General features: G+C 69.5%; 62 protein-coding genes (2 of these 62 cut by a window edge). 44 read left to right on the top strand and 18 right to left on the bottom strand.

The window, feature by feature from the left end:
- The 5 genes from LPH33_RS14700 to LPH33_RS14680 all read right to left on the bottom strand — a co-directional run.
- On the bottom strand, positions 1–1,000 hold the start of the coding sequence (locus LPH33_RS14700; RefSeq protein WP_229565030.1) for a DUF5682 family protein. 1,202 nt of this gene lie to the left of the window's left edge; 1,000 of the gene's 2,202 nt are visible here — the first part of the coding sequence; the start codon lies at positions 998–1,000; its stop codon lies beyond the left edge, outside the window.
- Positions 997–2,085: an ATP-binding protein gene (locus LPH33_RS14695; protein WP_059381112.1), complete on the bottom strand. Its 1,089-nt coding sequence runs from the start codon at positions 2,083–2,085 to the stop codon at positions 997–999. The genes LPH33_RS14700 and LPH33_RS14695 overlap by 4 nt, the downstream gene beginning before the upstream one ends.
- A 77-nt stretch (positions 2,086–2,162) precedes the next feature.
- Complete coding sequence (locus LPH33_RS14690) at positions 2,163–3,563, bottom strand: DUF5691 domain-containing protein (protein ID WP_085468376.1); 1,401 nt, start codon at positions 3,561–3,563, stop codon at positions 2,163–2,165.
- Entirely contained in the window at positions 3,560–4,849 is a 1,290-nt protein-coding gene (locus LPH33_RS14685; protein ID WP_106199442.1) for an SWIM zinc finger family protein, read from the bottom strand. The genes LPH33_RS14690 and LPH33_RS14685 overlap by 4 nt, the downstream gene beginning before the upstream one ends.
- A 42-nt stretch (positions 4,850–4,891) precedes the next feature.
- Positions 4,892–5,518 (bottom strand): TetR/AcrR family transcriptional regulator C-terminal domain-containing protein, encoded by a 627-nt coding sequence (locus LPH33_RS14680; protein WP_059380986.1) that lies wholly within the window; start codon positions 5,516–5,518, stop codon positions 4,892–4,894.
- A gap of 161 nt (positions 5,519–5,679) precedes the next feature.
- On the opposite strand from LPH33_RS14680, the gene bioB reads away from it, so the two are divergent.
- The 3 genes from bioB to LPH33_RS14665 all read left to right on the top strand — a co-directional run bounded on the left by bioB (position 5,680) and on the right by LPH33_RS14665 (position 7,515).
- Positions 5,680–6,693: a biotin synthase BioB gene (gene bioB / locus LPH33_RS14675; RefSeq protein WP_085468375.1), complete on the top strand. Its 1,014-nt coding sequence runs from the start codon at positions 5,680–5,682 to the stop codon at positions 6,691–6,693.
- Positions 6,693–6,893, top strand: a complete 201-nt coding sequence (locus tag LPH33_RS14670) for a hypothetical protein (protein ID WP_106199444.1) — start codon at positions 6,693–6,695, stop codon at positions 6,891–6,893. The genes bioB and LPH33_RS14670 overlap by 1 nt, the downstream gene beginning before the upstream one ends.
- A gap of 88 nt (positions 6,894–6,981) precedes the next feature.
- Entirely contained in the window at positions 6,982–7,515 is a 534-nt protein-coding gene (locus LPH33_RS14665) for a GNAT family N-acetyltransferase (protein WP_106199445.1), read from the top strand.
- A gap of 61 nt (positions 7,516–7,576) precedes the next feature.
- On the opposite strand, the gene LPH33_RS14660 is transcribed toward LPH33_RS14665, so the two are convergent.
- From LPH33_RS14660 to LPH33_RS14650, 3 genes are read right to left on the bottom strand one after another with little or no spacing between them, the layout of a single operon-like run.
- Positions 7,577–8,143: a DUF488 family protein gene (locus tag LPH33_RS14660; RefSeq protein ID WP_059380990.1), complete on the bottom strand. Its 567-nt coding sequence runs from the start codon at positions 8,141–8,143 to the stop codon at positions 7,577–7,579.
- 16 nt (positions 8,144–8,159) lie between these two features.
- Positions 8,160–8,807 (bottom strand): maleylpyruvate isomerase family mycothiol-dependent enzyme, encoded by a 648-nt coding sequence (locus LPH33_RS14655; RefSeq protein ID WP_059380991.1) that lies wholly within the window; start codon positions 8,805–8,807, stop codon positions 8,160–8,162.
- A gap of 45 nt (positions 8,808–8,852) precedes the next feature.
- The gene (locus tag LPH33_RS14650) at positions 8,853–9,749 is read right to left on the bottom strand and encodes an SDR family NAD(P)-dependent oxidoreductase (RefSeq protein WP_059380992.1); all 897 of its coding nucleotides are present in this window, start codon (positions 9,747–9,749) and stop codon (positions 8,853–8,855) included.
- Between the two features lie 110 nt (positions 9,750–9,859).
- On the opposite strand from LPH33_RS14650, the gene LPH33_RS14645 reads away from it, so the two are divergent.
- Together LPH33_RS14645 and LPH33_RS14640 are read left to right on the top strand one after the other, a co-directional pair.
- On the top strand, positions 9,860–10,489 hold the full coding sequence (locus LPH33_RS14645) for a TetR/AcrR family transcriptional regulator (protein ID WP_229565029.1): 630 nt from the start codon (positions 9,860–9,862) through the stop codon (positions 10,487–10,489).
- A gap of 62 nt (positions 10,490–10,551) precedes the next feature.
- The gene (locus LPH33_RS14640) at positions 10,552–10,692 is read left to right on the top strand and encodes a hypothetical protein (RefSeq protein ID WP_006554085.1); all 141 of its coding nucleotides are present in this window, start codon (positions 10,552–10,554) and stop codon (positions 10,690–10,692) included.
- Positions 10,693–10,707: 15 nt separating this feature from the next.
- Here LPH33_RS14640 and LPH33_RS14635 read toward each other — a convergent pair whose 3' ends face one another.
- Entirely contained in the window at positions 10,708–11,418 is a 711-nt protein-coding gene (locus tag LPH33_RS14635) for an NUDIX hydrolase (protein ID WP_229565028.1), read from the bottom strand.
- An 82-nt stretch (positions 11,419–11,500) separates the two neighbouring features.
- On the opposite strand from LPH33_RS14635, the gene nadA reads away from it, so the two are divergent.
- The 5 genes from nadA to LPH33_RS14610 all read left to right on the top strand — a co-directional run bounded on the left by nadA (position 11,501) and on the right by LPH33_RS14610 (position 17,009).
- Positions 11,501–12,532: a quinolinate synthase NadA gene (nadA, locus tag LPH33_RS14630; RefSeq protein WP_019289717.1), complete on the top strand. Its 1,032-nt coding sequence runs from the start codon at positions 11,501–11,503 to the stop codon at positions 12,530–12,532.
- Complete coding sequence (locus LPH33_RS14625) at positions 12,529–14,100, top strand: L-aspartate oxidase (RefSeq protein ID WP_229565027.1); 1,572 nt, start codon at positions 12,529–12,531, stop codon at positions 14,098–14,100. Before nadA ends, LPH33_RS14625 begins: the two co-directional genes overlap by 4 nt.
- Position 14,101: 1 nt before the next feature.
- Positions 14,102–14,968, top strand: a complete 867-nt coding sequence (gene nadC, locus LPH33_RS14620; protein WP_160875834.1) for a carboxylating nicotinate-nucleotide diphosphorylase — start codon at positions 14,102–14,104, stop codon at positions 14,966–14,968.
- Positions 14,969–15,165: 197 nt separating this feature from the next.
- On the top strand, positions 15,166–16,608 hold the full coding sequence (locus LPH33_RS14615; protein ID WP_016696010.1) for a WS/DGAT/MGAT family O-acyltransferase: 1,443 nt from the start codon (positions 15,166–15,168) through the stop codon (positions 16,606–16,608).
- Between the two features lie 107 nt (positions 16,609–16,715).
- Positions 16,716–17,009, top strand: coding sequence for a DUF2470 domain-containing protein (locus LPH33_RS14610; RefSeq protein WP_016696012.1), 294 nt, complete (start codon positions 16,716–16,718; stop codon positions 17,007–17,009).
- Between the two features lie 37 nt (positions 17,010–17,046).
- Here LPH33_RS14610 and LPH33_RS14605 read toward each other — a convergent pair whose 3' ends face one another.
- From LPH33_RS14605 to LPH33_RS14590, 4 genes are all read right to left on the bottom strand, one after another.
- Complete coding sequence (locus tag LPH33_RS14605; RefSeq protein ID WP_060652859.1) at positions 17,047–18,165, bottom strand: alpha/beta fold hydrolase; 1,119 nt, start codon at positions 18,163–18,165, stop codon at positions 17,047–17,049.
- A 64-nt stretch (positions 18,166–18,229) separates the two neighbouring features.
- On the bottom strand, positions 18,230–18,655 hold the full coding sequence (locus LPH33_RS14600; RefSeq protein WP_229565026.1) for a hypothetical protein: 426 nt from the start codon (positions 18,653–18,655) through the stop codon (positions 18,230–18,232).
- Positions 18,656–18,764: 109 nt separating this feature from the next.
- The gene (locus LPH33_RS14595) at positions 18,765–20,519 is read right to left on the bottom strand and encodes a PHA/PHB synthase family protein (protein ID WP_229565025.1); all 1,755 of its coding nucleotides are present in this window, start codon (positions 20,517–20,519) and stop codon (positions 18,765–18,767) included.
- A 111-nt stretch (positions 20,520–20,630) separates the two neighbouring features.
- Positions 20,631–21,014: a helix-turn-helix domain-containing protein gene (locus tag LPH33_RS14590; protein WP_060652861.1), complete on the bottom strand. Its 384-nt coding sequence runs from the start codon at positions 21,012–21,014 to the stop codon at positions 20,631–20,633.
- Positions 21,015–21,135: 121 nt separating this feature from the next.
- Here LPH33_RS14590 and hisD point away from each other — a divergent pair, with 121 nt between their 5' ends.
- The 7 genes from hisD to LPH33_RS14555 are packed head-to-tail and all read left to right on the top strand — an operon-like array spanning position 21,136 to position 26,408.
- A complete protein-coding gene (hisD, locus tag LPH33_RS14585; RefSeq protein WP_060652862.1) occupies positions 21,136–22,458 on the top strand; it encodes a histidinol dehydrogenase in 1,323 nt (440 codons plus the stop codon).
- A complete protein-coding gene (locus LPH33_RS14580) occupies positions 22,455–23,582 on the top strand; it encodes a histidinol-phosphate transaminase (protein WP_229565024.1) in 1,128 nt (375 codons plus the stop codon). Before hisD ends, LPH33_RS14580 begins: the two co-directional genes overlap by 4 nt.
- Positions 23,579–24,193, top strand: a complete 615-nt coding sequence (hisB, locus tag LPH33_RS14575) for an imidazoleglycerol-phosphate dehydratase HisB (protein WP_006554074.1) — start codon at positions 23,579–23,581, stop codon at positions 24,191–24,193. The genes LPH33_RS14580 and hisB overlap by 4 nt, the downstream gene beginning before the upstream one ends.
- Positions 24,194–24,196: 3 nt before the next feature.
- Entirely contained in the window at positions 24,197–24,352 is a 156-nt protein-coding gene (locus LPH33_RS14570) for a hypothetical protein (RefSeq protein ID WP_016696019.1), read from the top strand.
- A gap of 1 nt (position 24,353) precedes the next feature.
- On the top strand, positions 24,354–25,511 hold the full coding sequence (locus LPH33_RS14565; protein ID WP_229565023.1) for an MFS transporter: 1,158 nt from the start codon (positions 24,354–24,356) through the stop codon (positions 25,509–25,511).
- 10 nt (positions 25,512–25,521) lie between these two features.
- A complete protein-coding gene (hisH, locus tag LPH33_RS14560) occupies positions 25,522–26,157 on the top strand; it encodes an imidazole glycerol phosphate synthase subunit HisH (protein ID WP_088898428.1) in 636 nt (211 codons plus the stop codon).
- Positions 26,154–26,408, top strand: coding sequence for a hypothetical protein (locus tag LPH33_RS14555; protein WP_229565022.1), 255 nt, complete (start codon positions 26,154–26,156; stop codon positions 26,406–26,408). Before hisH ends, LPH33_RS14555 begins: the two co-directional genes overlap by 4 nt.
- Positions 26,409–26,520: 112 nt before the next feature.
- Here the strand turns inward: LPH33_RS14555 and LPH33_RS14550 are convergent, their stop codons facing one another.
- Positions 26,521–27,507, bottom strand: a complete 987-nt coding sequence (locus tag LPH33_RS14550; RefSeq protein WP_229565021.1) for a helix-turn-helix transcriptional regulator — start codon at positions 27,505–27,507, stop codon at positions 26,521–26,523.
- 62 nt (positions 27,508–27,569) lie between these two features.
- Here LPH33_RS14550 and LPH33_RS14545 point away from each other — a divergent pair, with 62 nt between their 5' ends.
- The 8 genes from LPH33_RS14545 (at position 27,570) to LPH33_RS14510 (ending at position 35,427) form a co-directional block, all read left to right on the top strand.
- Positions 27,570–29,849, top strand: a complete 2,280-nt coding sequence (locus LPH33_RS14545; RefSeq protein WP_229565020.1) for an ATP-binding cassette domain-containing protein — start codon at positions 27,570–27,572, stop codon at positions 29,847–29,849.
- Between the two features lie 72 nt (positions 29,850–29,921).
- Positions 29,922–30,656, top strand: coding sequence for a bifunctional 1-(5-phosphoribosyl)-5-((5-phosphoribosylamino)methylideneamino)imidazole-4-carboxamide isomerase/phosphoribosylanthranilate isomerase PriA (gene priA / locus LPH33_RS14540; RefSeq protein WP_060652869.1), 735 nt, complete (start codon positions 29,922–29,924; stop codon positions 30,654–30,656).
- Positions 30,657–30,659: 3 nt separating this feature from the next.
- A complete protein-coding gene (locus LPH33_RS14535; protein WP_016696030.1) occupies positions 30,660–31,502 on the top strand; it encodes an inositol monophosphatase family protein in 843 nt (280 codons plus the stop codon).
- Positions 31,499–32,272 carry an imidazole glycerol phosphate synthase subunit HisF gene (gene hisF / locus LPH33_RS14530; RefSeq protein ID WP_016696031.1) on the top strand — a complete coding sequence of 258 codons (774 nt, stop codon included), beginning with the start codon at positions 31,499–31,501 and terminating at the stop codon, positions 32,270–32,272. Before LPH33_RS14535 ends, hisF begins: the two co-directional genes overlap by 4 nt.
- Positions 32,269–32,631, top strand: coding sequence for a phosphoribosyl-AMP cyclohydrolase (gene hisI, locus LPH33_RS14525; protein WP_229565019.1), 363 nt, complete (start codon positions 32,269–32,271; stop codon positions 32,629–32,631). Before hisF ends, hisI begins: the two co-directional genes overlap by 4 nt.
- Positions 32,632–32,718: 87 nt before the next feature.
- Positions 32,719–32,898, top strand: coding sequence for a tautomerase family protein (locus LPH33_RS14520; RefSeq protein ID WP_016935788.1), 180 nt, complete (start codon positions 32,719–32,721; stop codon positions 32,896–32,898).
- Positions 32,899–33,010: 112 nt separating this feature from the next.
- A complete protein-coding gene (locus LPH33_RS14515; protein ID WP_059381011.1) occupies positions 33,011–34,144 on the top strand; it encodes an acyl-CoA dehydrogenase family protein in 1,134 nt (377 codons plus the stop codon).
- Positions 34,144–35,427 carry an acyl-CoA dehydrogenase family protein gene (locus LPH33_RS14510; RefSeq protein WP_229565018.1) on the top strand — a complete coding sequence of 428 codons (1,284 nt, stop codon included), beginning with the start codon at positions 34,144–34,146 and terminating at the stop codon, positions 35,425–35,427. Before LPH33_RS14515 ends, LPH33_RS14510 begins: the two co-directional genes overlap by 1 nt.
- 29 nt (positions 35,428–35,456) lie before the next feature.
- On the opposite strand, the gene LPH33_RS14505 is transcribed toward LPH33_RS14510, so the two are convergent.
- Entirely contained in the window at positions 35,457–35,942 is a 486-nt protein-coding gene (locus LPH33_RS14505) for a MarR family winged helix-turn-helix transcriptional regulator (protein ID WP_088898420.1), read from the bottom strand.
- 108 nt (positions 35,943–36,050) lie between these two features.
- Between LPH33_RS14505 and LPH33_RS14500 the strand changes: the two genes are divergently transcribed.
- The 10 genes from LPH33_RS14500 to LPH33_RS14455 all read left to right on the top strand — a co-directional run bounded on the left by LPH33_RS14500 (position 36,051) and on the right by LPH33_RS14455 (position 46,643).
- A complete protein-coding gene (locus LPH33_RS14500) occupies positions 36,051–36,839 on the top strand; it encodes a dioxygenase (protein WP_229565017.1) in 789 nt (262 codons plus the stop codon).
- Between the two features lie 44 nt (positions 36,840–36,883).
- Complete coding sequence (locus LPH33_RS14495; protein ID WP_024101208.1) at positions 36,884–38,467, top strand: anthranilate synthase component I; 1,584 nt, start codon at positions 36,884–36,886, stop codon at positions 38,465–38,467.
- Entirely contained in the window at positions 38,464–39,129 is a 666-nt protein-coding gene (locus LPH33_RS14490) for a TIGR02234 family membrane protein (protein ID WP_016696040.1), read from the top strand. The genes LPH33_RS14495 and LPH33_RS14490 overlap by 4 nt, the downstream gene beginning before the upstream one ends.
- 91 nt (positions 39,130–39,220) lie before the next feature.
- Positions 39,221–40,030 (top strand): indole-3-glycerol phosphate synthase TrpC, encoded by an 810-nt coding sequence (gene trpC / locus LPH33_RS14485; RefSeq protein ID WP_016696041.1) that lies wholly within the window; start codon positions 39,221–39,223, stop codon positions 40,028–40,030.
- A gap of 112 nt (positions 40,031–40,142) precedes the next feature.
- Positions 40,143–41,405 (top strand): tryptophan synthase subunit beta, encoded by a 1,263-nt coding sequence (trpB, locus tag LPH33_RS14480; protein ID WP_160875910.1) that lies wholly within the window; start codon positions 40,143–40,145, stop codon positions 41,403–41,405.
- Positions 41,402–42,205, top strand: coding sequence for a tryptophan synthase subunit alpha (gene trpA / locus LPH33_RS14475; RefSeq protein WP_160875858.1), 804 nt, complete (start codon positions 41,402–41,404; stop codon positions 42,203–42,205). Before trpB ends, trpA begins: the two co-directional genes overlap by 4 nt.
- Positions 42,202–43,269 (top strand): prolipoprotein diacylglyceryl transferase, encoded by a 1,068-nt coding sequence (lgt, locus tag LPH33_RS14470; protein ID WP_229565016.1) that lies wholly within the window; start codon positions 42,202–42,204, stop codon positions 43,267–43,269. Before trpA ends, lgt begins: the two co-directional genes overlap by 4 nt.
- Positions 43,266–44,249 (top strand): TM2 domain-containing protein, encoded by a 984-nt coding sequence (locus LPH33_RS14465; protein WP_160875862.1) that lies wholly within the window; start codon positions 43,266–43,268, stop codon positions 44,247–44,249. The genes lgt and LPH33_RS14465 overlap by 4 nt, the downstream gene beginning before the upstream one ends.
- A 91-nt stretch (positions 44,250–44,340) precedes the next feature.
- Positions 44,341–45,762 (top strand): pyruvate kinase, encoded by a 1,422-nt coding sequence (gene pyk / locus LPH33_RS14460; protein ID WP_026061874.1) that lies wholly within the window; start codon positions 44,341–44,343, stop codon positions 45,760–45,762.
- On the top strand, positions 45,759–46,643 hold the full coding sequence (locus tag LPH33_RS14455) for an acyl-CoA thioesterase II (RefSeq protein WP_229565015.1): 885 nt from the start codon (positions 45,759–45,761) through the stop codon (positions 46,641–46,643). Before pyk ends, LPH33_RS14455 begins: the two co-directional genes overlap by 4 nt.
- Here the strand turns inward: LPH33_RS14455 and LPH33_RS14450 are convergent.
- Both LPH33_RS14450 and LPH33_RS14445 read right to left on the bottom strand, forming a co-directional pair.
- A complete protein-coding gene (locus LPH33_RS14450) occupies positions 46,610–47,122 on the bottom strand; it encodes a MarR family winged helix-turn-helix transcriptional regulator (RefSeq protein ID WP_229565014.1) in 513 nt (170 codons plus the stop codon). The two genes, LPH33_RS14455 and LPH33_RS14450, sit on opposite strands and share 34 nt — an antisense overlap.
- The gene (locus tag LPH33_RS14445; protein ID WP_229565013.1) at positions 47,119–47,736 is read right to left on the bottom strand and encodes a DJ-1/PfpI family protein; all 618 of its coding nucleotides are present in this window, start codon (positions 47,734–47,736) and stop codon (positions 47,119–47,121) included. The genes LPH33_RS14450 and LPH33_RS14445 overlap by 4 nt, the downstream gene beginning before the upstream one ends.
- A 352-nt stretch (positions 47,737–48,088) precedes the next feature.
- Here LPH33_RS14445 and LPH33_RS14440 point away from each other — a divergent pair, with 352 nt between their 5' ends.
- The 4 genes from LPH33_RS14440 (at position 48,089) to LPH33_RS14425 (ending at position 51,716) form a co-directional block, all read left to right on the top strand.
- The gene (locus LPH33_RS14440) at positions 48,089–49,117 is read left to right on the top strand and encodes an isopenicillin N synthase family dioxygenase (protein WP_229565012.1); all 1,029 of its coding nucleotides are present in this window, start codon (positions 48,089–48,091) and stop codon (positions 49,115–49,117) included.
- 61 nt (positions 49,118–49,178) lie between these two features.
- Complete coding sequence (locus tag LPH33_RS14435; RefSeq protein WP_016696051.1) at positions 49,179–50,015, top strand: MetQ/NlpA family ABC transporter substrate-binding protein; 837 nt, start codon at positions 49,179–49,181, stop codon at positions 50,013–50,015.
- A complete protein-coding gene (locus LPH33_RS14430; protein WP_229565011.1) occupies positions 50,015–51,034 on the top strand; it encodes a methionine ABC transporter ATP-binding protein in 1,020 nt (339 codons plus the stop codon). Before LPH33_RS14435 ends, LPH33_RS14430 begins: the two co-directional genes overlap by 1 nt.
- A gap of 13 nt (positions 51,035–51,047) precedes the next feature.
- Complete coding sequence (locus LPH33_RS14425) at positions 51,048–51,716, top strand: methionine ABC transporter permease (RefSeq protein ID WP_016696053.1); 669 nt, start codon at positions 51,048–51,050, stop codon at positions 51,714–51,716.
- A gap of 37 nt (positions 51,717–51,753) precedes the next feature.
- On the opposite strand, the gene LPH33_RS14420 is transcribed toward LPH33_RS14425, so the two are convergent.
- The gene (locus tag LPH33_RS14420) at positions 51,754–52,788 is read right to left on the bottom strand and encodes an iron-siderophore ABC transporter substrate-binding protein (RefSeq protein ID WP_229565010.1); all 1,035 of its coding nucleotides are present in this window, start codon (positions 52,786–52,788) and stop codon (positions 51,754–51,756) included.
- A gap of 335 nt (positions 52,789–53,123) precedes the next feature.
- On the opposite strand from LPH33_RS14420, the gene LPH33_RS14415 reads away from it, so the two are divergent.
- From LPH33_RS14415 to LPH33_RS14395, 5 genes are all read left to right on the top strand, one after another.
- Positions 53,124–53,372: a hypothetical protein gene (locus LPH33_RS14415; protein ID WP_229565009.1), complete on the top strand. Its 249-nt coding sequence runs from the start codon at positions 53,124–53,126 to the stop codon at positions 53,370–53,372.
- A gap of 80 nt (positions 53,373–53,452) precedes the next feature.
- Positions 53,453–53,857, top strand: a complete 405-nt coding sequence (locus LPH33_RS14410) for a hypothetical protein (protein ID WP_229565008.1) — start codon at positions 53,453–53,455, stop codon at positions 53,855–53,857.
- A 258-nt stretch (positions 53,858–54,115) separates the two neighbouring features.
- Entirely contained in the window at positions 54,116–54,475 is a 360-nt protein-coding gene (locus LPH33_RS14405; RefSeq protein WP_229565007.1) for an NADH-quinone oxidoreductase subunit A, read from the top strand.
- Between the two features lie 100 nt (positions 54,476–54,575).
- Entirely contained in the window at positions 54,576–55,130 is a 555-nt protein-coding gene (locus LPH33_RS14400) for a NuoB/complex I 20 kDa subunit family protein (protein WP_059381031.1), read from the top strand.
- Positions 55,127–55,397, top strand: partial view of an NADH-quinone oxidoreductase subunit C gene (locus LPH33_RS14395; protein WP_160875876.1) — the start only. It continues 446 nt past the right edge of the window; only the first 271 of its 717 coding nucleotides appear in the window; its start codon is at positions 55,127–55,129; its stop codon lies beyond the right edge, outside the window. Before LPH33_RS14400 ends, LPH33_RS14395 begins: the two co-directional genes overlap by 4 nt.

Below are 55,397 nucleotides of genomic sequence, written 5' to 3'. Positions count from 1 at the left end.
CGTCGCCGTCGCACAGCACCGATCGGGTCGCCTCGACGACCTCGTCGAGTCCGGCCGCAGCGCGACCGCGCAGCGCCGCGAGCGTGTCGGCGAGGCGCGTCGCCTCGATGACGTGGGCGCTCGAGACGGGAAGATCCTCCTCGCGCAGGACACGGGCCACGCGGGTGAACCAGCGTGCGGTCGTGTCCGCGGGCTGTGTGAACAGATGGTGGTACCAGCCGGGTGAGGTGATGCCGGCGCCGTAGCCCGACGACAGCGACAACCGGGAGTGGCTCCACGGCACCCATGTGAGAGTGGTCTTCACCTTGGGAATGCCCTTGAGCAGACGCGCGTCGGGGGCGGCCGGTCCGAGTCGGCCGGTCAGTGCGGGCGCGTGCATCGCCCCGCACACCACGGCGATCGCGCGGGCCCCGGCCTTGACCGTTGCGCGCAGCACCTGCCGCATGTGCGCCTCGCGTCGCGCGGTGTGGTCGTCGATCCCGACATCTTCGCGCAGCACGCGCATCGCGTCGGTGATCTCGTCGAAGGCCTGTGCGGTGCCGTGCTCGACCACCGCGTCCCACCACTGCTCGAAGTCGGCGTAGCCGCCGGCGCGGGCGAGCATGCCGAGCAGGTCGTCGGTCGCGCGGTCGCCGACCTCGCGTTCGGCGGCGAGCGACATCGCCGCCGGAAGGTCGCAGAACCGCACGTCGGCATCGTGCAGGTACGCCCAGCGCAGGGCCTGCCACTCGGGCGAGAAGGCCGCGAACGGCCAGAACGCCGCCCGCGCCGGTTCGTCGCGGGCGTAGGCCAGCAATGCGACCGGGGGGACCATGTCGTCGGCCGCGGCGAGCGCGAGCACCGGATCGGCGTCCGACGGACCCTCGATGAGGACGGTGTCGGGTTCGAACTCGGCGAGTGCCTGCAGGACCGCGCGCGCCGAACCCGGTCCGTGGTGCCGGATCCCGAAGACCCGGATCTCCGCGGGCGCATCCGCGCGGTCGAAGAGAGCGTCGGTCACCCGGTGATCTCCCGGCACGCCCGGTAGAAGTCGGTCCAGTCGCCGCGTTCGCGGACGACGGCCTCGAGATATTCGTTCCAGACCACGCGATCGGAGACGGGGTCCTTGACGACCGACCCGAGGATTCCGGCGGCGACGTCGGAGGGACGCAGCACCCCGTCGCCGAAGTGCGCCGACAGCGCCAGACCGCCCGTGACCACCGAGATCGCCTCGGCGGTGGACAGCGTGCCCGACGGGGACTTCAGCTTGGTCCGGCCGTCGGTGGTGACTCCGCTGCGCAGTTCCCGGAACACCGTCACGACGCGGCGGATCTCCTCCGCGGCCGCGGGCACGGCGGGCAGTTCGAGTGCGGCGCCGAGTTGTTCGACGCGGCGGGTGACGATCGAGACCTCGTCCTCCTCGCTCGCCGGCAACGGCAATACGACGGTGTTGAACCGTCGACGCAGCGCGGACGACAGGTCGTTGACCCCGCGGTCGCGGTCGTTGGCGGTGGCGATGACGTTGAACCCTTTCGTCGCCTGCACCTCGATGCCGAGTTCGGGGACGGGAAGCGTCTTCTCCGACAGGATGGTGATCAGCGCGTCCTGCACGTCGGCGGGAATGCGGGTGAGTTCCTCGATGCGTGCCACGGCGCCGTCGCGCATCGCGGTCATGACCGGGGAGGCCACCAGCGCGTCGGCGCTCGGCCCTTCGGCGAGCAGCCGCGCGTAGTTCCAGCCGTAGCGCACCGACTCCTCGGTCGTACCCGCTGTTCCCTGCACGAGCCGGGTCGACGAACCGCTGATCGCGGCGGCGAGATGCTCCGACACCCAGGTCTTCGCGGTACCCGGCACACCGAGCAGCAGCAGTGCCCGGTCGGTCGCCAGGGTCGCCACGGCAACCTCGATCAATCGGCGCGGGCCGACGTACTTCGGGGTGATCACGGTGCCGTCGGACAGTTCGCCGCCGAGCAGATAGGTCACCACCGCCCACGGGGACAGTTGCCACGACGGCGGGCGCGGCCGGTCGTCGAGTCGCGCGAGCGCCGCGAGTTCGTGCGCGTACTGCTGCTCGGCGTGCGGGCGCAGCAGGTCGGTGCCGGTCACGGCGGTCTCGGACGTGCCCGTCTCGGGCGTCGCGACCTCGTCGGTACCGACAACTGCAGGGGTCGACTCGAAGTCGGTCAACTCAGCTCCTCGTGGATCGTCTTGCGGAGGGTCAGGGTGTCGGCTGCGCTCGCGAACAGGTGCAGGCGACCGAGATCGTCGGTGCGGTTCGCGGCGTCGGCCAGCAGATCGGCCAGCTCGAACGGTGCCCGGTGGGCGAGCAGCGTCAGGACGTCGCGCACCACACGGGTGGTCGTCAGCTTCGTGTACAGCGCGGTGAGCACCTTCTCGGCGACATCTCGCGGCCACGGCGCCGGGAGCGCGGCGAGCAACGCGTCGTCGAGAACCGCGGGCGGCGACGTCTCGCGCAGGTGCGCGAGCAGGATGTCGCGAGGTACGACCCGGGCGACCGACGTGTCGACGGTGCCGTCGCGTCGCAGCAACGCCGCGGCCCATCCGCTGTCGCGTTGCCGGACCGCCGCGCGGCCCCACGCGTCCGTCAGTGCCGTGCGGATGGCGTCGTCGACGTCGAACTCCGGCAGCACCCCGTCTCCGGCGTGCTCGCGCCACACCGACAGCGGAGCGGCCGCGACTGCCGCCACCAGCAGATCGCGGGCCGGACCGTCGGAGAGACCGTCGCGGAGTGCGCTCTCGTCCGGCCGTTCGGGGACGGCGAGGGTGACGGTCGAGCCGTCGACGAGCAGCCATTGCCGCACTCGTTCGGCCATGCGTCGCGCGAACGCGGAGTCGTGGAGGCGGGGAAGAAGGTCGAGCGCGACGGCGCGAACCTTGCGGCTACGGTCGTCGAGGGCGCGCTCGAGCAGGTCTTCGTCGTGCGGACCGAGACCGACCGCGAGCAGGGCGACGAGTTCGGCCCGCTGGGCGGCGGTCTGCGCACCCCATGACGCCGCGAGCGTGGCTGTCGCCGCGGCCGGATCGTGCGCGCGGAGCACCTCGAACCATCGGCGTCGCCGGGCGGGCGGACCGACGTGCCAGGGCGTGTCGTCGAGCGGGTCGGGTGGCAGCAGATCGGCCCATTCCGGGTGGCGCGCGGCTACCCAGCGTCCGCGGGCGCCGGTGAGAGCGATCAGCCGGTCGCGGTGCACCGAGTCGGTGGTCGCGACGATCAACAGGTCGACCACGATGTCGTGCGACGCGCGGAACCGGGCCGCCACCTCGAACCATTCGTCGAGCAGCGGGGAGCGGACGGCGAGCAGCGCGCGCAGGCGTTCGGCAGCCGCGCCGGGAAGGACGGGACGGTCGTCGTCCGGGGCCGGCGACGGCCGTTCGCGGACCACCGGCACGGTCGCGGCGGTGAGGAAGGTCGCCTCCAGGGCGGCAGCGGCGAGCAGTGTCGCGGCGGGGTCTCCGGCGAGTTCGCCCGCGGCACCGGCCGTGTGCAGCGCGCCGAACTCCGGAGCGGAGCGTGCCGTTCCGAGAAGTGCTGCGGTCGTCAGCGATTCGGGCAGTGTGCTCACCAGGTCATCACCTGTCCTCCGGTGAACAGGGAGACCGGGGCGAGAGCGGTTCCGTCCCAGTCGCCGCAGACCGTCACGGGACGGCCCCCTGCGACAGCGTGCAGCCGCCAGCGGCTGTCGTCGTCTCCGGTGAGCGGCAGTGCCCGTCCGGACGGGTCGACGACGTACCATCCGTCTTCACTGTCGGTGGGAGTGACCGCGTCGAGCAGGACGGGCCAGGTGCGCAACCACGGATCTGCTCCGCGCATGCGGGCGTACTCGTCCAGTGCGGCGTCGAGTCCGGTGGCGGGCAGGGTTGTGAACGGCTCCGTCTCCCCGTGCTGCCGGCCGAGCACCGCCCGTAGTGGGGCCGCACCGGGGTAGAAGTGCAGATCGGCATCGACGAGCGACCCGGGGAAGGGGAGCGGCGCGGCGAAACGTGCTGTGCCGTGTGCGAAGTCGAGCAGGATCGCCCAGCGTCCGCTCGACCGTCCCCGCAACCACGTCTTGCGGGTGAACATCCGGCTCTCCTCGGTGACGCGGACGGCGAGGACCTGCCAGCGGTCGCGCACGGCCGGTTCGGCGCGGACCTCCTCGCTGCGGGTGCCGAAACCGAGATGGGTCTGCAGCGAACGCAGGAGCGGCCTCGGCAGTTCGTCGCGCTGCCGGTACGCCACGGCCATGAGGTGCAGGCGCGCGTACTCTTCGAGCAGCCTGGCGGGCCAATCGGTTTCGTCGTTCACGACGGCGGCCAGGGCGCGCAGTGCCGACGCCACGCCGGGAGCCTGGGCATCCACCATGCGGGCAGCGATCGCCTCGTAGGTGTCGTAGCCGTGATCCACCGCCCCGAGGCCGTGCCGGATGCGGTCGGTCAGCCAGCGGTCGAGGTCGTCGAGTCCTGCCGCGACCCGCTCGGCGCGGCGCTGGGCGGTCGCCGGATCGGGTGCCTTGACCGGCTCGTCCGCCGGGGCGGGCGGTGCGGTGGACGCGGCGCGGGCGGCGAGCCATCCGGTGACGAAGTCGGGTGCCTGCCCCGTGGGTACGGCGCCCTCGGACCAGCGCACGAGCAGCGACAGGGCGTGCTTGCAGGGCAGCTTCCGGCTCGGGCACGTGCACGTGTAGGCGGGAGCGCTCGGGTGGATCGCCGTGCGATACGGCGTGGTGCCGCGTCCGCGGCACAGTCCCCACAGGGCGGTGGTGTCGTGACCGGTCTCGAGCCATGCGGAGGCGACGCCGCGCGCAGCCGTCAGCGAGGACGGATCGGGTGCGACGGCGTTGATCTGCTGGAGGGTCCAGGGGGCGGTCACGAGCGTCGAAGGTAGGAGACGGGTCCGACAGGAACGGCGGGGTCAGGATGTCGCACGGGTCTCCAGACGTGCGCGGATGCCGTCGACGAACAACCGCAGGCCGAACTCGAACCGGACGGCGGGATCGCCGTCGAGCAGTTCGTCGTCGGTCTCGGTCGGCTGTTCGGTCGCGACATCGGGGGACAGCGGTGCGCGGGTGAGCGCGCCGAGTTCCTCGAGCTGCGCGCGGGACTGCTCGTCGACGGTGTGGCCGAGCACGTAGTGCAGCAGCGCGTAGCCGGTCAGTTCGGCGTACGCCCGGGACAGACCCGCGCGTTCGGCGGTGGCCACGAAGGCGTCGCGCGCCCGGGAAGTGGTCAGCCGGGAGGCGTAGCTCGAGGCGACGAGTTCGGCGCCGTCGCGATGGGCGAGCAGCGCGGCGCGGAAACGGTGCGCCAGCTCGGAGAGGGCGTCGTCCCAGGCATCGCTCGCGGGCGGCTCGTCGACACCGTCGAGGATGCGGTCCGCCATGGCGCCGAGCAGGGTCTGCTTGTTCGGGAAGTGCCAGTACAACGCGCCGGGCTGGACGCCGAGCGACGACGCGAGCTTGCGCATCGTCAGGTCGCCGAGCCCGTACTCGTCGAGGATCGCCATGGCGCCGTCGAGGACGTCGCCGCGTCGCAACTGCACTGCTTCTCTGCTCCCGCTTCTCCCACTGCCCGCGGCGGTACCGCGCCGCCGGGGATCCGAACCGAAGGATTCGTGCCTTTGACACTATCGGACGCTTCGCCCTAACCTGAACGCTGTTCAATTGAACGATGTTCAAGTTCTCGCCACCCCAGGAGACGGCAGTGACCCAGGCGCCCGCCCGCACCGACATCCTCGAAATCGCTCGCGACCAGGTGCTCCGTCGCGGCATCGGTTTCGACCGCGACCAGACCCTCGAGGTCCTGCAGCTGCCGGACGATCGCATCGACGACCTGCTGGCGGTCGCCCACGACGTGCGCATGGCGTGGTGCGGACCGGAGGTCGAGGTCGAGGGGATCATCAGCCTCAAGACCGGTGGCTGCCCCGAGGACTGCCATTTCTGCTCGCAGTCCGGCCTGTTCGCCTCCCCGGTGCGAGCCGCCCGGCTCGACATCCCGTCGCTCGTCGAGGCCGCGAAGCAGACCGCCAAGACCGGAGCGACCGAGTTCTGCATCGTCGCGGCCGTGCGCGGACCCGACGAACGCCTCCTCGCGCAGGTCGCGGCCGGTATCGAGGCGATCCGCAACGAGGTCGACATCCAGATCGCGTGCTCGCTCGGCATGCTCACCCAGGAGCAGGTCGACCGACTCGTCGCGATGGGTGTGCACCGCTACAACCACAACCTCGAGACCGCGCGCTCGCACTTCCCGAACGTCGTCACCACCCACACCTGGGAGGAGCGCTTCGAGACGCTGCGCATGGTGCGCGAAGCGGGTATGGAGGTGTGCTGCGGAGGCATCCTCGGAATGGGTGAAACCATCGAGCAGCGAGCAGAATTCGCAGCCGACCTCGCGGCGCTCGAACCCGACGAGGTGCCGCTGAACTTCCTCAATCCGCGCCCCGGCACCCCTTTCGGCGACCTCGAGGTGCTGCCCGCCACCGAGGCGCTCAAGGCGGTGGCGGCCTTCCGATTGGCGTTGCCGCGCACCATCCTCCGGTTCGCCGGTGGCCGCGAGATCACACTCGGCGACCTCGGCGCGCAGAAGGGGATCCTCGGCGGGATCAACGCCGTCATCGTCGGCAACTACCTCACCACGCTCGGCCGGCCTGCGGAGACCGACCTCGATCTGCTCGGCGAACTGAAGATGCCGATCAAGGCCCTCGGCGAGACGATCTGATGTTCGATCCGTTCACCGGCGAAGAGATCGTCGACGGGACGATCCGAATCCCCTCCGCGGCAGTGCAACTCGGACTCGAACCGCCGCGCTTCTGCGCGCAGTGCGGTCGCCGGATGATTGTCCAGATCGCGCCGGACGGGTGGTGGGCGCGGTGTTCGCGCCACGGAAGCGTCGACTCGGTGATGAGCGAACAGCGTTGACCGACCATGCGCGTCCCGGATCGTGCCGGGCAGACCGCGTCGACAACCAGCGAAAGTTACGGCGACCGAACGATGTAGCGTCGTATGCATGCTGAATACCCGACTGCTGCCCTTACGCAACGACCGAGTACAGCTGCGGGCGATGCGCGGTGACGACGCGGCTACCTATGCCGCCGGGACCGCAGATCCACTGGTGCGCCGGTACGCACATCTGCCCGAACCGGTGTACACGGAAGCGTCCGTCGCAGCCCTGATCGACGGCGAGATCCGGCAAGGGCTGGAGCGCGGAGATCTGGCCGTACTGACGATCGCCGAACCGGAGACCGACCGCTTCGCCGGCAGTCTCGTGTTGTTCGGCATCACCGCCGAGGAAGCAGAAGTCGGATTCTGGTTGCATCCGCTCGGTCGTGGGAGAGGGCTCGCTGCCGACGCACTCGATCTCGCGGCCGAATTCGCTCGGCGGAGCGGACTACTCCGCCTGACCGCGCGCACCCTCCCCGAGAACGAAGCATCCCAGCGCGTGCTCGAGCGGTGCGGCTACATCCGCGGTGCCCGAACCCGGACCGTCACTCCGTCGGGGGCGGATGCGCTCGCGGTCCACTACTCGCGGGACCTCGGGTGATCCGCGTTGCCGCTGCCTCCCGGGCAGGGTGAGCACGCGGGCCCCTGCGAGGCCCGGAACGCTACGGAAGCCCGCGTTCTTCGGCGGGATAGGTCACGACTCCGTCGGAACCCACCGACGGAGTCGCACCCCACTGTCCCAGCTCGTGCCGTCGCGGGTTCGCGTTGTTGACGAGATGCACGACGGTCCACCCCCGCGCGGCGAGGGTGTTCGCGATCAACAACCGGTGGCAGCGCCACGGCATCGGCTCGCCGCACATGATGGCGACGTGCCGGTGCTCGGCCAGATCGGTGAGTCGCTTCAGTCCGGCCTCGAAGTCGCCGGTGAGGGTGTAGTCGGCGTAGTTCTTGAAACTCGCGTTCTTCCAGCCTGCATTGACGGTCGGATCGATGTCCTTCTGCTTCGGCCGCCTGCCGCCGAGTTCGGTGAGGTGCACGTAGCCGATCCCGGCGCTGTCGAGCCAGGACGGCATCTCGTCGGCGTCGAACTGCGGGCTGCGGCGCGAACCGGGCATCTTCCGCACGTCGACGACGAGTTCGATGTCGGCCGAGGTCAGCGTGTCGAGCAGGACCGACTGCGGGCACGTCCAGTGGCCGATGGTCCACAGGACGCGGGCGTCGGCACTCATGCCTCCCATCGTGCCATCACGCGTGTGCCAGCCGGCGGCGCAGTTCCCCGGCGCCGTCGCCCTCCAATCGGGACAACCCCGCGCGACGGCCCGAAAACAGCAGCAGGATCGCGGAGATCGGTCCCCGCACCTCGGGTCCGGAACCGGAGGACCACTCGGCATCGGTTGCGGTGAAACGGAATCCGTCGAGCGGGACGTCGGCGAAGACCCGGGCCTTCCCGGTGCCGCGGGTGGACCACAACCGAGTGGCGCCCGCTGTTGCGGCGTCCGGCGGCATCGGCAGGTCGCGCTGCAGGGGTATCGCGATGTCCTGGCCGTGGACGAGCAGATCGATCATCGTCTCGAGCGGGGTGATGCCCACGTTGTGCCGGCGGGAGCCGATCATTCCCCGGAGGTCGGTGATCAACTCGGCCGTCGGCTGTCGGGCGCGGTGCCGGGAGGACTCACGGATGATCGTGTTCACACCACCGGGATGACGCAGCGCCATCCGGACGAGGTCGACCACGGTGAGCTGCTGGAGCGTGAGGTGGGCCGCGACGTCGCGCACGGTCCAGCCCTCGCACAGCGACGGCCGGCTCCACTCGTCGTCGGTCAGTTGCTCCAGCAGATCGGCAGTTCGTGCGCGCTGCTCGTCGATCGCGTTCCAGATGTCGTCGACGTTCATGGAATCACCCGACCTGTGCTCCGCCGGACACACGATCCACCCATTCTAGATCGCGGATCGCTCCCCACCCCCGGATTCCAATGCCGGTACGGCGTCCTCCGCGGCACGGCTCACCGACTCCCACTCGAGCCAGGTGGCAATCTTCTCCCGGGTGGCGGCCACGGCCGCATCCAGGACGGCGTTGCCCAGCACGATGCGGCGCGGTGGCCGGTCGGCGTCGACGACCTCGAGCAGTGCCCGCGCGGCCAGAGCGGGGTGGCTGTCGATGCTCGTGGACGCGCTCTGCTCCTCGATCTCGGCTCGCAGCGCGTCGTAGTCCGATCGCGGAGTGCTCACCGTCATGGTGGTGTAGAGGTCGGTCCAGTAGCCACCCGGCTCGACGATCGTCACGTCGATGCCGAAATGGGCGGCCTCGACGGCCAGTGCTTCACTGAGTCCTTCGAGGGCGAACTTGCTTGCGCTGTACAGCCCTGTGCCGGGCCCGCTCAGCACGCCCCCGATGCTCGAGATCTGCACGAGATGCCCGCGTCCTCGACTGCGAAAGGCCGCCATGGCTGCCTGGCTGACCCACATCGCCCCGAAGAAGTTCGTCTCGAACTGTGCGCGCGCCTGCTCCTCGGTGAACTCCTCGACGAATCCGTAGGCCATGGTGCCCGCGTTGTCGACGACGATGTCGATGCCTCCGAAATGTTTTCGGGCGGTGTCGAAAGCGGCGAACACCGCTGTGCGTTCGGTGACGTCGGCCGGGAGCCGGAGGAGACGCTCCGGATCCCGGGGGAGATCGGCCGATCCGATCGACCGTGAGACGGCTACGACGTTGTCACCTCTCGAGAGTGCCGCTCGGACGAACTCCCTGCCCAGGCCGCGGCTCGCGCCGGTGATCAACCACGTGCGAGGACGGACGCCGGGGGTGGCGGGGGACGCGGTCGGTTGGGTTCGCATGCATACCTCCTGTGTGAGACGAGACGGTTCGTCTCGTTCAACTGAGGATGACCCTCCGGGCGCCGCCTGTCAAGACGCAACGTCTCGTCTCGATGCGATATCGTCGTCCCATGTCTGCACGCCCCGGACCCGGCAACTCCCGGCGGAACCCCGCCTCGCGGAAAGCGATCCTCGATGCCGCTTTCGACCTGGTCACCGAGGTCGGCTACTCGAAACTCGGTATCGAGGCGATCGCCGCCCGGGCCGGCGTGGGGAAGCAGACGATCTATCGCTGGTGGCCGTCGAAAGGAGCCGTCCTCCTCGACGCGTATCTGGCGCACACGCAGGGCGATGCCGGGGACGAGGCCGCGCTGCCCGACACCGGCGACCTCCGCGCGGACCTCGTTGCGGTGCTGCAGGCCACCGTGGCGGAGCTGCGTGATCCGAAGTTCGCCGTCCCGCTGCGCGCGTTGACCGTGGCGGTACTCGAAGACCCCGGGCTCGCAGCGGAATACGAACACCGCCTCGACGCGCCGATGCGGGAGATGAAGAAGGCCAGGCTCCGCGCCGCGCAGAGTGCGGGGCAACTGCCGGACGACCTCGATCTCGATGTCGCCGTGGACATGTTGTTCGCGCCTGTCGCCCAGAAATGGTCGACCGCCGGCGAACCCCCGTCGGACGACTACGTCCGCACTCTGGTCGAGACCGTCCTCTCCGGCCTGACGCGTCCGTCCGAGGGCGACCCGTCCGCCGGTCTGTAACGTACGACTCCTCCTGTCCGACACACACGTCGGAATCACATGACGATCAGGGGAGGGACAGCATGGGTTCGGTCGATGTTCTGGAATGGATCCGCGAGGGTTATCTGGCGGGCGACCCGCTGCGCTCGGCGCTGTTCGTCGGGTCGGCCTTCCTGACGATGCCGCTGCAGTTGCTCGAGGTCATCATGGGACGGCCTTTCTGATCTCCTCCGGGAGGTTCACACCGGCGGTCGCAGGGCGGCGAATTCGTCCGTCACGCGCAGCCGGGAATCGGTGAAGCGGTAGAGCGCCGGGGGGCGACCTCCCGCTTTGCCGGACGGTGCGGTGTTGCCGGTGCGGGTGAGCACGTTCCGGCGCGCCAGCACCCGTTGGAGATTGGTGGCATCCACCTCGTAACCCAATGCAGCGCAATAGATGTCGCGCAGCGTCGACATCGAGAACTCCGCCGGCGCGAGGCCGAACGCGATGTTCGTGTACGACAGCTTCGCGGCAAGGCGTGCATGGGCGTTCGCCACCATCACCCCGTGGTCGAAGGACATCGCGGGAAGGTCCGAGACCGGATGCCAGGCCGTATCGGACGGCAGCTGGGGATCCGAGGTGAGGGGGATCAGGCCGAGATAGGTCGACGCGATCGTGCGCGGTCCCGGCACCCGATCCGGGTCGGAGAAGACCGACAACTGTTCGAGATGCGCGACCTTGCGGACGTCGACCTTCTCCGCGAGTTGCCGCCTCGCCGACGTCGTGAGGTCCTCGTCGTTGCGCAGTTGCCCGCCGGGGAGCGACCACGTGCCGACCTGCGGATCGAGGGCCCGTTGCCACAGCAGCACCCCGAGTTCAGGTTCTTCGCGGAGGGTTCCCGAGGTGTCCGGAAAGCGGCGAACCTGGAACACGGCGATGAGCACTTCGTGACGGGTGTTACTATGTGGCATGTTTTCGATCCTAAGTCGAAAACCTCGAACACGGCAATTCCGGTACAACCCGCCGGGATGACACCCTCGAAGGAGCTAGGCCATGACCACGACCGAGTGGGCGGGAGCCGCCACCATCGTCGACGGCCCCGGCGGATACACGGGCGTCGAGGCGACGCCGGAGTGGGCCGAGGAGGTCCGTCGGCTGGCCCGTGAGCGCAACGCCACGCTGCTCGCGCACAACTACCAGCTTCCCGCGATCCAGGACGTCGCCGATCACGTCGGCGACTCGCTCGCGCTCTCGCGTATCGCCGCCGAGGCCGAGGAGGACACCATCGTCTTCTGCGGCGTGCACTTCATGGCAGAGACCGCAAAGATCCTCAGCCCGAACAAGACGGTGCTCATCCCCGACGAGCGCGCCGGCTGCTCGCTCGCCGATTCGATCACCGCCGACCAGCTGCGCGAGTGGAAGGCCGACCACCCCGACGCCGTGGTCGTCTCGTACGTCAACACCACCGCCGAGGTCAAAGGCCTGACCGACATCTGCTGCACCTCGTCGAACGCCGTCGACGTCGTCGCGTCCATCGACCCCGACCGTGAGGTGCTGTTCCTGCCCGACCAGTTCCTCGGCGCCCACGTCAAGCGCGTCACCGGCCGCGAGAACATGCACATCTGGGCCGGGGAGTGCCACGTGCACGCCGGTATCAACGGCGACGAGCTCGCCGCGCAGGCCAAGGCGCACCCCGACGCCGACCTGTTCGTCCACCCCGAGTGCGGCTGCGCCACCTCGGCGCTCTACCTCGCCGGGGAGGGCTTCGTGCCCGACGACAAGGTCAGGATCCTGTCCACCGGCGGCATGATCGACGCCGCGCGGGAGACCGGCGCGAAGCAGGTCCTCGTCGCCACCGAGGTCGGCATGCTGCACCAGCTCCGCAAGGCCGCGCCCGGCATCGACTTCCAAGCGGTCAACGACCGCGCGTCGTGCCCCTACATGAAGATGATCACCCCCGCCGCACTGCTGCGCTGCCTGCAGGAGGGACGCGACGAGGTCCACGTCGCCGCCGACGTCGCCGAGCGGGCCCGCCTGTCGGTGCAGCGCATGATCGCCATCGGCAACCCGGGCAGCGGCGAGTGACCACCGCCATCACGGTCGCGTGGGAGGACCACGCCGACCTGGTGGTCGTCGGGGGTGGCGTCGCCGGTCTCACGGCCGCGCGCGCCGCCTCCCGGCGCGGCGCGCGGGTGCTCACGGTGAGCAAGGGCGGCCCCACCGACACGGCCACCCAGTACGCCCAGGGCGGCATCGCGGTCGTGGCGCCGGTGGGCGACAGCGTCGACGCCCACGTCGCCGACACACTTGCCGCAGGCGGGGGACTGTGCGACGAGGACGCGGTGCGCTCGATCGTCACGGCCGGCCCCGACGCCGTCACCGCCCTGCGCGATCTCGGCGCGGTGTTCGACACCGCCGGAGACGGCGACATCGCCCGCACCCGCGAGGGTGGACACAGCACCCGCCGCATCATCCACGCCGGTGGCGACGCAACCGGCGCCGAAGTTCAGCGCGCCCTCGGCGAGGCGGGCTTGCCCGTCCTGTTCGGAGCCGCTGCCGCCCGGGTCCTCACCGACGCGCGGGGTGTCACCGGACTGCTCGTCCTCGACGAGCGCGGGTACGGCGTCGTCCACGCCCCGGCCGTGTTGCTCGCGACCGGTGGCCTCGGGCAGTTGTACGCGTGCAGCACGAATCCGCCCGGCGCCACCGCCGACGGCATCGCGCTGGCCCTGGCCGCCGGCGCCGGCGTCGCCGACCTCGAGTTCGTCCAGTTCCACCCGACCGTGCTGTTCGCGGAAGGGGGCACCGGACGTCGGCCGCTCATCAGCGAAGCGGTGCGCGGTGAGGGAGCGCGACTGGTCGACTCCCGCGGCCGATCGATCACCGAGGGCGTGCACCCGCTCGGCGACCTCGCACCCCGCGACGTCGTCTCACGGGCGATCGCCGAGCGTCTCACCGCGCTCGGCGAGGACCACGTCTACCTCGACGCACGTCACCTCGACGGTTTCGCCACACGTTTTCCGACCATTACGACGATGTGCGCCGACGCCGGTCTCGATCCGGCCCGGGATCTGCTGCCGGTCGCTCCCGCCGCCCACTATTCGTGCGGCGGTGTCGTCACCGACGTGCACGGCCGCACCCGCATCCCCGGTCTGTACGCGGCCGGTGAGGTGGCACGCACCGGCCTGCACGGCGCGAACCGGCTCGCCTCCAACAGCCTTCTCGAAGGACTCGTCCTCGGCGAGCGCGCCGGGGTGGCGGCGGCGATCGAACGGGCCGGAACGCGTGTCGAGACCGACGGCATTCCCGTCGTCGCCCCGACCGTCTGCGATCGTGCGGTGCTGCAGCAACTCATGACCCGGCACGCGCTGGTCGTGCGCGACGCCGACGGATTGTCCGCTGCTGCAGTCGAACTCGACGGCGCGAGCGTCGCCACGGCGTGTGCCGACGCGGAGCGACTCGAGGACGCGGCGCTCACCGTCACCGCGCGGGCCCTGCTGCTCGCGGCGCAGCGACGCACCGAATCGCGGGGATGCCACACCCGCAGCGATCATCCGGACACCGACCCGGCGCAGGCTCGCAGTCTGGAGCTGCGTATCGACGATGACGGCGAGTTGTCCTTCACCACACCGGAACTGACAGGAGTCAACTGAGATGACCACCGCGCTGCCCGACGGACTCGACCTCGCCGAGACCCGCGAGCTGGTCCGGAAGGCGCTCGACGAGGACCTGCGCTACGGCCCGGACGTCACCACCGACGCCACCGTGCCCGCCGACGCTGTCGCCACCGCCTCGGTGGTCGCGCGGCAGGCCGGCACCCTCGCCGGTCTGGACGTCGGTCTGCTCGTCCTCGACGAGGTCATCGGTGCCGATCATTACGGCGTGCTCGACCGCAGGTCCGACGGGGAGCGGGTGCTGCCCGGCGATTCGGTCCTGACCGTCGAGGCGCCGACCCGCGGTCTGCTCACCGCCGAGCGCACGATGCTCAATCTCCTGTGTCACCTGTCGGGCATCGCGACGGCGACCTCGCACTGGGTCGATGCGGTGACGGGCACCGAAGCGAAGATCCGCGACAGCCGCAAGACGCTGCCGGGACTGCGCGCGCTGCAGAAGTACGCGGTGCGGATGGGTGGCGGCGTCAACCACCGCATGGGGCTCGGCGACGAGGCGCTGATCAAGGACAACCATGTCGCGGCGGCCGGTTCGGTGGTCGCCGCATTGCGAGCCGTCCGCGAACACGCCCCCGACATCGCGTGCGAGGTGGAGGTCGACACCCTCGAACAGTTCGACGAGGTGCTCGCCGAGAACGTCGAGTTGATCCTGCTCGACAACTTCCCGCTGTGGCAGACGCAGATCGCGGTGCAGCGGCGCAACACCCACGCGCCGCAGACACGACTCGAATCCTCCGGCGGCCTGTCCCTCGACGTCGCCGCCGACTACGCGCGCACGGGCGTCGACTACCTCGCGGTGGGTGCGCTCACCCACTCGGTGACGGTGTTGGACTTCGGCCTGGACATGTAGGGCGTAGGTCGCACGTCACCGACCGGACGAATCGGACGCGTCACCGGAAGATTCGTCGGTGCGACGGTCCCCGCACTCGCGCCTTCTGGGGTAGAACTGACAGCACATCGACGTGCCGGGACCGGTCACGTGGGGGCGGGCTCCGGTGGTGGCCGGTGCTTTGTGGGGGAGGAAGACAGAACGCGATGCGGTTACCGATGGCACCGACCGACTCGATGTTCCTGCTCGGCGAGTCGCGCGATCATCCGATGCACGTCGGCGGTCTGCTGCTGTTCCAGCCGCCGGAAGGCAAGGACGCGAGCGACCTGCGGTCGATGTTCGCCGAGGCGCTCGCCCGCGAGGAACCTGCCGGGCCGCTGTGGTGCAAGCGGCCCACCCGGTCGCTGTTCACCCTCGGGCAGTGGGCATGGGAGGACGATCCGCGCTTCTCCATCGACTACCACGTGCGGTTCAACGCGCTGCCGTCCCCGGGCACGATGGACGATCTGTGGGAACTCGTCTCCCGCCTGCACGCGTCCCTGCTCGACCGCACGCGCCCCCTGTGGGAGATGCACCTGATCGAAGGGCTCGCCGACGGTCGTTACGCCCTGTACGTGAAGATCCACCACGCGCTCGCAGACGGGGTCGGTGCGATGCGCCTGCTGCGCCGCGCGCTCAGCACCGACCCGGACCGCACCGACATGCCGGCCCCGTGGGCGGTCGCCGACGCCCGGTCGACGAGCCGTTCGGCCATGGGCACCGCGATCGGATTCCCCGGTGCCGTCGTCCGTGCGGCGACCGGCGTGATGAACGACGCAGTGAACGTGGTGTCCGAGGCGGTGGCGCTGGTCCCGGCGATCGTCGGCACCGTCGACCGGGCACTGCACAATCGCGGGGGGTCGCTGTCGCTGGGCGCTCCGAACACCATCCTCAACCGTCAGATCTCCGGATCGCGCAGATTCGCGGCACGGTCCTGGCCGATCGAACGACTGCGCATGGTGGCCAAGGCCGCCGACGCGACACTCAACGACGTCGTCCTCGAACTGTCGGGCGGGGCTCTGCGGGCGTTCCTCTCCGAGCACGATGCGCTGCCGGACGATTCGCTGGTCGCCATGGTTCCGGTGTCGTTGCGTCGGAGCACGAGCTCGTCGGGCAACGAGATCGGCATCCTCATGTGCACCCTCGCAACGCAGTGCGCCGATCCGGTGGAACGGCTTGCGCGTGTGCGCGGTTCGATGATCGAGGGCAAGCACGCGATGAATTCGATGTCGAAACTCGGTCGTCTCGCGACGAGCGCGGTGGGCGTGGCGCCCCTGGCGGTGGGGGTGCTCACCGGCAATCGGGCGCTGCCGCGGCCGCCGTTCAATGTGATCGTCTCGAACGTGCCGGGTCCCGATGCCCCGCTGTACTGGAACGGTGCGCGTGTCGACGCGCTGTATCCGCTGTCGGTGCCCGTCGACGGGCAGGCGCTGAACATCACGTGCACGAGCACCGACGACGAGATCGCCTTCGGTCTCACGGCGTGCGGTCGCACGGTCCCGGATCTCGTCCGGCTGCTCGATCACTTCGACGAGGAACTCGAGGCGCTGGAATCCGCCCTCGGCGTCCGGGTGGAGGTCGACGACGAGGACAGCGGGAAGAGCGACGCCGGGAACGGCTGATCGCGCCGTTCCGAGAATCGTTGCGCCACATCGTCGAACGACCCGGGTCGGGGTGTAACCGGGACCGACACGCCCGCCGCCCGCCCGATTGGTTACGCTCAGCGCCCGTGACCGACTTCGACAGCCAGGTGGTGGCGGCTGTGACCGCCCACATGAACGACGACCACGCAGCCGACAGCCTGCTCATCGTGCGTGCCTTCGCCGAGCCCGGTGCCGTCGAGGCGCGGATGACCGGCGTCGACCGCGAGGCGGGGGAGTGGGTCGTCGTCATCGACGGTCGCGATCACACCGTGCGCATCCCCTGGCTCGAGCCGGTGACCGACCGGGCCGGACTCCGCACGGCCGTCGTCGATCTCTACAAGGCGGCGTGTACGCGCCTCGGGGTCGACACCCCGTCCTGATCGCTGTCCCGACCGCGCTGCGGCCGGGACAGCGCGATCATGTCGACGCTGCCAGCCGTCGGGCGTGCGGCGTCCACACCTCAGTGAGTGCACGACGGCCGATGAACAGCCCGATGTGGCCGGCGTCGGCGATCGTGGTGGTGATCCTCTCCGGCGGGGTCGACACGTGCTCCGCCAGCGCCGTGACCTGTCGGGGAGTCGCGATCGGATCGGCGGACCCGGCGATCAGATGGACCGGGCAGTCGACGGCCGAGAGGTCGACGACGCGTCCTTCGACCCTCAGCGTGCCGGCGACGAGTTCGTTGCCCACGAACAGGTGTCGCATGATCCACTCGCGGAAGGCCGAGGGGATCTCCTGCTTCCAGGTGAACCAGTGCCGTTCGGCTTCCCAACGCGCGACCTCGTCGGGATCGTCGAGCAGTCCGAGCAGCGTCATCGCACGTTCGACCTCACCGATCGGATCAGTGGTCGGCACCCCGACGGCCCGCGCCGCCCCGTACCAGAAGTCGATCGTCGTGGCCGCGGCACCGCGAGGCGCGTGGGCCAGCACCGACAGCGCCGGCTGGTCGACGTGGAAGTCGATGGGTGCTCCCGCCACGGTCAGCGAGTGCACGCTCTCGGGATGCAACGCCGTGTAGACGGTGCCGAGCCACCCACCCTGGCTGTCGCCGATCAGGTTCACCCGGCCACCGAGATGGTCGACGGCCTCGGCGACGACCGCCAGGTGCTCGTCGATCGAGCAGCCGTCCGTCGCGGGAGTCGCGGGTGCCCAGTCGAGACAGTGCAGGCGGGTCAGGCCACCGGCGCGGAGGGCTTCGACCTGACTGCGGTCGGCGGAATGGTCGACGATGCACGAGTGGGTGCCGGCCTGCGGCGGCAACAGCAGCGTCGGGATCTCGTCGCGTGCGGGGTCGGAGGTGCTGCAATCACGCAGACCGCCGAGGGACCACCGGCGCACGACCGGCCAGTCCGTGGACCAGCGTGGCGGCGTGGCCGATGTCAGGGCGCGGCTGTACCGGTTCGCGTCGGAGACCAACGTGCACGGTGTGGCGCCGCGTCGTACGAGGCCGGCGAGATAGGCGCTCCAACCGGCGATCGCCGCGGTCCCGAGACGAAACGGGGCCGCGGCGATCCGGGCGGGTGTCAGTGACAGCATGCACTGCACCGGAGAACGTCCGCTGATGCGGTGTTCGGTATCGACTGCATCGAGGAGTCGACGATTACTTCAGCAGGTCGCGAGCGGTGCTCGTGACGGTGGTGGTGAGCTCGCGGGCGAAGGAGGCCTGTGCCTTGGCGAGATCGGCGACCCACTCGACGGGGGTGGCGTCGGCGACCTTCTCCTGCAGATCCAGGATGCTCGAGACGGCCTTCTCGTAGGTGTCGACGCCGAGGTTTCCGCTCTGCTTCGCGGCGTCGATGAACTTCGCGTTGAACTCCTGGAAGCGCTCGGTGGCCTCGTCGACGGTCTTGGTGAACTCGGTGGCGGCCTTGTCGGCGACCGCAGCGGCCGTCGAGGTGAGCTTCTCGGCCGACTGCTGGGCCGTTGCGGTGGCCTCGGTGGCGGCCTTCGTGGCGGCTTCCGTCGCCTTGGCAGCGGCATCGGTGGCCTTGGCGTTGGCGGCGGTGGTCTTGGTCGGTGCGGTCATGATGTGTACCTTCCGTGGGCGCTCGTGACAGGAGCGGGGCTTCCCCTATGGGGGTGCGCTCGGATCAGCGCTGTTAGCAGGTTAGCAAAATGATAGCTAACGCGCAATGTCACTCGAAGACATAGGTTCCCGGGGCATCGCACAGTGGCGGATGCTGCGCGCTGCCCATCGCCGGGGGAGCGACGAGCTCACCGGCACGCTTCGTCGACCATGCGGTCCAGTCCTCCCACCACGACCCGGCGGTGCGAGTGGCCTTCTCCGACCACGTCTTCGGGTCCTCGGGCAGCTTCGGCAGCTTCTCGCCGTCGGGCGCGCCGACGGCCTCGAACCACGCCTTCGGGTTCGGGGGATTGACCGCGCCGGCCACGTGGCCACCGCTGGTCAGGACGTATCGGACCGACCCGCCGAGCAGACCAGTGGCCTTGTACGACGACGTCCACGGCACGATGTGGTCGTTGATGGCACCCACCACGTAGGTGTCGCACGTGATGTCCGACAGGTCGAGGACCTCGCCGTCGAGCTCGTACACACCGCGCGCGAGCTCGTTGCGGCCGTACAGCGACCGCAGGTAGTGCGAGTGCATCTTCGCCGGCATGCGGGTGCTGTCCTCGTTCCACGCCAGGATGTCGAAGGCGGCGGGCTTCTCGCCCTTCATCCACCGCGACACCCAGTAGTTGAAGATCAGATCGCGCGCACGGATCATGTCGAAGCTGCCGGCCATCTCGTTGCCCGAGAGGAAGCCCTGCTTGCTCATCCGGAACTCGACACGGTCGAGCGTCGCCGGGTCGGTCAGCAGTGCCAGCTCGCCGACCTCGCTGTAGTCGAGGAGCGTGTTGAGCATCGTGAACGCGCTGATCCGCTTGTCGTCGAGCTTGCCCATGCGGGCCGCGGCCATCGCCGCCATCGCGCCGCCCAGGCAGATCGACAGCACCTCGATACGCGAGGACCCGGTGATCTCCTCGACGACGTCGAGCGCCGCCGCGACGCCCTGCCGGAAGTAGTCGTCCATCGTGATCTCGTGCATCGACTCGTCCGGGTTGCGATACGAGATCGCGAACACGGTGCGGTTGTGCTGCACGGCCCACTCGATGAGGCTGCGCTGCGGCGCGAGATCGAGGATGTAGTACTTGTTGATCCACGGCGGCGCCGCCAGGATCGGGATCTCGTGCACTTCGCCGGTCTGCGGGGCGTACTGGATGACCTCGATGAGGTCGTTGCGGAAGACGACCTTGCCGGGGGTCGCGGCCATGTTCTCGCCGAGGGTGAACGCCTCGCGGTCGACCTTGAGCGGCAGGCCCTTCCGGTGCACGACGTCCTCGATGGCGTACTTCGCGCCGCGGAACAGGCTCGCGCCACCGGTGTCGAGCGCGCGCACGAGCACACCCGGGTTGATGAGGAAGTTCGACGGGGCGAGCGCGTCGAACATCAGGTTCGCGAACTGGCGGGCCTTGCCGTCCTGCACGGGATCGCCCGAGCCGGCGTCGGCGAGATCCTCGACGTACTCGCGGGTGGCGAGATAGCTCTGCAGCAGCGAGAAGTAGGCCGGGTTCTCCTTCCAGGCGGCATCGGAGAACCGGCGGTCCTTCGGATCCAGCGGCACCGGGGGCTGCGGATCGGCGGCGTTCCACACGCGTGTCGCCGCCGCCGGGATGTTCGCCAGGCGGGTGGCGTACTCCGTGGTCGCGCCGGCCACGGCCCGCGGATTCTTCACTGCACGGCCGGCGACGGATGCGACGGCCGGTCCCCACCCGATCGGGTCGAGGGAGGAGGTGAGCTTCTTCTGCAGATGGTTGAGCACCGAGCAACTCCAGAACTGGGTGAATGGTCCGGAGCCGATGGTGACGTCGCCGACGGAGGCGCGCACCTTACCCCCAGGTACGTGCTACCTGCATGTTCGTCGACGGGGTGGTGAAACCGGGCTGACCTCGAATGCTGCGTGACGCACGAACCCGCCCGGTGACGATTGTGAGAATGCTCACTCCTTGTCGGGTTCGCGTCCTCCACCACGCCGACGACGCGCGACGGTGACCTCCCGGAACGCCTCGTACATCTCCTCGAGCGAACGCCGCTGGGGATTGGTCAGGTCGGGATCCTCGCGAATCGCCCGCAGGACCGCGGACTCTGCTCCGCCGTCGGCCTGCGCGTGGGCCGCGAGGGTGTCGGCGGACAGGTGCAACTGTTCGGCGATCGCTTGCAGCACACGCTCGCTCGGTGCCCGCAGGTTCCGTTCGATCTGCGACAGGTACGGATTCGAGATGCCCACCATCGCCGCGAGTTGACGCATGGGCAGTTCTGCGAGTTCACGCTGGCGGCGGATCAACTCGCCCAACGTGCTCGGGCGCGGCTCGTCCTCGTCCATGCCGACAGCATAGGCACGGTGATCCGTGCCGAGAGGTTCCTCACGCGGGCGCGACTTCGATCGTCGTCGGGGGATGCGGGATAGTAGAGGGTGATCCCTGTTCGACGAGAGAGGACACCTCATGCTTGCCCGCACCGACCTGCGCGGTCGTACTCCCACCACTGCGGAGCTCAGGGGCGCACTGCCCCGCGGCGGAGTGGACGTGGACGCGGTGCTCCATCAGGTCCGTCCCGTCGTCGACGATATCCGCGACCGCGGCGCCGAGGCCGCGCTCGACTACTGCGAGAAGTTCGACGGGGTCCGCCCCGCCTCCGTGCGCGTTCCTGCCGCGGAACTCGACCGCGCGCTGGCCGAACTCGAGCCCGCGGTCCGTGCCGCCCTCGAGGAGGCCATCGCGCGCACGCGCGTCGTGCACGCGGCCCAGCGCCGCACCGACGTCACCACCGAGGTCGTCCCCGGCGGCACCGTTACCGAACGCTGGGTGCCGGTCGAACGCGTCGGCCTCTACGTGCCCGGTGGCAACGCGGTCTACCCGTCGTCGGTCGTGATGAACGTCGTCCCGGCGCAGGCCGCCGGCGTCGAATCGCTCGTCATCGCCTCGCCGCCGCAGAAGAACTTCGGCGGACTGCCGCACCCGACGATCCTCGCCGCCGCGGCCCTGCTCGGCGTCGAGGAGGTGTGGGCCGTCGGCGGCGCACAGGGTGTCGCACTGCTGTCCTACGGCGGCACCGACACCGACGGCGCCGAACTCGCCCCGGTCGACATGATCACCGGCCCCGGCAACATCTACGTCACCGCCGCCAAGCGGCTGTGCCGCGCGGTCGTCGGTATCGACGCCGAGGCCGGCCCCACCGAGATCGCGATCCTCGCGGACCACACCGCCGACGCGGTGCACGTCGCCGCCGACCTGATCAGCCAGGCCGAGCACGACGTCATGGCTGCCTCGGTGCTCGTCACCACCAGCACCGAACTCGCCGATGCCGTCGACACCGCCCTCGCCGCGCAGCTCGAACTCACCAAGCACCGCGAGCGCGTCACCACCGCGCTGTCCGGCAGCCAGTCCGGCATCGTCCTCGTCGACGACATCGACCAGGGTTTGAAGGTCGTCAACGCCTACGCCGCCGAGCACCTCGAGATCCAGACCGAGAACGCCTCCGAGGTCGCCGCGCGCGTCCGCTCGGCCGGCGCGATCTTCGTCGGGCCGTGGGCGCCGGTCTCCCTCGGCGACTACTGCGCCGGGTCGAATCACGTGCTGCCCACCGCCGGCTGCGCCCGGCACTCGTCGGGCCTGAGCGTGCAGACCTTCCTGCGCGGCATCCACGTCGTCGAGTACACCGAGGCGGCCCTGAAGGACGTCTCCGGTCATGTCATCACCCTCGCCGACGCCGAGGACCTGCCCGCCCACGGCGAAGCCGTCCGTCTGCGATTCGAGGCGCTGAAGTGACCCAGATCCCCGGCTCCCGCATCACCCTCGCCGATCTCCCGCTGCGCGAGAACCTGCGTGGCAAGTCGCCCTACGGTGCGCCGCAGCTGACGGTGCCCGTCCAGCTCAACACCAACGAGAACCCGCACCCGCCCACGCAGGCGCTCGTCGACGACGTCGCCGAGGCCGTGCGTGAGGCGGCGACGCAGCTGCACCGCTATCCCGACCGCGACGCGGTCGCGCTGCGCGCCGACCTCGCCGGCTATCTCACCAAGCAGCACGGCGTGCAGCTCGGTGTCGAGAATGTGTGGGCCGCAAACGGTTCCAATGAGATCCTGCAGCAACTGCTGCAGGCCTTCGGTGGTCCCGGGCGCACGTCGATGGGCTTCGTACCGTCGTACTCGATGCACCCGATCATCGCCGACGGCACCCAGACCGAGTGGCTGGCCACCTACCGGCGCGACGACTTCACCCTCGACGTCGAGGCATCCGCCGCGGCCGTGCGGGAGCGTCGGCCCGACGTCGTCTTCGTCACCAGCCCCAACAACCCGACGGGACACAGCATCCCGCTCGACCAGTTGCGGGTGATCCTCGACGCCGCCCCCGGCATCGTGATCGTCGACGAGGCGTACGTCGAGTTCTCCTCGCAGCCGAGCGCTCTGTCGTTGATCGACGAGTACCCGACGAAGATCGTCGTCTCGCGGACGATGAGCAAGGCGTTCGCGTTCGCCGGCGGACGGCTCGGTTATCTCGCCGCCGCCCCCGCGGTGATCGAGGCGCTGCTGCTCGTGCGCCTGCCCTACCACCTGTCGGTCGTCACCCAGGCCGCCGCGCGTGCGGCCCTGCGGCACGCCGACGAAACTCTCGCGTCGGTTGCGGAACTGGCCGCCCAGCGCGACCGCGTCGCCGCCGAACTCGCGCGGTTCGGCTACGACGTGATCCCCTCCGACGCCAACTTCATCCTGTTCGGCCGCTTCGCGGACGCCCCTGCCACCTGGCAGCGGTATCTCGACGAGGGTGTGCTCATCCGCGACGTCGGGATCCCCGGCTACCTGCGCACCACGATCGGCCTGACCCACGAGAACGACCAGTTGCTGCGAGTGAGCGAGAAGCTCGCGGCCACGGAAATCGAGGAAACCCGATGAGCGACCGCATCGCGCGCGTCGAACGCACCACCAAGGAATCGAGCATCACCGTCGAGATCGACCTCGACGGCACCGGTCGCACCGAGATCTCCACGGGGATCCCGTTCTACGACCACATGCTCACCGCGCTCGGCCAGCACGGTTCGTTCGACCTCACCGTGCAGGCGCAGGGCGACATCGAGATCGAGGCCCACCACACCGTCGAGGACACCGCCATCGTCCTCGGTCAGGCCTTCGGTCAGGCCCTCGGCGACAAGCGCGGCATCCGGCGCTTCGGCGACTGCTTCATCCCGATGGACGAGACCCTCGCGCACGCGTCGGTCGACGTCTCGGGCCGTCCCTACTGCGTGTTCACCGGTGAGCCCGACTACATGGTGCACTCGGTGATCGGGGGATATCCCGGCGTGCCCTACTCGACGGTGATCAACCGGCACGTGTTCGAGTCGTTCGCCTTCCACGCCCGCATCGCACTGCACGTGCGGGTGCTCTACGGCCGCGACCCGCACCACATCACCGAGGCCGAGTTCAAAGCGGTCGCCCGCGCGCTGCGCGAGGCCGTCGAACCCGACCCGCGTGTGACCGGCATCCCGTCGACGAAGGGCAGTCTCTGACATATGGATGTCGTCCTCACCTACCTGTGCTTCATCGTGGCCGGATTCGCGGCAGGCGGAACGTGGTCGATGTGGAAGGCGCGCAACACGTTGTTCGCGGGTGTGCTGCTGGCTCTGACCGTGCTGGCCGCCGCCGCGGGCGTCTTCCGGCTGCTCTGACGTGGCGGAACAACAAGGACTGTTCACCGTTCGTGGTCTGATCCCGGCGTGGTCGACGTCCGCGGCGGCCTTCGGTGGCTTCTCGCTGCTGTTGCCGGTCGTGCCGTGGGCGATCGCCGAGGCCGGCGGCAGCGACACGCTCGCGGGGTCGGTGACGGCGGTGTTCATGTTCACCACCGTCCTCACCCAGCTCGCGATGCCGCGACTGCTGCGCGCATTCGGTCACCGCGCGACGCTCGCGGCCGGCTGCCTGTTCCTCGGGCCGCCGTCGCTGCTGTTCCTCGTGTCGATGGCCCCGGCGGCCGTACTCGGCATCTCCGCGCTGCGCGGTATCGGTTTCGGCATGATCACCGTGGCGGCGGCCGCCCTCGTCGGCGAACTCGCGCCGCCGCGATTGCTCGGCCGGGCCACCGGCATGCTCGGCATCGCCATCGCCGCGTCCCAGACGATCGGCCTGCCCGCAGGCCTGGCGATCGCCGAGCGGTTCTCCACCACGCCGGTGTTCGTGCTCGGCGCGATCATCTCGTCCGCCGGTCTGCTCGCCGCGAGCCGTCTGCCACGGCTGACCGCGAAACAATCCCGGACGGCGCGATGGGTGCCTCCGGTCGTGCTGCTGTTCCCGCTGGTCGCGGTGGGTGCCGGTGCGATCGCCTACGGCGGTCTCACCTCGCTGTTGCGCATTGCGGTCGCCGGTCTGCCCGTCGCGGCGGCGTTGGCCGTGCTCAGCGCGTCCTCGCTGGTCGGGCGGTACGCGGCCGGTTCGGTCGCCGACCGGATCGGCGCCGGCAAGTTGCTGCCCGTCGGTCTCGGCTTGGCGGGCCTGGCGATGATTCCGTTCGCGCTCGTCGCCGACGACCGAGGGGGAGCGGTGCTGTTGATCGTCGCCGCGATCGCCTTCGGCTTCGGTTTCGGTGTCGTGCAGAACGAGGCGCTGCTCGTCGCCTTCCGTCGCGCCGGGGCCGGCAACACCGGGTCGGCGAGCGCTGCCTGGAACATCGGCTTCGACGCGGGCACCGGCGCCGGTTCGTTCGCCCTCGGCGCGGTGGCCGCTGCGGCCGGATATCCGGCGGCCTTCGCCGCCGCCGCGGTCCTGGTCCCGGCGCTGCCGCTGCTGGCCCGACTGGCCGGGCCGTCGGAACGCCCCCGTCCCACCACATAGAATCGACATCATGAGCGCAACCACGGTCGCCGTCCTCGACTACGGCTCGGGCAATCTCCACTCCGCCACGCGGGCAGTCGCCCGTACCGGTGTGCATGTGGAGGTCACTGCCGACCCGAAGATCGCGCTCGCCGCCGACGGACTCGTCGTCCCCGGCGTCGGTGCCTTCGACGCGTGCATGAAGGGCCTGCGCAGCGTCGGCGGAGACAAGATCATCGGCACCCGCCTCGCCGGCGGTCGTCCGGTCCTCGGCATCTGCGTCGGCATGCAGATCCTGTTCGAACGCGGCGTCGAGCACGGCATCGAGACCGAGGGCTGCGGCGAGTGGCCGGGCACGGTCGAGCGTCTGGACGCGCCGGTGCTGCCGCACATGGGCTGGAACACCGTCGAGGCTCCCGCCGATTCGGTGCTCTTCGCCGGCATGGACGCCGACACCCGCTTCTACTTCGTCCACACCTATGCCGCCCGCAAGTGGGAACTCGACGCTCCCGAGCGTCTCGCGCCGCCGAAGGTGACCTGGGCCGAGCACGGCAGCCGCTTCGTCGCTGCCGTCGAGAACGGTCCGCTCTCGGCCACCCAGTTCCACCCGGAGAAGTCCGGCGACGCCGGCGCACAGTTGCTGCAGAACTGGGTCAACTCGTTGTGACCGGGCCGCGGCGCGGTCGGCCGAGCGGAGAGTTCTCCTTCGGCCGTCACGCGCTGCTGTCCGTCGGCACGGCGACCGTCGTCCTGCTCGTCACCGCGATCGTCGTGGTGGCGGTCCGGCCCACGCCGGTCGTCGGGCTCGTCATCGCACTCGTCGGCATCGTGGCGGCCGTCGTGGCCATGGGTGTCGTGTCGACGCGGTCGGCCCGCCGCGCCTTCGGTCCCGCCGAGGACGACCGTCCCGGAAGCTGACGCGCCGAACCGGGCTTCGCCCGGCGTGTTGCGGTAGCGAACCCCGGTTGGGCGCGCGAACTGTCCGGTAACGCAGCTGTGCGGACTCGAGATCGATCTGCCGTGCCCTGAGTCACCTCGCGCGCTCCTCGGAGGGGACGACGGCGTCCTGCGCCGCCGCGCGCAGACGATCGGCGAACATCGCGCAGGACCGCACGATCTCCGGGTCCGCGCGCATTCGGATGTCGGCGTCGAGGGTGGCGAGCGCGAGGACGAGCCACTGCCACGACTCGACCGCGAGGTGTACCTCGGTCCGGTCGTCACCCCTCGGGCGGATCTCGGCGTCCTGGTACTTCAGCGCGTCGGCGACGTGCGTGGCCGGGGCCGCCACGTCCAGATGTACCGGTGTCCGGCCCTGCCGGAGTCCTTGCCGCAGGTATTCCGTGGCGGACCCGGCGGGAAGCGGGCGGGGTGCGAACCGTCGGCCGGTGCGGAGCAGGTCGCGCACACGGTCGAGGCGGAAGACCCGCCAGTCCTCGCGATCGACGTCCCATCCGAGGAGGTACCACCGCAGCAGGTGGTGGACCTGCCGGTACGGCTCGACCCGGCGTGAGGTCGGCGAGCCCTGCGCGTCGACGTAGTCGAAGGTGAGCGTGTCGCACCGCGCGATCGCCTCCGCCACGGTGCCGAGCAGCTCCGCCGACACGCTGGGCGCCTGCAGCGCACTCGTCTCCACCGCGCTGCGGACGGCCGCGACCCGCGGGCGCAGCCGCGCGGGCAGGAACTGGTCGAGCTTGCCGTAGGCGCGGGTGGCAGCGTCGTCCAGTCCACCTTCGGCCGGCCCGGTCGCAGCGAGAGCGCCGAGTCCCAGCAGCACCGCGACGGCCTCGTCGTCGTCGAGTACCAGCGGCGGCATCGAGCGTCCCGACGCGAGACGGTAGAAACCACCGGGCCCGGAACGGGTTTCGACGGGATATCCGTAGCCGCGCAGCCGGTCGACGTCGCGGCGGAGCGTCCGGCGGCTCACCTGCAGCCGCCGGGCCAGCTCGTCCCCGCCGATCGCGCGTCCGGTCTGCAGGATCGACAACAACGCGAGCATCCGCTCGGTGACGTCCGCCATGCCGTCATCCTCCCACCGGTTGCGGTCAGGATCCGGCCGCAACCGGTCGTAGCGTCGAACCCATGACCACCACCGTCACGACCACCGAGGCGGCAGTGCGAGGCCGCGCCATCACCATCCGCCGCGCCCGCACCCACAACCTGGCCGACATCGATCTGACCGTTCCGCGCAACCGGCTCGTGGTGATCGTCGGGGTGTCCGGCTCCGGGAAGTCGTCGCTCGTCTTCGACACGATCGCCGCGGAGGCCGGTTACCAGCTCAACGAGACGTACCCGCCGTTCACGCGCAACCGGTTGCCGAAGTGGACGCGACCCGACGTCGACCACATCGACGGTCTGACGCCGGTGATCGTCGTCGACCAGCGCCGGCTCGGCGGCAACGCCCGCTCGACGGTCGGCACCATCACCGACACCTGGACCTATCTGCGGCTGCTGTACTCCCGGGTGGGCACACCCGTCCTCGGGGAGTCGAACCGCTTCTCGTTCAACGACACCACCGGGATGTGCCCGACCTGCTCCGGGCTCGGCGAGATCGTCGTCAGTGCCGTCGAACGGTTCCTCGATCTCGACAGGTCTCTCGCCGAGGGCGCGATCCTGGTGCCCGGCTTCGGCAACGGTGGGTACTGGTACTCCCAGTACGCCGACATCGGTTCCTTCGACGCGGCCACACCACTGCGTGAGTGGAAACCCGCCGAGCGGGAGGCACTGCTCTACGGCGGCGAGACCGCAGCGGCGCTGGGCCACAAACCGCCGGACGGCTACGAGGGTGTCGTCGAGAGATTCGAGCGCATCCACCTGCACACCTCCGACAACCTCTCCGAACGCAAACAGGACGTCATCCGGCGCTTCACCCGCGCCGAGACGTGCCCGGACTGCGCCGGAGAACGACTGAACGCGGCCGCGCGGGCGGTCACCGTGCGCGGCCGCACGATCGGGGAGCTGTCCCGCCTCGAGATCACCGAACTGCTCGAGTTCGTGCGCACGATCGACGACGAGCGCGCCGCACCTGTGGTGTCCGCACTGGTGGGCCGGCTCGAGGCGATGGTGACGATCGGCCTCGGCTATCTCGCGCTCGCCCGGGCGACCACCACGCTCTCGGGCGGCGAATCGCAACGGATCAAGATGGTCCGGCACCTCGGGTCGAGCCTGACGGAGATGACCTATGTCGTCGACGAACCGACGGTCGGTCTGCATCCCGCCGACATGGAGTCGATGATCGACCTCCTCGAACGTCTCCGCGACAGCGGCAACACCGTCCTCGTCGTCGAACACGACCCGGCCGTCATGGCTCGTGCCGACCAGGTGATCGAGATCGGTCCCGGTGCAGGTTCGTCCGGTGGTCGCCTCGTCTTCCAGGGCACCTTCGACCGGCTGCGAACGGCCGACACCCCCACCGGCCGATCGCTGCGGCGCGACATCGGCCGCGGTGGCCCCGCCCGCGAGGCGACCGGTCGTCTCACGATCGCCGATGCGTGTCGCAACAACCTCCGCGACCTGACGGTGCGGATCCCCACCGGGGTGCTCACCGTGTTCACCGGCGTCGCCGGATCGGGAAAGTCGAGTCTCGCAGCCGAACTCGTCGACCAGTACGACGCCACGGTGATCGACCAGCGGCCGGTGAGCACCAATCGCCGCTCCACCGCGATCACCTACACCGGCATCGCACCCGCCCTGCGGCGGATGTTCGCCGAACACAACGGTGTGCCGGCGAGCCTGTTCAGCGCGAACTCGGCGGGTGCGTGCCCCACCTGCACGGGGGCCGGTGTCGTGTACATCGACCTCGCCTTCATGGACGGACACGAGGTCGTCTGCGACACCTGCCACGGCCGCCGGTTCACCGCCGAGGTGCTCGGGCACACCGTGAACGGCCTGTCGATCGCCGACATCGACGACCTCACCGTCGGTCGCGCCCTCGAGGAGTTGCCGCACCCGGAGATCGCGCGCGGACTGAGCGCGCTCGCTGGGGTGGGCCTCGACTACCTCCGCCTCGGACAGTCGCTCGACACACTCTCCGGTGGCGAGTGCCAACGGGTGAAGATCGCCAAGGAACTCGGACGAGCGAAGACGCCGACCCTCTACGTCCTCGACGAGCCGACCACCGGCCTGCACGCCGAGGACGTCGGCACCCTCCTGTGCGTCTTCGACGACCTCGTCGACCGAGGGCACACCGTCGTCGTCATCGAGCACCACCTGGACGTGATCCGCCACGCCGACCACATCGTCGACCTCGGACCGGGACCGGGACGGCACGGCGGAACCGTGCTGTACGAGGGTCCTGTCGACGAGTACGCCGGCCGCCCGACCCCGACCTGCCGGGCCCTCGACGCGGCACGGTCGGCATGACGCACGGTGCTTTCCTGACGCCCCGGCCACGCGTTTGGTGATGTCACAGGTACAGGCACTAATGTGTACGCAGTGAGCCTGGTCCTTTTGCCCGCAGTCGACGTCGTCAACGGTGAAGCAGTTCGCCTCGTTCAGGGAGAGGCGGGCAGCGAGACCGGCTACGGTTCGCCCCGCGACGCCGCCCTCGAATGGCAGAACGCCGGCGCCGAATGGGTGCACATGGTCGATCTCGACGCGGCGTTCGGCCGCGGCGACAACCGTGCACTTCTCGCCGACGTCGTCGGCGAACTCGACGTGAAGGTCGAGCTGTCGGGCGGCATCCGCGACGACGAGACCCTCGCCGCGGCCCTCGCGACCGGCTGTGCCCGCGTCAACCTCGGCACCGCCGCGATCGAGAATCCCGAGTGGTGCTCGCGCGTCATCGGCGAGTTCGGCGACCGGATCGCCGTGGGTCTCGACGTCAAGCTTCTCGACGGCCAGTGGCGACTGCGCGGCCGCGGCTGGGTCTCCGACGGCGGCGATCTGTGGGAGGTGCTCGAGCGCCTCGAACGCGACGGCTGCTCGCGCTACGTCGTCACCGACGTCACCAAGGACGGCACCCTCTCCGGCCCCAACCTCGACCTGCTCCGCGAGGTGTGCGCGGCCACCGACTCTCCGGTCGTCGCGTCCGGCGGCGTCTCGACCGTCGACGACCTGCGTGCCATCGCGACGCTCACCGACGAGGGTGTCGAAGGCGCCATCATCGGAAAGGCGCTCTACGCGGGCCGATTCACGCTGACCGAGGCGCTCGACGCCGTCTCGCGCTGACCGATGACCGATCCCGCAGACCTGAACCGGCTGCTCGCCGTCGCGAGCGGTGTACTCGACGAGGTCGCGGAACGGTTCGTCGCCGGGCACGGTGCGCCGCGTTCCGTCGACAAGGGACCGAACGACTTCGCGACCGATCTCGATCTCGAACTCGAGCGGCGGATCTCCGGTGCCCTCGCCGAGCGCACCGGTATCCCCGTGCACGGTGAGGAGTTCGGCGGCCCGTCCGCAGGGGAGGGCACCGTCTGGTTGCTCGACCCGATCGACGGCACCATCAACTACTCCGCCGGGCTGCCGATGGCCGGGATCCTCCTCGCTCTCGTCGAGGACGGCGAACCGATCCTCGGCCTCACGTGGCTGCCGCTGACGAATCAGCGCTTCGCGGGAATCGCCGACGGGCCGCTGCTCGTGAACGGCAAGCCCACCGAACCGCTGCAGCCGGCCCGGCTCGAGGACGTGATGATCGCCGTCGGCAGTTTCGACATCGACAGTCGCGGTCGGGTGCCCGGCACCCGGCGTCTCGCCGTCATCACCGAGCTGAGCCGGCGCGTCGCCCGGCTGCGGATGCACGGTTCCACCGGCGCCGACCTCGCGTTCACTGCGGGAGGCGCGATCGGCGGTGCCGTGGTGTTCGGCCACCACCCTTGGGACAACGCCGCCGGTGTCGCACTCGTGCGGGCCGCCGGTGGCATCGCCACCGACTTCGCGGGCCGACCCTGGCGGATCGGCTCCGGATCGGTGGTCGCTGCAGCGCCCGGAGTGCACGGCGAGATACTGGAGATTGTGCAGTCGGCGACGGAACAGTCCGTGGCCGAGCAGTTGGGTTCCGAAGGAGATCGAACATGACGCTGGCCGTGCGGGTCATCCCGTGCCTCGACGTGGATGCGGGGCGGGTGGTCAAGGGTGTCAACTTCGAGAACCTGCGCGATGCGGGTGATCCGGTCGAGCTCGCCGCCCTCTACAACGAACAGGGCGCCGACGAACTGACCTTCCTCGACGTCACCGCGTCGAGCGGCGACCGCGGCACCATGCTCGACGTCGTCACGCGTACCGCCGAGCAGGTGTTCATCCCGCTCACGGTCGGAGGCGGCGTCCGCACCGTCGAGGACGTCGACCGTCTGCTGCGCGCCGGCGCCGACAAGGTCTCGGTCAACACCGCGGCTATCGCGCGGCCCGAGGTGCTGCGCGAGATGTCCGAGCGATTCGGCTCGCAGTGCATCGTGCTGTCGGTCGACGCCCGCACCGTGCCCGCGGGGCAGGAACCCACGCCGAGCGGCTGGGAGGTCACCACCCACGGTGGTCGTCGCGGGACGGGCATCGACGCGGTCGAGTGGGCCCGGCGCGGCGAGGAACTCGGCGTCGGCGAGATCCTGCTCAACTCGATGGACGCCGACGGCACCAAGAACGGTTTCGACCTGAAGATGATCGAGGCCGTGCGCAAGGCCGTGCACGTGCCCGTCATCGCCTCCGGCGGTGCCGGCGCCGTCGAGCACTTCGCACCCGCCGTGCAGGCCGGTGCCGACGCGGTGCTCGCCGCGAGTGTCTTCCACTTCCGGGAGCTGACCATCGGTCAGGTCAAGGACGCGATGCGCGCGGAAGGGATCACGGTCCGATGAGCGACATCCTGAATCCGGCGATCGCCGCCCGGCTCAAGCGCAACGACGACGGCCTGTTCGCCGCCGTCGTGCAGGAGCGGACCACCGGCGCCGTCCTGATGATGGCGTGGATGGACGACGAGGCGCTCGCCCGCACCCTCGCGACCCGCAAGGCCACCTACTACTCGCGGTCGCGGCAGCAGTACTGGGTCAAGGGCGAGACGTCCGGGCACACCCAGTACGTGCACGAGGTGCGCCTCGACTGCGACGGCGACACGGTGCTGCTTGTCGTCGACCAGGTCGGCGCCGCCTGCCACACCGGCACGCACACCTGCTTCGACACCGACATCCTGCTCGAGGCACCGCAGATCGCCGAGTAACCCGAGGTCGTCCGTTCGCACGACATCTCGTGGGGCGGACGGCAGGACCGATCGGCGGGTCGTGCGACGGGCTGCGACAATGCCCGCATGCCTCTCATCCAGATCAGTCAGACGCCGGGCCTGTCCGACGAGCAGAAGGCCGAGGTGATCTCCGCGGTCACCCGCGCGTACGCCGAGGCCTCGGGCAAGAATCCGTCGTCGGTGTGGGTGACGATCACAGAGGTGCCCCGCGAGAACTGGGGCGTGGGCGGAACTCCGCTCGGCTGACCCGACCCGGTTCACCCCGAGTCCGTCTTCGCGCACCCCTTTCGTATCCGATGAGAATAGTGTTCTCTGTATTGAGAGCGTTATGTTCTGACGACGGGGTGAAGGGGCACGCATGTTGCTGGATCCGAGTCCGGATCAGGAGTTCTTCCGCGACACCACGGCACGGTTCCTCGCGGAGAGGGTGCCGCCGGACGGGATCCGCCGCCTCCGTGACGATCCGGACGGCTTCGCAGCCGACTACTGGCGTGCCGGGGCCGAACTCGGCTGGACCGGCCTGCTCGTCGACGAGGACCACGGCGGAGGATCGCTGAGCGGTCTCGGACTCGTCGATCTCACGCTGGTCGCCCACGAGTTCGGGCGCCACGCCGCCCCCGGGCCGCTGTGCCCCACGAACATCGCGGCGGAGATGCTCGGCCGGTACGGGAAAGACCACGAGGAGACGCTGGCGGCGCTGCTCGCCGGCCGCGCCACCGCAGCCTGGTGCCTGGACGAACCGCGCGCCGGCAGCCGGACCGCCACCGCGCCTGTGGAGATCCGGATCGACGGCGACGAGGTGGTCGTCACCGGCACCAAACGCCCCGTCGAGGCCGTCATCACCGCCGATCTCCTGCTCGTGACCGGTCGGACCGGGCAGGACGTGACCAACGTGCTCGTACCCCGCGACGCGCAGGGAGTGAACATCACGCCGCTTCGGTCGATCGACGTCACGCGGCGCTACGCCGCGGTCCACTTCGACGAGGTGCGCGTGCCGCTGAGCTCCGTCGTCGGTGGACCCGGCGGGGGAGCGGACGACGCCGCCCGCGCGCGGCGGACCGCGATCGTGATCTCCTGCGCCGAATCCGTCGGGGCGCTGCAGGCGGTCTTCGATCTCACCGTCGCATGGGCGTTCGACCGCTACTCCTTCGGTCGCCCGCTCGCCTCCTATCAGGAACTCAAGCACCGGTTCGCCGACATGAAGACCTGGATCGAGGCGAGTCACGCGATTGCCGACCGCGCGGCCGGAGCGGTCGCGACATCGAGCTCCGATGCGGACGAACTCGTCTGCGCCGCAAAGGCCTACATAGGCCAGTACGGCAGCGAGCTGGTGCAGGACTGCATCCAGATCCACGGCGGGATCGGCGTGACCTACGAACACGATCTGCACCTCTATGCGCGACGCGCGGCCGCGAACCGCTCCGGCTTCGGCACCCCGGCCGAACATCGTGCCCGTCTCGCCGACATCGTCGAACTCCGGGAGGCATCCTGATGACCCTCGACACCTCGGACAGGGCCGACGTGACCGAGACGCTCGACGAGTTCCGGGCACGGGCGCGGGCGTGGATCGACGCCAACCTGGAACGCTCCGACTCCGCGGCCTACATCGGGGTGCTCCGCCCTGAGGCATCCGACGAGGAGGAACTGGCCCTCGTCCGGCGCGAGCGCGACATCCAGCGGGCGATGTTCGACGCGGGCTTCGCCGGCATCTGCTTTCCCCGCGCGTACGGCGGGCAGTGGCTGCCGCGCGCCTACCAGCAGGTGTTCGACGAGGAACTCGCCGGCTACGAATATCCATCCCGTCTGCAGGTGCCCACCTTCGTGCCGTGCGCGGCGGTGCTGCTCGAATTCGGGACCGAGGAACAGAAACGCCGCCACATCCCCGCCATCCTGAAGGGCGAGGAACTGTGGATGCAGATGCTCTCCGAACCCAGCGGCGGATCCGACGTCACCGCCGCCGTCACCACCGCGGTCCGCGACGGTGAGGACTGGATCCTCAACGGATCGAAGATCTGGACCACCGGTGCGTGGTGGTCGGACTGGGCGCTGTGCCTGGCCCGCACCAACTGGGACGTCCCGAAGAACCGGGGACTGACCGTCTTCATGATTCCGCTGAAGCAACCCTCGGTCGAGGTGCACCGCATCGAGATGCTCAGCGGCTCGAAGGAGTTCTGCCAGGAATTCCTGACGGATGTGCGTGTCCCCGACAGCGACCGGCTCGGCGAGGTCGACGACGGCTGGACCGTGGGCACCCGCTGGATGTTCCACGAGCGCATGTACCGGAACTCGCCGTACACGACGATCCCGGCGGGGGTCTCGCGCGGCGCCTCGCGGATGCCCGAGCTGTTCGCCGTGGCCCACGACGCCGGCCGGCTCGACGACCCGCTCGCCCGCGACCTCCTCGGGGAGGCGCGGATGCTCGAACTGGTCAAGCAGTCCCTCGAACAGCGGGTGTCCACGGGCGTGGCGACGCGGACCATGTCGGACCAGGCCGCGAGCATCGCCCGCCTGATGTCCGGTGTCGTGGAGAGCCGCCTCGTCACCATCGGCTACGAGTTCACCGATGCCAACGGTGCCGCCTGGGACGAGACCGACGGAGCGGTCGCGCAGCGCGGCGTCGACCATCTGATGCGGCAGGTGTGGTGCATCGCGGGCGGGACGACGGAGATGGCGCGCAACGTCATCAGCGAACGCGTGCTCGGCATGCCGCGTGAGCGCAGCCACGACCCGAACATCCCGTTCCGGGACGTGCCGAGGAGTCGCCCCGCCACGTGACGGGCGCGGGAGGGTCGTAGGGCGGCGGCTCAGGCTTTGCCGATACCGCCGGCGATCCCCTCGTCGATCTGCTCGACCAGGGCGGAGCCCAGGCGCGCGAGCGCGCGCACCTGGTCGTCGTCGAGGCCGTCGAACACGAGTCGGCGCACCGCCTCGACGTGGCTCGGTGCCGCCTCGACGACGGTGTCGTAGCCGGCATCGGTGAGCACTGCGTACGAACCGCGACTGCCCGGCACCGGTTCGCGTCGAACCCAGCCGCGCTTCTCGAGGCGCGTGACGACGTGCGAGAGCCGTGACAGCGACGCGTTGGCCTCGGCGGCGAGAGCGTTGAGGCGCAGTCGACGCTCGGGGTTCTCGGAGAGCAGTGCGAGGACGAAGTACTCGAAGTGCGTCATGTCGGAGTCGCGCTGCATCTGGGTGTCGAGCGCGGCCGGCAGTCGCGTGATGACGGAGACGAGCGCCCGCCAGGCGTTCTGCTGCGTCGGATCGAGCCACCGCGGGTCCTCGTTGCTCATGCCTGCTCCTCGCTCGTTCGGTCGTTGTCGCACCCGGCCGGGGAATGGGAATGGCCGCGCGACGGGTTCTCCTCTATGATACTTGAAGCTTCAACTTGAGGGGATGTCATGACCACCGATTCCGCGACCACGCCCGCCTTGTTCCTCAGTCACGGCGCCCCGCCGCTCGTCGACAGCGAACTGTGGGTGTCGCAGCTGCAGTGCTGGGCAGGCGACCTGCCGCACCCCTCGGCGATCCTCGTGGTCTCCGCGCACTGGGAATCCGCCCCGCTGACCATCGGGTCGACGACCACCGGCACCCCGCTCGTGTACGACTTCGGGGGATTCCCGCGCCGCTTCTACGAGGTGACCTACACCAGCCCCGGCGCCCCCGAACTGGCCCGGCAGGTCGCGGCACTCATGCCCGACGACGAACCGGTGGTGCAGCAACCGCACCGCGGACTCGACCACGGTGCCTACGTGCCGCTGACCGTCATGTACCCGGACGCCGACATCCCGGTGCTGCAGATCTCCCTGCCCACACTGGATCCGGAACGCCTGCTGCACCTGGGCGCACGACTGCGTCCGCTGCGCGAGCAGGGCGTGCTCATCATCGGCTCCGGATTCACCACGCACGGTCTGCCCTTCCTGCGCGACCCGCGTCCCGAGGCACCCGCGCCGGGCTGGTCCGCGGAGTTCGACCACTGGACCGCCGAGCAGCTCGCGCGCGGCGACGTCGACGCGCTGCTCGACTTCCGGCACCGCGCACCGGGCATGCCGTACGCGCATCCGACGGTCGAGCACTTCGCCCCGCTGTTCGTCACGCTCGGTGCCTCCGACGCTCCCGGCCGCGGCATCGACCAGGTCGTCGACGGGTTCTGGATGGGCCTGGCCAAGCGCTCGTTCCAGGTCGCCTGACGGCGGCTGCAGAGCCGGACGAGGTCCCTGGGATGATGGGGCGCATGTCCGGCGAGCCCACCACCATTCCCGCAGCCACCACCGACTCCTCGGGTGGCGGCCGTTCCGATTCGACGACCACCCGCGAGCAGTTCCGCCAGCTGGCCGCCGAGCACCGCGTGGTCCCGGTGACCCGCAAGGTGCTCGCGGACGCGGAGACCCCGTTGTCGGCCTACCGCAAGCTCGCGGCAGACCGCCCCGGAACCTTCCTGCTCGAGTCGGCGGAGAACGGCCGGTCGTGGTCGCGGTGGTCGTTCATCGGCGCCGGGAGCCCGGCCGCGCTGACCGTCGTCGACGGCGACGCCGCCTGGTACGGCAACGTCCCGGCCGGCGCGCCCACGGGTGGCAACCCCGTCGACGTCCTCGGCGAGACCCTCCAGTTGCTCCACACGGACCGCATCCACGGACTGCCGCCTCTCACCAGCGGCATGGTCGGCTATCTCGGCTACGACGTCGTCCGTCATCTCGAGAAGCTGCCGACGCTCGCCGAGGACGATCTGCAGATCCCCGAGATGGTGATGCTGCTGGCGACCGACCTCGCGGCCGTCGACCACCACGAGGGCATGATCTGGCTCATCGCCAACGCCGTGAACTGGGACGGCTCCGACGAACGCGTCGACGAGGCCTACGACGACGCCGTCGCCCGCCTCGATCGGATGACCGCGGCGCTCGCCGCGCCCGCACCGGCCACCGTCGCGACCTATTCGCGGCCCGAACCCGACTACCGCCGTCAACGCACCACCGAGTCGTTCTGCACGGACGTCCGCAAACTGATCGGTGACATCGAGGCCGGTGAGGCCTTCCAGGTGGTGCTCTCGCAGCGCTTCGAGATCGACTGCGATGCAGAGCCGATCGACGTCTACCGGATGCTCCGCGCGTCCAACCCCAGCCCGTACATGTTCCTGCTCCACATCCCCGGCCCGGACGGCGAGACGGCCTTCTCGATCGTCGGGTCGAGCCCGGAGGCGCTCGTGACGGTCTCGGACGGGGTGGCCACCACCCATCCCATCGCCGGGACCCGGTGGCGCGGCGCGAACGAGGAGGAGGACATCCTGCTCGAGAAGGACCTCGTCCACGACGAGAAGGAGAACGCCGAGCACCTCATGCTCGTCGATCTCGGCCGCAACGATCTCGGCCGGGTGTGCACGCCGGGCACCGTCGAGGTGCACGACTACCGCCACATCGAGCGGTACAGCCACGTGATGCACCTCGTCTCCACGGTCACCGGGCGACTCGCGGAGGGCAAGCACGCCCTCGACGCCGTCACGGCGTGTTTCCCCGCCGGGACCCTGTCGGGGGCGCCGAAGGTGCGCGCGATGGAACTGATCGAGGAACTCGAACCCACCCGCCGCGGCATCTACGGCGGCATCGTCGGTTATCTCGATTTCGCGGGCGACGCCGACACCGCCATCGCGATCCGTTCCGCTCTCGTCAAGGACGGCGTCGCCTACGTACAGGCGGGCGCCGGCATCGTCGCCGACTCCGATCCGGAGGCCGAGGACACCGAGGCCCGCAACAAGGCCATGTCCGCCCTCGCCGCCGTGGCCGCCGCATCCACCCTCACCACCTACGGCGGTGACGCACGGTGACCGCGGAGACGCCGGACGCCGCCCCCACCACCGGGCGCCGGCGCCGGCCGACCGTCATCGCCGCCCTGCTGCTCGGGGTCGGCGCGGCCCTGCTGTGGGCGTCGAGCCGGATGACATGGGTCACCGCGGTCTCGTCCGACGGACTCGGGATCGACCGCGTCGACGACCTCGAGGGTGGCCGCTGGGCGGCGGCACTGACCCCGCTCGCTCTCGTGCTGCTCGCGGCGGTCGCCGCCGTCTTCGCGGTGCGCGGACTCGCGCTGCGACTCGTCTCGCTCGTGGTCGCGGCCGTCGCCGTCGCCGCCGCGATCCCCGCCGTCCGGTTGCTCACCGGTGACGCGGACCCCGAGACCGCGGCCGGTGTCGCCGCGCTGCCCGACCGCGCGACCGTGACCGCCGTCGAGACCTATCCGCTGCCGGCCGTCCTTGCGATCGTCGGCGCCGTCGCGGCCCTCGCCGCGGCGGTGACGCTGTGGCGCACCCCGCGCGAGGCGGCCGGATTGTCGTCGAAGTACGACGCCCCGGCAGCACGTCGCGAGGCGGCCGCCCGGCGCGCCGAGAACGACGAACCCCTGTCCGAACGCGGTCTGTGGGACGCACTGGACGCAGGTGAGGATCCCACGGACGACGGTGGCGAGGGTGATACAGGCACCCGCCGGTGACCGCTGTAAACCACTTCACTACTCTTCTAGACAGATCCGATGAGCTTGATCACATCGGGATTGAGCAGGGTGGGAAAGGACTCGAGCCACGATGACAGTTCTCGATTCGATTCTCGAAGGAGTGCGAGCAGACGTCGCCGCCCGTGAGGCGGCCCTCGATCTCGCCTCCGTCAAGGCTGCCGCCGCAGCCGCGCCCCCACCGATCGACGCCAAGGCCGCGCTGCGCGAACCGGGCATCGCGGTCATCGCCGAAGTGAAGCGTGCCAGCCCCTCGAAGGGTGCTCTCGCCGACATCGCCGATCCCGCCGAGCTCGCTGCAGCGTACGAGTCCGGAGGCGCTCGCGCCATCAGCGTTCTCACCGAGGAACGCCGATTCCACGGCAGCCTCGCCGACCTCGACGCCGTCCGTCGCGCCGTCCGTATTCCCGTGCTGCGCAAGGACTTCGTGGTCGGTCCCTACCAGATCCACGAGGCGCGGGCACACGGCGCCGACATCGTGCTCCTCATCGTCGCGGCCCTCGAACAGACCGTGCTGACTGCGCTGATCGACCGCGTCGAGTCGCTCGGCATGACTGCACTGGTCGAGGCGCACACCGAGGAGGAGGCCGACCGCGCCCTCGAGGCCGGCGCCACCGTCATCGGGATCAACGCCCGCAACCTCAAGACCCTCGAGGTCGACAAGACGACGTTCTCGCGCATCGCGCCGGGCCTGCCCAGCAACGTGCTCAAGATCGCCGAGTCGGGTGTTCGCGGCCCGGCCGATCTGCTCGCGTACGCGGGCGCGGGCGCCGACGCGGTGCTCGTCGGAGAGGGACTGGTGACCAGTGGGGATCCGCGCCAGGCAGTCGCCGAACTGGTGACGGTGGGCACGCATCCGTCGTGCCCCAAGCCCGCACGCTGACCGTCCCGGCCGGTCCGGACCCCCACGTGATCCGCGTCGCGTGGTGGGGCAGACTGGACGCGTGACTGCAGACGATTCCGCACTTTCCGCCAAGGGCCGAGGGCTTCCCTCGATGAGCGAAGCCCTCGCCACTCCGACCGCGCACGAACCCGACGTCCGCGGCCATTTCGGAGTCTTCGGTGGCCGCTATGTGCCCGAGGCGCTCATGGCGGTGATCGAGGAGGTCACCGCTGCCTACGAGAAGGAACGCGTCGATCCCGGCTTCCTGGCCGAACTCGACCGCCTGCAGCGCGACTACACCGGCCGCCCGTCCCCGGTCTACGAGGCCACCCGCCTGAGCGAACACGCCGGCGGAGCGCGCATCTTCCTCAAGCGCGAGGATCTCAACCACACCGGCTCGCACAAGATCAACAACGTGCTCGGGCAGGTGCTGCTCGCCAAGCGCATGGGCAAGACCCGCGTGATCGCCGAGACCGGCGCCGGCCAGCACGGCGTCGCCACCGCCACCGCATGCGCGCTGCTCGGTCTCGAATGCCGCGTCTACATGGGTGAGGTCGACACCGAACGGCAGGCCCTCAACGTCGCGCGCATGCGTCTGCTCGGCTCCGAGGTCATCGCCGCCAAGACCGGCTCGCGCACCCTCAAGGACGCGATCAACGAAGCGATGCGCGACTGGGTCACCAACGCCGACAACACCTACTACTGCTTCGGCACCGCCGCCGGCCCGCACCCCTTCCCGGCGATGGTCCGCGACTTCCAGCGCATCATCGGCCTCGAGGCCCGCGCACAGATCCGCGAGCTCACCGGTCGCCTGCCCGACGCCGTCGTCGCCTGCGTCGGCGGTGGATCGAACGCGATCGGCATCTTCCACCCGTTCATCGACGACCCGTCGGTCAAGCTCGTCGGCTGCGAGGCCGGGGGAGACGGGGTGGAGACCGGACGGCACGCCGCCACCATCGGCGGCGGCACCCACGGTGCCCTGCACGGCGCGTTCTCGTACCTGCTGCAGAACGAGGACGGCCAGACCATCGAATCGCATTCGATCTCCGCCGGTCTCGACTATCCCGGCGTCGGCCCCGAACACGCCTGGCTCGCCGACACCGGCCGGGCCGAGTACCGCGCCGTCACCGACAGCGAGGCCATGGAGGCCTTCGCGTTGCTGTGCCGCACCGAGGGCATCATCCCCGCGATCGAGTCCGCCCACGCCGTCGCCGGTGCCGTCAAGCTCGGCCTCGAACTCGGAAAGGGCGCCATCGTCCTGGTCAACCTCTCCGGCCGCGGGGACAAGGACGTCGACACCGCCGCCAAGTGGTTCGGCTACCTGCCGACCGACGAGTCCGCAGACCAGACCGGCCCCGAAGGAGCAGCCCAGTGAGCGCCCCGCACGAACGCCTGACCGAGATCTTCGCGACCTGCCGCGCCGAGAACCGCGCCGCACTGGTCGGCTACCTGCCGGTCGGCTATCCCACCGTCGAGCGCTCCGTCGAGGCGATGAAGACCCTCGTCGAGGGCGGCTGCGATCTCATCGAGGTCGGCATCCCCTACAGCGACCCGGTCATGGACGGCACCACCATCCAGAACGCGGCGTTCGAGGCGATCGCCAACGGCGTCCGGGTCCGCGACGTCTTCCCGGCCGTCGAGGCGATCACCGCCGTCGGCGGCGCCGCGGTCGTGATGACCTACTGGAACCTCGTGCTCAAGTACGGCGTCGAGAACTTCGCGCGCGACCTCGCGGCCGCGGGCGGACTCGGCATCATCACGCCCGATCTCGTCCCGGACGAGGCGGAGGAATGGATCGCCGCGGCCGACAAGTACGGACTCGGCAGGATCTTCCTGGTCGCACCGTCGTCGACCAACGAGCGCCTCGCGACCACCCTCGACAAGTGCCGCGGCTTCGTCTACGCCACCTCGACCATGGGTGTCACCGGCGCCCGCGACAGCGTCGACAACCGCGCGCCGGAGATCGTCGCCCGGGTGCGCACGCACTCCGACATCCCGGTCGGCGTCGGTCTCGGTGTGCGCAACGGCGCCCAGGCCGCGGAGATCGCGGGCTATGCCGACGGCGTGATCGTCGGCTCGGCGCTGGTCTCCGCCGTCGCCGAAGGACACGACGCGTTGCTCGCACTGACTCGGGATCTCGCGAAGGGCGTTCGCTCCGCTAACGTGCACTCGTGACATCCACTGCGTCTGTTCTGGCCTATCTGCCGAGTCCGCCGCAGGGCGTCTGGTATCTCGGACCGTTCGCCCTCCGCGCCTACGCCCTGTGCATCATCGTCGGGATCGTCGTGGCGATCTGGTGGGGTGACCGCCGCTGGGTCGCGCGCGGCGGACAGGCCGGCACCGTCCTCGACATCGCCGTGTGGGCGGTGCCCTTCGGCCTGATCGGTGGGCGGCTCTACCACGTCGCCACCGACTGGCAGAAGTACTTCGGGGACGGCAACGACCCGGTCGACGCCCTGAAGATCTGGGAGGGCGGCCTCGGCATCTGGGGTGCGGTCGCCTTCGGTGCGCTCGGCGCGTGGATCGGGTGCCGTCGGCGGGGGATCCCGCTGCCGGCCTTCGGGGACGCTCTCGCCCCGGCGATCCTGCTGGCGCAGGCCATCGGACGCCTCGGCAACTGGTTCAATCAGGAACTCTACGGTCGCGAGACCACGGTGGCGTGGGGACTCGAGATCTACGAACGGCGCAACGACGCAGGGCAGGTCGCGCCCGGATTGGTCGACGGGGTGTCCACCGGTGAGGTGGCCTTCGTCGTGCACCCGACCTTCCTCTACGAGCTGCTGTGGAATCTCCTCGTCGTGCTGCTGCTGGTGTTCGTCGACCGGAAGTTCACGATCGGCCACGGACGCCTGTTCGCCCTGTACGTCGCCGGATACTGCGCGGGCCGGTTCTGGATCGAGCTCATGCGCACCGACGCGGCGACCCAGATCGCCGGTATCCGGATCAACTCGTTCACCTCGGGCATCGTGTTCGTGCTCGCGGTCGCCTACTTCGTTCTCGCACGCAAGGGCCGTGAGGACCCGGCGTCGCTGAACCCGGCGGCTGCGGGCGCCGGAGCGGAGCCGGCCGCGCAGGACGAGGGCGGGGCGGCCGCAGGGAAGGCGGTACCCGCCTCGGAGTCGGCGGACGCCGAGTCGGGCAGCTCGGAGTCGGCCGCTGCCGAGTCGGGCAGCTCGTCATCCTCCGCCGGTAGAGTCGACGAAGCGACGTCCGGAGACAGCAAAGGGGATCACTCGTGACCACACAGGACCCGGGAACTTCGGGAGCATCCGATTCGGAGCCTGCCAAGCCGGAGCCCGACACGACGGAGCCTGCCAAGCCCGACCTGACCAAGCGGAGCGAGTCCGCCTCCGGTGCCGACACACCGGAGCGGTCCTCGGACAGTGAGCACACCCCGCCGCCCGATCTCGGACGCGCGTTCGACTACGACGCCACCGCGCAGGCATCGTTGTCCGCTCAACCGCCCACCCTCGACTCCCTCGGTGGTGCCACCGGCACTCCGGGACCGGGATGGGACACCTACTCGGGTGTGGGCAACGGACCGGGCTGGGGAACCACGCCCAGCTATCCGCCGCCGGCCGACCACGAGTCCGACTATCCGCCGCCGGGCGACTATCCCTACGGCGAGCATCAGGGCCGGCCCGAAAGCGGCACCGGACCGGTCTACGGGACACCCGATCCGCACTACCCGATCGGGTCCCCGCAGCAGGATCCGTCGCAGGGCCGCTACACCGGTCCGCAGGGATCGCACCAGGCACCGGGTTACGGTCCGCCGCCGCAGGGTGGGCAGGGTTACGGCCCACCGCCGCAGGCCGGGCAGGGTTACGGTCCGCCGCCGCAGGGCGGGCAGGGTTACGGCCCACCGCCGCAGGGCGGACAGGGTTACGGTCCGCCGCCCGGCTACGGGGTGATGCCCGCCTACGGTTACCCCGACCCGTCGAACCCGTACGGTCGCGACGCCGCGGCGCCCTTCGGACGCGATCCCTACACGGGCGAGCCGTACTCCGACAAGAGCAAGGTCACCGCGGGTGTGCTGGAGATCCTGCTCGGCGCCTTCGGTGCCGGACGCTTCTATCTCGACCAGCCGGGTACGGCGGTCGCGCAGATCGCCGTCACGTGGCTCACCTGCGGCATCGGGGGCATCTGGCCGCTGATCGACGGCATCCTCATGCTCACCGGCAAGGTCCGCGACAAGAACGGACGCCAGCTCCGCCCGTGACATCCCGACGACTCCGTCCCTTCGGCACCCCGGCGACACGCGCCGGGGTGCTGGGATGGAGGGTCGCAGGCGCGGAGGCTAGGCTCGAAGCGTGACCCGACGCACCAAGATCGTTTGCACTATGGGGCCGGCCACCGCCGACCCCGATGTCCTGCGGAATCTCGTCGACGCCGGAATGGACGTCGCCCGCCTGAATTTCAGCCACGGTGAACACGCCGACCACGAGGGCCACTACAACCGGGTCCGCGCTGCGTCGGAGGCCTCCGGGCACGCCGTAGGCATCCTCGCCGATCTCCAGGGGCCGAAGATCCGGCTCGGACGATTCGCCGAGGACCGCACCGTGTGGGAACACGGTGAAGTGGTCCGCATCACCGTCGACGACGTGGTCGGAGACCACGACCGCGTCTCGACCACCTACAAGGAACTCGCCCAGGACGCCGTCGCCGGCGACCGGTTGCTCGTCGACGACGGCAAGGTCGGTCTGGTCGTCGAGGCGGTCGAGGGCAACGACGTCGTCTGCCGCGTCATCGAGGGCGGGCCCGTCAGCAACAACAAGGGTGTCTCCCTGCCGGGGATGAACGTCTCCGTTCCGGCCATGTCGGAGAAGGACATCGAGGACCTCGAGTTCGCCCTGCGCCTCGGTGTCGACTTCATCGCCCTGTCGTTCGTGCGGTCGCCGGCCGACGTCGAACTCGTTCACGAGGTCATGGACCGCGTCGGGCGGCACGTGCCGGTGATCGCCAAGCTCGAGAAGCCCGAGGCCGTCGAGAATCTCGAGGCCGTGGTCCTCGCCTTCGACGCGGTCATGGTGGCGCGCGGCGACCTCGGCGTCGAACTTCCGCTCGAGGAAGTGCCGCTCGTGCAGAAGCGCGCGATCCAGATCGCACGCGAGAACGCCAAGCCCGTCATCGTCGCGACGCAGATGCTCGAATCGATGATCGAGAACTCGCGTCCCACCCGCGCCGAGGCCTCCGACGTGGCCAACGCCGTGCTCGACGGCGCCGACGCCGTGATGCTCTCGGGTGAGACCTCCGTCGGCAAGTTCCCCGTCGAAACGGTCCGCACGATGGCGCGCATCATCGCCGCCGTCGAGTCGGATTCGACGGAAGTGCCTGCGTTGACGCACGTTCCGCGCACCAAGCGCGGTGTCATCTCGTACGCCGCCCGCGACATCGGCGAGCGTCTCGACGCCAAGGCGCTCGTCGCGTTCACCCAGTCGGGCGACACCGTGCGACGACTCGCGCGGCTGCACACCCCGCTGCCGCTGCTCGCCTTCACGCCCGTCCCGCACATCCGCAACCAGCTGGCGCTGACGTGGGGCACCGAGACCTTCTCGGTCGAGCCGGTCGACACCACCGACCAGATGGTCGAGCAGGTCGACGCGGCGTTGCTGTCGCTGGGGAGGTACCAACGCGGCGACCTCGTGGTGATCGTCGCCGGAGCGCCTCCGGGACGCTCGGGTTCGACCAACCTCATCCACGTGCACCGGCTGGGCGAGAAAGACACCCGGTGACACTGTCGGACACAACGGATCTCGACGTTCTCCTCGGCCTCCTCGATCTGGAGCAGGTCGAGGAGAACGTCTTCCGTGGCGGCCATCCCGCGCAGGTCGGCAGCCGCACCTTCGGTGGCCAACTCGTCGCGCAGGCGCTCATCGCGGCCGGACGCACCGTCGGTGACCGTCCCGTGCACGCGATCAACGCGCACTTCATCCGGGGCGGCGACGTCAAGCGGCCCATCGACTACCACGTCGTCACCCACCGGGACGGCCGCGACTTCGCGAACCGGATGGTCACCGCCTACCAGGACGACCAGGAACTGTTCGTCATGCTCGCCGCCTTCCAGCGGTGGGGCAAGGGCCTCGAACACTCGGTGACCGTTCCCGATGTTCCACTGCCCGAAGCGCTTCCGCCGATCGGCGAACGTCTGCGCGGCTTCGAGGAGCAATTGCCGCATTTCGTCGGCGCGCTCAAGCCGATCGACATGCGGTACGCCAACGACCCCGCCTGGGTGTTGCGGGGAACGGGGGAGAAGCTCGGCCACAACCGCGTGTGGATGCGCGCCGACGGGCAACTACCCGACGATCCGCTGCTCCACGTCGCCACGCTGGCCTACGCGTCCGACACGACCGTCCTCGACTCGATCCTTACCACCCACGGCCTGTCGTGGGGACTCGACCGGATCGTGGCGGCGACGGTCAATCATTCGATCTGGTTCCACCGTCCGGTCCGCTTCGACGAATGGCACCTGTACGCCACGGAATCCCCGGTGGCGGCCGGTTCCCGCGGGATGGCGACGGGCCGCTACTTCACCATCGAGGGCGAACTCGTCGCGACCGTCGTGCAGGAAGGGCTCATCCGTCACTTCCCGCCGCGTCGCCCGTCGGGGAGCTGATCGGCCGATCGATCGAGGGCAGCCGACAGCGCGCGCATGCCCTCCACGATCCGTGCCAGTTCCTCGGTCCCGGTCTCCCCGCACAGGGCCCGCGCGGCGTCGGTGTGAGTGGGACCGATGGCCCGGATCGCGTCGCGCCCGGCCGACGTCATCGCGACGAGTTTGGCGCGACGGTGCGCCGGGTTGGGGCGGTACTCCGCCAGTCCCTTGTCGACGAGGAGATCGGCGATGCGCTGGACGCTCTGCCGCGTGATGCCCATTTCGCGGGCGATCGCGGACACCGGCAGCGGAGCGGGGGAGACCGCACCGAGGACCTGCCACCAGGCCGCGGTCAGGCCGACGGGACGAGCCAGGGTCTCGGCCAGCGCGAGGAACTGCCCGTTGAGCCGGAAGGCCGTCAGTGCGGCCGCGCTGAGCAGCTCGGCCTCGACCGGGTGCCGCTCGGCCGCGTTCTTCTCGGCCGCGTGCTGCTCCGTCACGAGCCGGAGGACATGAGCTCGTAGTAGCCGCGCGGGTCGCGCTCGCCGTAGAGGGCGTACCAGGCGTCGAGCACGCGCGGTTCGTACAGGTCGAGCCGGGCGAAGATCGCGCGGGCGAAGTCGACCGGGGCGATGCCGCTCGCGGTGATGAGATCGCCGTCCGTGACCGCGGGTTCGTCCCGGTACAGATCGGCGCCCCCGTAGCCGACGCCCTGCAGGAATTCGAGAGCGTTGCTCGTGTGCGGCCGCTCGTCGAGCAGTCCCGCAGCCGCGAGCGCCCCGGTCGCGCCGCAGATCGCAGCCACCGGAACGCCGGCGTCGAGGAACTGCCGGGTCTTGTCGACGAAGGGGGCGTAGGCGTCGGTCGGCCAGATGTCGTTGCCGGCGAGGATCAGCATCGCGCTGTCCTCCGGCGTGACGTCTGCGAGCACGGTGTCGGGGAGGATGCGGAGTCCGCCCTTCGTCGTGACCGGTTCCGTCGTGGCTCCGACCGTGCGGACGCGGTACCGGCCGGGACTGCGCTGCCATTCGGGATCTGCGATGTGCGGCGTGACGTATCCGATCTCCCAGTCCGCCAGGGTGTCGTACACGGCGACGTGAACTGTTTCGGTCATGACAGCATGCTGACAAAAAGGCAGCATGCTGTCAATAGTGTGTCTGCTCCGATCGAGGGTGATTTGCCGGGTGGTCGCGGAGGCGATTAGCCTTGATCAGGACCACGTCGTGGCGCCACTGTCGTCGAAGGTCGCATGCGACCTCATCGGAGGAGAAGATGGGCAACACTCACACGCAGACTGTGAGCACACGCGCTCGACGCGCCGTGGCTCCTGCGTGTTGTCGTTGCCGCTGATCGCCCCTGTCCGGGGCTGCTCGCACTGCTCTCACGATTCCCCTGAGTCCGCTGTGACCGACGATCCGGCGGTGACCGGGAATTCCTCGCATCCGATGCGGTTCGAAAGGCACATCATGTCCGATTCGACGGTATTGCCCGTCATCGATCTGTCCGATCTCAACGGCGACGAAACAACGCGCAACACCCTGCTCGATCGCCTCCGGGAGGCCACCCACGAGATCGGGTTCTTCCATCTCGCGGGTCACGGGATCGACCCCGTGCTCGCCGACGAACTCGTCGCGGCGGCCCGCGAGTTCTTCGCCCTCCCCGAGGCGGACAAGCTCTCGATCGAGAACATCCGCTCACCCCACTTCCGCGGCTACACCCGTGTCGGTGGCGAACGCACCCAGGGCTACGTCGACTGGCGCGAACAACTCGACATCGGCCCGGAACGCGATGCCGTCGCCGCGATCGACCCCGACCGCCCCTGGGAGGTGCTGCACGGCCCCAATGTGTGGCCCGAGCAGGTCCCCCGACTACGCGAACTGGCACTGCGGTGGATCGACGAGGCCGGCAACGTCGGACGCCGACTGCTCGGCGCATGGGCCGAATCCCTCGGTGCCCCCGCCGATCACTTCGAGGACGCCTTCGCCGATCCCGACCCGCTGCTGAAGATCGCGCGGTATCCCGGGCACGACCGCTCGGTCACCGATCAGGGGGTGGGCAGCCACAAGGACGTCGGCGCGCTGACGTTGCTCTATCCCGAACCCGGCAGCACCGGATTCCAGGTCGAACGCGACGGCCGGTGGGTCGACATCGACCCGCTCCCAGGGCATTTCATCGTCAACATCGGCGAACTCCTCGAGGTCGCCACCGGCGGCTACCTCCAGGCGACCGTCCATCGCGTGCTGCCGCCGCCGGCGGGCACCGACCGCGTGTCGCTACCCTTCTTCCTCAATCCCGGTCTCGACCGCGAACTCCCGCCGGTGGAGCTGCCCGCGGATCTCGCCGCGGCCGCCCGCGGCGTGGGCCCCGACGCCCACGGCGGCACGCTGCACGCCGTCTACGGCCTCAACGCACTCAAGTCCCGCCTGCGGGCACACCCGAACGTGGCGGAGCGTTTTCACGCGGATCTCCTCGCCCGCTTCGCCGCACACCGATAATCGATCTGTCCGTCCCCGCATTTCCGAAGTCCCCGCATCTCCAACGGAAGGTATCCACCCGATGTCACTGCGTCGTATCGTCGTCGCGTCCGCCGCGCTCACCCTCGCTGCGGGCCTCGCGGCCTGCTCGTCGTCCGAAGGGGACGACACCACCCTCCGGATCTCGGCGTCGTCCACCCCGCACGTCGAGATCCTCGACCAGATCGTGAGCACCGGGGCGCTGGGCGACTACGAACTCGACATCGTCGAGATCACCGGTGAGGTCGATCCCAACGAACTGCTCGAGGCCGGCGACGTCGACGCGAACTTCTTCCAGCACGAGCCCTACCTGACGGACTGGCAGAAGCAGAAGGGTGTCGACGACCTCGTCGCCGTCGCCGACGTGCACCTCGAGCCCATCGGCCTCTACTCGAACAAGATCGCCTCGCTCGACGAGCTGAAGGACGGCGACACCGTCGCCGTGCCGCGCGACACCACCAACTACGCCCGCGCGCTGTACCTGCTCGAATCGGCCGGTCTGCTCGAGATGGACGTGCCCTTCGAGGAGGCCGACCTGTCGGTGGTCACCGAATCGAACATCACCGCCAACCCGAAGAACCTGAACCTCGTCGGCATCGAGCGTCCGCAGCTCGCCCGTCAGCTCGACGACGCGCAGATCACCGCCGCCGTGATCAACTCCAACTACGCGCTCGAAGCCGGCCTGAACCCGGCCGAGGACGCCATCGTCACCGAAGAGGTCGAGGACAACCCCTTCTCCAACCTGCTCGTCGTGCGGGCCGAGAACGAGAACGACCCGGCCGTGACCGCGCTGGCCGAGGCCCTCGAGTCGCCCGAGACGGCTGCCTGGATCGAGGAGACCTACTCCGGCGCCGTGCTGCCGGTCCACCCGACGAACTGATGATCGTCGTCGAGAACCTCGTCAAGACCTTCCCCGGAGCCGGGCGCTCCGGGGAGGTCGCGGCGCTGCGGGGGGTGTCGCTCGAGATCCCGGACGGCGAGATCTACGGCATCGTGGGCCCGTCCGGATCCGGCAAGTCCACGCTGCTGCGCTGCCTGAACCTGCTCGAGCGGCCCACCTCGGGACGGATCCTGCTCGGCAAGGACGATCTGTCGACGCTGTCCGGTGCGGAACTGCGCGCGGCCCGTCGACGGATCGGGACGGTTTTCCAGCAGTTCAACCTGCTGCACTCGCGCACCGTGATCCGGAACGTCGAGTTCCCCCTCGAAGTGGCCGGGATCGGCAAGGAACAGCGCCGCACGCGGGCGCTCGAGCTGCTCGATCTCGTCGGCCTGGCCGGCAAGGGAGAGAGCTACCCCTCGCAGCTGTCCGGTGGTCAGCAGCAGCGCGTGGGCATCGCCCGCGCACTCGCCGCAGAACCCGAGGTACTGCTGTGCGACGAGGCCACGAGCGCCCTGGACCCGGACACCACCGATCAGGTCCTCGATCTGGTCGCCGAGGTGAACAGACGACTGGGTGTCACGGTCGTGGTGATCACCCACGAACTCGGGGTGCTGCGCCGGATCTGCAGCTCGGCTGCTCGGCTCGACGCCGGACAGGTGGTCGAGACGGGCCGGATCGTCGATCTCGTCGCCGATCCCGAGTCGGCGCTCGGGCATGCGCTCGTCCCGGTCGGCACCGACCCGTCGACGGGTTCGGGTGCCGACACGGCTCTGGTCACCGCGATCGGTGATGCCGCGCACGGACCGTGGCTCGCGGAGATGATCCGCGCGATCGACGCCGACATCGCTGTGGTCGGCGGCCGGGTCGAACAGGTCGGCAGCGTCACCGTGGGCCGGATGCGCCTGCGGTTCACGGCGGGCACCGATCGGTCACTCATCGAGGGCTTCGTGGCCGAACGCCCGTATCTGAGCCTGGCGTGGGGGACGGAAGCCGAACTGGAGGGACTCACGGAATGACGGTGCAGGCGCGATGAACAAACTGCAGTGGTACGACGCCTTCCCGGAGGTGTGGGAAGCCACCCTCGAGACGCTCTACATGGTTGCGGTGTCCTTCGTGCTCACCGTCGTCGGTGGTGTGCTGGTCGGGATCGTGTTGCAGTTGACGTCACCGTCCGGGCTGTGGCCCCGCCGGACGCTCAACACCGTCCTCGGCGTGATCGTCAACCTGTTCCGCTCGCTTCCCTTCCTCATCCTGCTGATCGCGCTGATCGGATTCACCCGCTTCATCGTGGGCACCGCGATCGGGCCGACCGCGGCGATCGTGCCGCTGACCATCGGTGCCATCCCGTTCTTCGGCCGCATCGTCGAATCCGCTCTGCGGGAGGTGCCCCGAGGCCGGGTCGAGGCGGCCCAGGCGATGGGGGCCACCAACGCGCAGATCGTGCGCAAGGTGCTGTTGCCCGAAGCACTGTCCCCGCTGATCGCCGGTGCCACCCTCACCCTCGTGCTGCTGGTGGGCTATTCGGCCATGGCCGGTGTCATCGGTGGCGGCGGTCTCGGCGACTTCGCGATCGTCTACGGCTACCAGCGGTTCAACACGCCGGTGCTGTTGCTCGCGGTGGTCGTGCTCATCGTGATGGTGCAGATCATGCAGTCGATCGGTGATCTCATGGTCCGCAGGCTCGCGCACCGGCGGTGACGCCCCACAAGCCGGGCGCACCACCGGTGCGTCCGGCTCAGCGGTCGAGTTTCGCGATCGCCTCGTCGACGAGCGGGACGTAGCGGTCGATCGACCACGGCACGGTGAGCGGATTGATCATCGACGATCCCGTGACGAACGGCTGTTCCTCCGGCGCGACGAGCGAGCCGCGCGCGATCGCCGGAATCTGCTGGTAGACGGGCTGCGATTCGATCTCCGCGCGGTTCGCCGGGTCGGAATAGAACGTGAAGATCAGATCCGAGTCCTTCAGCAGGCCGGCGTTCTCGAGCCCGATGACCGCCGAGTCGGTGCCCTCGGTCTCCTCGAGTGTGTTCGCGACCGGGTCGACCGTCAGACCGAGTCCGCGAACCATCGCCACGCGCTGCTCGTCGGGCATGAAGACACCCAGCGTGCCGGGGCCGGTGTTGTAGATATAGGAGAACGTCACGCCGGCGTATTCGGGGTGCGCGGCCGCGGTGCGTTCGAAGGTGTCCTCGATCCCGGTGATCAGATCCAGTGATTCGTCGTGCTTGCCGAGTGCGGTGCCGATGGTCTCGATCTGGTCCTGCCAGGTGATCGTCCACGGCAGTTCGGGATAGGCGACGGTCGGAGCGATTGCCGACAGCAGGTCGTACTGTTCCTGCGTGATCCCGGACCACGGCGCGAGGATGACGTCCGGGGCGAGTCGGGCGATCGCCTCGACGTCCACCTCGGTGCCGCCGGTGAACTGCTCGGGCAGCGGCTCGCCGCGTTCGGTCAGCTCCTCGTGGATCCAGGGCAGGTATCCCGTTTCGTCGCTGCCCCAGGGATATTCCTCCATCCCCACCGGGGTGACACCGAGAGCGATCGCCGTCTCGGCCGAGCCCATCCCGAGCGTGACGACCCTCTCGGGCTGCGCGTCGATCTCGGCGGTGCCCAGTGCGTGCTCGATCGCGACGGGTTCGAAGTCGCCTGTCGCAGAGCCGTTCGCGTCGTCGCCACTGCCGGACGAGCACGCGGTGAGCGCGACGGCGGCGGCGACGAGTACGACTACCGCGCGCGGCCCGCGGCGGCGCGGGGATCGGAATTTCATGAGTACCTCTCGCTGATCGGGGCCATGTCGAGAGGTGAGCCTAACCTTCTGGCCGGACCGCGGGTTACCGACAGATTTCCGGGCGGTCCACGACTTCGTGATGTCCCACAAACAGATCGCGAGACGGATGTCACATTTGATAGTATTCTGTTACCGAAACCGCTCACGGCCCGAGCGGGAGAGGGGACGGCCGCACTCGGCCACCGCGGGGGTTCGCTCATTACCGACGATTCGTCGACCGGGAACGATGAGTGGATGCGGGGGTACGGGATGCGTCGTTCCGGGGAGGAACGGAGATGCTCATGGTTGCATCCACGGACAAGAGGTCCGATTCGATGCCACGCTCGAATCGGCGGATTCTCGCGATCATCGCGCTCACGGGAATGCTCACGATCGGATTCCTGGCTGCGGTGTTCACCGGGTCGTATCTGATCGGTGCCGCATTCGCCATGCTCACCGGCGCATGCATCGTGCTGGCGCACCTGATGATCGCGCCCGCCTCGATCATTCACGACGACGAGACGGAGACGGCCACCCGTCCCGAGATCCGAGAGCGGTGGCATCCCCTCGGTAGTGGATCCTGAACTCGTCCCGGCCCGCCGATGTCGCGGCGCCGCCGCGACACGCGGGTTCCCCGGACGGGCGGGTGTGCTCGGTTAGCATCTTGCCCGTGACCGACTCGCTGCGCATCCTCGTCTACAGCGACGATGCGACCGTGCGGCAACAGGTTCGTGATGCCCTCGGTACCCGCCTGCACCCGGACCTGCCTCCACTCGACTACGTCGAGGTCGCGACACCGCCGGTCGTTGTCGAACGCATGCACGTCGGCGACATCGCTCTCGCGGTGCTCGACGGTGAATCCGCTCCGGCCGGTGGCATGGGAATCGCGAAGCAACTCGAGGACGAACTCGACTCGTGCCCGCCGATCATCGTGTTGATCGCCCGGGCCGACGACGAGTGGCTCGCCCGCTGGTCGGGCGCGGAGGTGGCGCTGCGCCATCCCGTCGACCCGATCAGGCTCGGCCGGCAGGTGCTCGCTCTGCTCACCCCTCGCTCCCGCCCCTCCTGACCCTTCCGGCGCGCGACCGCCCGGCCGCGAACTCGTATGCGGGGCCGGAGAATCTACTCTCCTTCCGGTTGTGGAGCAGTCCGACACGCCGCCCCGAATCGAGGGCGTGAAATCGCGACAAGTCCGACGCGAACAGCACTAGTGTGTGCCGTAACTCACAACCCGGAGCCGGGGTGGAACCGCCCGGCGCACGGCGGGGGTGGGTTCGCGGGCACGAGCAGACCCGCGGCCGGATTCGCGCGAGCAACCGGAGGTCGCATGAACGCTTACGTACCGATCCTGGTACTCGGTGGCATCGCGCTCGCCTTCGCGATCTTCTCCGTCGCGGTGGCGAGCCTCGCGGGCCCGAGCCGGTACAACCGCGCCAAGCTCGATGCGTACGAGTGCGGTATCGACCCCACCCCCCAGCCGGCGGGAGGTGGCCGCTTCCCGGTGAAGTACTACCTCACCGCGATGCTGTTCATCATCTTCGACATCGAGATCGTCTTCCTGTACCCGTGGGCGGTCCATTTCGACGCGCTCGGCGTCTTCGGTCTGGCGGCGATGGCGCTGTTCATGTTCAACGTCTTCGTCGCCTACGCCTACGAGTGGAAACGAGGAGGCCTGACATGGGACTGACGACCCGCATGTACGACGGGATGTCCTGGATGCGAACGGGTTCCGTGAGCGGAGGACCGGCGGCTGATCGACCGGTCCGGGTCCGGGGGAGGTGACGGGCATGGGCATCGAAGAGAAGGTTCCCAGCGGTTTCCTGCTCAGCACCGTCGAGACCCTCGCCGGTTTCGCGCGCAAGGGCTCGCTGTGGCCGGCGTCCTTCGGGCTCGCGTGCTGCGCCATCGAGATGATGGCCACCGCAGGCGGCCGCTACGACATCGCCCGCTTCGGCATGGAGGCCTTCCGGGCCTCGCCACGACAGGCCGACGTGATGATCGTCGCCGGTCGCGTCAGCCAGAAGATGGCCCCCGCGCTGCGCCGCGTCTACGACCAGATGGTCGAACCGAAGTGGGTGCTGGCGATGGGCGTGTGCGCCTCCTCGGGCGGGATGTTCAACAACTACGCGATCGTCCAGGGGGTCGACCACGTCGTCCCCGTCGACATCTATCTCCCGGGCTGCCCGCCCCGACCCGAGATGCTCCTGCACGCCATCCTCACCCTGCACGAGAAGATCGCGCAGATGCCCCTCGGTGTGAACCGGGCGGAGGCGATCCGCGCCGCGGAGGAAGCGGCCCTGGCCCAACGCCCCCTCATCGAACTGACGGTGCCGCCGCGATGACCGATCTCCAACGGACAGGATCCGACCACGACGACCGCACCGACGAGGTGATCGCCGTGCGGCGCGGCATGTTCGGCGTGCGCGGATCCGGCGATACCAGCGGCTACGGCCGACTCGTGCGCCGGGTATCGCTGCCCGGCAGCACCGAACGTCCCTACGGCGGATACCTCGACGAGCTCGTCGACACGCTCGAGGACGTCCTCGACGAACGGTCCGGCGACACCGGGGTGGGTTACGTGCAGGCGGTCGAGAAGGTCGTCGTGCACC

It is taken from the genome of Rhodococcus sp. RDE2 (assembly GCF_020885655.1).
Classification (GTDB): Bacteria; Actinomycetota; Actinomycetes; order Mycobacteriales; family Mycobacteriaceae; genus Rhodococcus; species Rhodococcus pyridinivorans.
The sequence above is the reverse complement of the archived record's forward strand: the minus strand, read 5'-3'. Positions and strand labels throughout refer to the sequence as shown.

What these genes read in the sequence shown, in the direction of transcription:
- LPH33_RS14670 (WP_106199444.1), top strand. Translation starts at nt 6,693, where the DNA reads ATGTTCGATCCGTTCACCGGCGAAGAGATCGTCGACGGGACGATCCGA.
- LPH33_RS14665 (WP_106199445.1), top strand. Translation starts at nt 6,982, where the DNA reads ATGCTGAATACCCGACTGCTGCCCTTACGCAACGACCGAGTACAGCTG.
- LPH33_RS14660 (WP_059380990.1), bottom strand. Translation starts at nt 8,143, where the DNA reads ATGAGTGCCGACGCCCGCGTCCTGTGGACCATCGGCCACTGGACGTGC.
- LPH33_RS14655 (WP_059380991.1), bottom strand. Translation starts at nt 8,807, where the DNA reads ATGAACGTCGACGACATCTGGAACGCGATCGACGAGCAGCGCGCACGA.
- LPH33_RS14650 (WP_059380992.1), bottom strand. Translation starts at nt 9,749, where the DNA reads ATGCGAACCCAACCGACCGCGTCCCCCGCCACCCCCGGCGTCCGTCCT.
- LPH33_RS14645 (WP_229565029.1), top strand. Translation starts at nt 9,860, where the DNA reads ATGTCTGCACGCCCCGGACCCGGCAACTCCCGGCGGAACCCCGCCTCG.
- LPH33_RS14640 (WP_006554085.1), top strand. Translation starts at nt 10,552, where the DNA reads ATGGGTTCGGTCGATGTTCTGGAATGGATCCGCGAGGGTTATCTGGCG.
- LPH33_RS14635 (WP_229565028.1), bottom strand. Translation starts at nt 11,418, where the DNA reads ATGCCACATAGTAACACCCGTCACGAAGTGCTCATCGCCGTGTTCCAG.
- nadA (WP_019289717.1), top strand. Translation starts at nt 11,501, where the DNA reads ATGACCACGACCGAGTGGGCGGGAGCCGCCACCATCGTCGACGGCCCC.
- nadC (WP_160875834.1), top strand. Translation starts at nt 14,102, where the DNA reads ATGACCACCGCGCTGCCCGACGGACTCGACCTCGCCGAGACCCGCGAG.
- LPH33_RS14615 (WP_016696010.1), top strand. Translation starts at nt 15,166, where the DNA reads ATGGCACCGACCGACTCGATGTTCCTGCTCGGCGAGTCGCGCGATCAT.
- LPH33_RS14605 (WP_060652859.1), bottom strand. Translation starts at nt 18,165, where the DNA reads ATGCTGTCACTGACACCCGCCCGGATCGCCGCGGCCCCGTTTCGTCTC.
- LPH33_RS14600 (WP_229565026.1), bottom strand. Translation starts at nt 18,655, where the DNA reads ATGACCGCACCGACCAAGACCACCGCCGCCAACGCCAAGGCCACCGAT.
- LPH33_RS14590 (WP_060652861.1), bottom strand. Translation starts at nt 21,014, where the DNA reads ATGGACGAGGACGAGCCGCGCCCGAGCACGTTGGGCGAGTTGATCCGC.
- hisD (WP_060652862.1), top strand. Translation starts at nt 21,136, where the DNA reads ATGCTTGCCCGCACCGACCTGCGCGGTCGTACTCCCACCACTGCGGAG.
- hisB (WP_006554074.1), top strand. Translation starts at nt 23,579, where the DNA reads ATGAGCGACCGCATCGCGCGCGTCGAACGCACCACCAAGGAATCGAGC.
- LPH33_RS14570 (WP_016696019.1), top strand. Translation starts at nt 24,197, where the DNA reads ATGGATGTCGTCCTCACCTACCTGTGCTTCATCGTGGCCGGATTCGCG.
- hisH (WP_088898428.1), top strand. Translation starts at nt 25,522, where the DNA reads ATGAGCGCAACCACGGTCGCCGTCCTCGACTACGGCTCGGGCAATCTC.
- LPH33_RS14550 (WP_229565021.1), bottom strand. Translation starts at nt 27,507, where the DNA reads ATGGCGGACGTCACCGAGCGGATGCTCGCGTTGTTGTCGATCCTGCAG.
- LPH33_RS14545 (WP_229565020.1), top strand. Translation starts at nt 27,570, where the DNA reads ATGACCACCACCGTCACGACCACCGAGGCGGCAGTGCGAGGCCGCGCC.
- LPH33_RS14535 (WP_016696030.1), top strand. Translation starts at nt 30,660, where the DNA reads ATGACCGATCCCGCAGACCTGAACCGGCTGCTCGCCGTCGCGAGCGGT.
- hisF (WP_016696031.1), top strand. Translation starts at nt 31,499, where the DNA reads ATGACGCTGGCCGTGCGGGTCATCCCGTGCCTCGACGTGGATGCGGGG.
- hisI (WP_229565019.1), top strand. Translation starts at nt 32,269, where the DNA reads ATGAGCGACATCCTGAATCCGGCGATCGCCGCCCGGCTCAAGCGCAAC.
- LPH33_RS14520 (WP_016935788.1), top strand. Translation starts at nt 32,719, where the DNA reads ATGCCTCTCATCCAGATCAGTCAGACGCCGGGCCTGTCCGACGAGCAG.
- LPH33_RS14515 (WP_059381011.1), top strand. Translation starts at nt 33,011, where the DNA reads ATGTTGCTGGATCCGAGTCCGGATCAGGAGTTCTTCCGCGACACCACG.
- LPH33_RS14510 (WP_229565018.1), top strand. Translation starts at nt 34,144, where the DNA reads ATGACCCTCGACACCTCGGACAGGGCCGACGTGACCGAGACGCTCGAC.
- LPH33_RS14505 (WP_088898420.1), bottom strand. Translation starts at nt 35,942, where the DNA reads ATGAGCAACGAGGACCCGCGGTGGCTCGATCCGACGCAGCAGAACGCC.
- LPH33_RS14500 (WP_229565017.1), top strand. Translation starts at nt 36,051, where the DNA reads ATGACCACCGATTCCGCGACCACGCCCGCCTTGTTCCTCAGTCACGGC.
- LPH33_RS14495 (WP_024101208.1), top strand. Translation starts at nt 36,884, where the DNA reads ATGTCCGGCGAGCCCACCACCATTCCCGCAGCCACCACCGACTCCTCG.
- trpC (WP_016696041.1), top strand. Translation starts at nt 39,221, where the DNA reads ATGACAGTTCTCGATTCGATTCTCGAAGGAGTGCGAGCAGACGTCGCC.
- trpB (WP_160875910.1), top strand. Translation starts at nt 40,143, where the DNA reads ATGAGCGAAGCCCTCGCCACTCCGACCGCGCACGAACCCGACGTCCGC.
- LPH33_RS14445 (WP_229565013.1), bottom strand. Translation starts at nt 47,736, where the DNA reads ATGACCGAAACAGTTCACGTCGCCGTGTACGACACCCTGGCGGACTGG.
- LPH33_RS14440 (WP_229565012.1), top strand. Translation starts at nt 48,089, where the DNA reads ATGTCCGATTCGACGGTATTGCCCGTCATCGATCTGTCCGATCTCAAC.
- LPH33_RS14435 (WP_016696051.1), top strand. Translation starts at nt 49,179, where the DNA reads ATGTCACTGCGTCGTATCGTCGTCGCGTCCGCCGCGCTCACCCTCGCT.
- LPH33_RS14430 (WP_229565011.1), top strand. Translation starts at nt 50,015, where the DNA reads ATGATCGTCGTCGAGAACCTCGTCAAGACCTTCCCCGGAGCCGGGCGC.
- LPH33_RS14425 (WP_016696053.1), top strand. Translation starts at nt 51,048, where the DNA reads ATGAACAAACTGCAGTGGTACGACGCCTTCCCGGAGGTGTGGGAAGCC.
- LPH33_RS14420 (WP_229565010.1), bottom strand. Translation starts at nt 52,788, where the DNA reads ATGAAATTCCGATCCCCGCGCCGCCGCGGGCCGCGCGCGGTAGTCGTA.
- LPH33_RS14415 (WP_229565009.1), top strand. Translation starts at nt 53,124, where the DNA reads ATGCCACGCTCGAATCGGCGGATTCTCGCGATCATCGCGCTCACGGGA.
- LPH33_RS14405 (WP_229565007.1), top strand. Translation starts at nt 54,116, where the DNA reads ATGAACGCTTACGTACCGATCCTGGTACTCGGTGGCATCGCGCTCGCC.
- LPH33_RS14400 (WP_059381031.1), top strand. Translation starts at nt 54,576, where the DNA reads ATGGGCATCGAAGAGAAGGTTCCCAGCGGTTTCCTGCTCAGCACCGTC.